This is a genomic window from Streptomyces sp. NPDC025721 (assembly GCF_055558595.1).
In genome coordinates, this window is sequence record NZ_JBVHMF010000012.1 from 44256 (window position 1) to 101094 (window position 56839).

General features: G+C 73.0%; 47 protein-coding genes and 1 pseudogene (1 of these 48 running past the window's edge). 27 read left to right on the top strand and 21 right to left on the bottom strand.

Annotated features, from left to right (window positions below):
- Nucleotides 1–166 precede the first annotated feature (166 nt).
- Nucleotides 167–1444 carry a glycosyltransferase family 4 protein gene (locus tag ACZ4EF_RS18665; protein WP_467505425.1) on the top strand — a complete coding sequence of 426 codons (1278 nt, stop codon included), beginning with the start codon at nt 167–169 and terminating at the stop codon, nt 1442–1444.
- A 210-nt stretch (nt 1445–1654) separates the two neighbouring features.
- Nucleotides 1655–1888: an I78 family peptidase inhibitor gene (locus tag ACZ4EF_RS18670; protein WP_188285797.1), complete on the top strand. Its 234-nt coding sequence runs from the start codon at nt 1655–1657 to the stop codon at nt 1886–1888.
- Nucleotides 1889–1906: 18 nt separating this feature from the next.
- Here ACZ4EF_RS18670 and ACZ4EF_RS18675 read toward each other — a convergent pair whose 3' ends face one another.
- On the bottom strand, nt 1907–2977 hold the full coding sequence (locus tag ACZ4EF_RS18675) for a phosphatase PAP2 family protein (protein ID WP_401313499.1): 1071 nt from the start codon (nt 2975–2977) through the stop codon (nt 1907–1909).
- A 388-nt stretch (nt 2978–3365) separates the two neighbouring features.
- Between ACZ4EF_RS18675 and ACZ4EF_RS18680 the strand changes: the two genes are divergently transcribed.
- Both ACZ4EF_RS18680 and ACZ4EF_RS18685 read left to right on the top strand, forming a co-directional pair.
- Nucleotides 3366–4958 (top strand): MFS transporter, encoded by a 1593-nt coding sequence (locus ACZ4EF_RS18680; RefSeq protein WP_401725223.1) that lies wholly within the window; start codon nt 3366–3368, stop codon nt 4956–4958.
- A gap of 244 nt (nt 4959–5202) precedes the next feature.
- A complete protein-coding gene (locus ACZ4EF_RS18685; RefSeq protein WP_401856343.1) occupies nt 5203–6402 on the top strand; it encodes an acyl-CoA dehydrogenase family protein in 1200 nt (399 codons plus the stop codon).
- 153 nt (nt 6403–6555) lie between these two features.
- On the opposite strand, the gene ACZ4EF_RS18690 is transcribed toward ACZ4EF_RS18685, so the two are convergent.
- Nucleotides 6556–6999, bottom strand: a complete 444-nt coding sequence (locus ACZ4EF_RS18690) for a cell division protein SepF (RefSeq protein WP_188283772.1) — start codon at nt 6997–6999, stop codon at nt 6556–6558.
- Nucleotides 7000–7457: 458 nt separating this feature from the next.
- Between ACZ4EF_RS18690 and ACZ4EF_RS18695 the strand changes: the two genes are divergently transcribed.
- The 5 genes from ACZ4EF_RS18695 (at nt 7458) to ACZ4EF_RS18715 (ending at nt 13751) form a co-directional block, all read left to right on the top strand.
- Nucleotides 7458–8699, top strand: coding sequence for a DUF5685 family protein (locus ACZ4EF_RS18695; RefSeq protein WP_355333465.1), 1242 nt, complete (start codon nt 7458–7460; stop codon nt 8697–8699).
- 589 nt (nt 8700–9288) lie between these two features.
- Nucleotides 9289–10365 (top strand): LLM class oxidoreductase, encoded by a 1077-nt coding sequence (locus ACZ4EF_RS18700; protein WP_467505428.1) that lies wholly within the window; start codon nt 9289–9291, stop codon nt 10363–10365.
- Between the two features lie 214 nt (nt 10366–10579).
- Nucleotides 10580–11323, top strand: coding sequence for a DUF1684 domain-containing protein (locus tag ACZ4EF_RS18705; protein WP_467505430.1), 744 nt, complete (start codon nt 10580–10582; stop codon nt 11321–11323).
- Between the two features lie 239 nt (nt 11324–11562).
- Complete coding sequence (locus tag ACZ4EF_RS18710) at nt 11563–12588, top strand: S1 family peptidase (RefSeq protein WP_467505431.1); 1026 nt, start codon at nt 11563–11565, stop codon at nt 12586–12588.
- 173 nt (nt 12589–12761) lie between these two features.
- Nucleotides 12762–13751, top strand: coding sequence for a helix-turn-helix transcriptional regulator (locus ACZ4EF_RS18715; protein WP_391048568.1), 990 nt, complete (start codon nt 12762–12764; stop codon nt 13749–13751).
- Nucleotides 13752–13758: 7 nt separating this feature from the next.
- Here ACZ4EF_RS18715 and ACZ4EF_RS18720 read toward each other — a convergent pair whose 3' ends face one another.
- From ACZ4EF_RS18720 to ACZ4EF_RS18730, 3 genes are all read right to left on the bottom strand, one after another.
- A complete protein-coding gene (locus ACZ4EF_RS18720; protein WP_467505433.1) occupies nt 13759–14682 on the bottom strand; it encodes a transglutaminase-like domain-containing protein in 924 nt (307 codons plus the stop codon).
- 83 nt (nt 14683–14765) lie between these two features.
- Nucleotides 14766–15233 (bottom strand): PPOX class F420-dependent oxidoreductase, encoded by a 468-nt coding sequence (locus ACZ4EF_RS18725; protein ID WP_467505435.1) that lies wholly within the window; start codon nt 15231–15233, stop codon nt 14766–14768.
- Nucleotides 15233–15958, bottom strand: coding sequence for an ArsR/SmtB family transcription factor (locus tag ACZ4EF_RS18730; protein ID WP_467505437.1), 726 nt, complete (start codon nt 15956–15958; stop codon nt 15233–15235). The genes ACZ4EF_RS18725 and ACZ4EF_RS18730 overlap by 1 nt, the downstream gene beginning before the upstream one ends.
- Nucleotides 15959–16038: 80 nt before the next feature.
- Between ACZ4EF_RS18730 and ACZ4EF_RS18735 the strand changes: the two genes are divergently transcribed.
- A complete protein-coding gene (locus tag ACZ4EF_RS18735; protein ID WP_467505439.1) occupies nt 16039–17400 on the top strand; it encodes an MFS transporter in 1362 nt (453 codons plus the stop codon).
- Here the strand turns inward: ACZ4EF_RS18735 and ACZ4EF_RS18740 are convergent.
- From ACZ4EF_RS18740 to ACZ4EF_RS18755, 4 genes are all read right to left on the bottom strand, one after another.
- Entirely contained in the window at nt 17284–17847 is a 564-nt protein-coding gene (locus tag ACZ4EF_RS18740) for a 2'-5' RNA ligase family protein (protein ID WP_467505441.1), read from the bottom strand. The genes ACZ4EF_RS18735 and ACZ4EF_RS18740 overlap by 117 nt on opposite strands.
- 73 nt (nt 17848–17920) lie before the next feature.
- Nucleotides 17921–21178 carry an error-prone DNA polymerase gene (locus tag ACZ4EF_RS18745; protein ID WP_467505443.1) on the bottom strand — a complete coding sequence of 1086 codons (3258 nt, stop codon included), beginning with the start codon at nt 21176–21178 and terminating at the stop codon, nt 17921–17923.
- Nucleotides 21171–22712, bottom strand: a complete 1542-nt coding sequence (locus ACZ4EF_RS18750) for a Y-family DNA polymerase (protein WP_401313520.1) — start codon at nt 22710–22712, stop codon at nt 21171–21173. Before ACZ4EF_RS18750 ends, ACZ4EF_RS18745 begins: the two co-directional genes overlap by 8 nt.
- Nucleotides 22713–22718: 6 nt before the next feature.
- Nucleotides 22719–23417 carry a hypothetical protein gene (locus tag ACZ4EF_RS18755; RefSeq protein WP_467505445.1) on the bottom strand — a complete coding sequence of 233 codons (699 nt, stop codon included), beginning with the start codon at nt 23415–23417 and terminating at the stop codon, nt 22719–22721.
- 435 nt (nt 23418–23852) lie between these two features.
- Here ACZ4EF_RS18755 and ACZ4EF_RS18760 point away from each other — a divergent pair, with 435 nt between their 5' ends.
- Nucleotides 23853–24713: an esterase/lipase family protein gene (locus ACZ4EF_RS18760; protein ID WP_355333432.1), complete on the top strand. Its 861-nt coding sequence runs from the start codon at nt 23853–23855 to the stop codon at nt 24711–24713.
- Here ACZ4EF_RS18760 and ACZ4EF_RS18765 read toward each other — a convergent pair.
- Nucleotides 24706–25080 carry a cupin domain-containing protein gene (locus ACZ4EF_RS18765; protein WP_467505447.1) on the bottom strand — a complete coding sequence of 125 codons (375 nt, stop codon included), beginning with the start codon at nt 25078–25080 and terminating at the stop codon, nt 24706–24708. The two genes, ACZ4EF_RS18760 and ACZ4EF_RS18765, sit on opposite strands and share 8 nt — an antisense overlap.
- An 86-nt stretch (nt 25081–25166) precedes the next feature.
- Between ACZ4EF_RS18765 and ACZ4EF_RS18770 the strand changes: the two genes are divergently transcribed.
- From ACZ4EF_RS18770 to ACZ4EF_RS18785, 4 genes are all read left to right on the top strand, one after another.
- Complete coding sequence (locus ACZ4EF_RS18770; protein ID WP_355333428.1) at nt 25167–25613, top strand: MarR family winged helix-turn-helix transcriptional regulator; 447 nt, start codon at nt 25167–25169, stop codon at nt 25611–25613.
- A 67-nt stretch (nt 25614–25680) separates the two neighbouring features.
- Nucleotides 25681–27333: a carboxyl transferase domain-containing protein gene (locus ACZ4EF_RS18775; protein ID WP_467505449.1), complete on the top strand. Its 1653-nt coding sequence runs from the start codon at nt 25681–25683 to the stop codon at nt 27331–27333.
- A 36-nt stretch (nt 27334–27369) separates the two neighbouring features.
- A complete protein-coding gene (locus ACZ4EF_RS18780; protein WP_467505451.1) occupies nt 27370–28500 on the top strand; it encodes a methyltransferase domain-containing protein in 1131 nt (376 codons plus the stop codon).
- Nucleotides 28497–28868, top strand: coding sequence for a GntR family transcriptional regulator (locus ACZ4EF_RS18785; protein WP_188283791.1), 372 nt, complete (start codon nt 28497–28499; stop codon nt 28866–28868). The genes ACZ4EF_RS18780 and ACZ4EF_RS18785 overlap by 4 nt, the downstream gene beginning before the upstream one ends.
- A 478-nt stretch (nt 28869–29346) precedes the next feature.
- On the opposite strand, the gene ACZ4EF_RS18790 is transcribed toward ACZ4EF_RS18785, so the two are convergent.
- A complete protein-coding gene (locus tag ACZ4EF_RS18790; RefSeq protein ID WP_355333418.1) occupies nt 29347–30516 on the bottom strand; it encodes a DUF5925 domain-containing protein in 1170 nt (389 codons plus the stop codon).
- Nucleotides 30517–30906: 390 nt separating this feature from the next.
- On the opposite strand from ACZ4EF_RS18790, the gene ACZ4EF_RS18795 reads away from it, so the two are divergent.
- Complete coding sequence (locus ACZ4EF_RS18795; protein WP_401856331.1) at nt 30907–31170, top strand: hypothetical protein; 264 nt, start codon at nt 30907–30909, stop codon at nt 31168–31170.
- A 277-nt stretch (nt 31171–31447) separates the two neighbouring features.
- Here ACZ4EF_RS18795 and ACZ4EF_RS18800 read toward each other — a convergent pair whose 3' ends face one another.
- The 5 genes from ACZ4EF_RS18800 to ACZ4EF_RS18820 all read right to left on the bottom strand — a co-directional run bounded on the left by ACZ4EF_RS18800 (nt 31448) and on the right by ACZ4EF_RS18820 (nt 37102).
- Entirely contained in the window at nt 31448–32716 is a 1269-nt protein-coding gene (locus tag ACZ4EF_RS18800) for a type ISP restriction/modification enzyme (RefSeq protein WP_467505453.1), read from the bottom strand.
- A 14-nt stretch (nt 32717–32730) separates the two neighbouring features.
- The gene (locus tag ACZ4EF_RS18805; RefSeq protein WP_467505454.1) at nt 32731–33477 is read right to left on the bottom strand and encodes a GntR family transcriptional regulator; all 747 of its coding nucleotides are present in this window, start codon (nt 33475–33477) and stop codon (nt 32731–32733) included.
- Entirely contained in the window at nt 33474–34814 is a 1341-nt protein-coding gene (gene hmgA / locus ACZ4EF_RS18810; RefSeq protein ID WP_391161284.1) for a homogentisate 1,2-dioxygenase, read from the bottom strand. The genes ACZ4EF_RS18805 and hmgA overlap by 4 nt, the downstream gene beginning before the upstream one ends.
- Nucleotides 34815–34881: 67 nt before the next feature.
- Nucleotides 34882–35685, bottom strand: coding sequence for an SGNH/GDSL hydrolase family protein (locus ACZ4EF_RS18815; RefSeq protein ID WP_467505455.1), 804 nt, complete (start codon nt 35683–35685; stop codon nt 34882–34884).
- Between the two features lies 1 nt (nt 35686).
- Nucleotides 35687–37102, bottom strand: a complete 1416-nt coding sequence (locus tag ACZ4EF_RS18820; protein WP_467505457.1) for a DHA2 family efflux MFS transporter permease subunit — start codon at nt 37100–37102, stop codon at nt 35687–35689.
- Nucleotides 37103–37244: 142 nt separating this feature from the next.
- On the opposite strand from ACZ4EF_RS18820, the gene ACZ4EF_RS18825 reads away from it, so the two are divergent.
- From ACZ4EF_RS18825 to ACZ4EF_RS18845, 5 genes are all read left to right on the top strand, one after another.
- Nucleotides 37245–37898, top strand: a complete 654-nt coding sequence (locus ACZ4EF_RS18825) for a TetR/AcrR family transcriptional regulator (protein ID WP_467505459.1) — start codon at nt 37245–37247, stop codon at nt 37896–37898.
- 7 nt (nt 37899–37905) lie between these two features.
- Complete coding sequence (locus ACZ4EF_RS18830) at nt 37906–38511, top strand: TetR/AcrR family transcriptional regulator (protein WP_355333401.1); 606 nt, start codon at nt 37906–37908, stop codon at nt 38509–38511.
- A gap of 178 nt (nt 38512–38689) precedes the next feature.
- A complete protein-coding gene (locus tag ACZ4EF_RS18835) occupies nt 38690–40930 on the top strand; it encodes a molybdopterin-dependent oxidoreductase (protein WP_467505461.1) in 2241 nt (746 codons plus the stop codon).
- Between the two features lie 296 nt (nt 40931–41226).
- Entirely contained in the window at nt 41227–42627 is a 1401-nt protein-coding gene (locus ACZ4EF_RS18840; protein ID WP_467505589.1) for an aldehyde dehydrogenase family protein, read from the top strand.
- A gap of 248 nt (nt 42628–42875) precedes the next feature.
- Nucleotides 42876–43958: a zinc-binding dehydrogenase gene (locus tag ACZ4EF_RS18845; protein WP_467505463.1), complete on the top strand. Its 1083-nt coding sequence runs from the start codon at nt 42876–42878 to the stop codon at nt 43956–43958.
- Between the two features lie 96 nt (nt 43959–44054).
- On the opposite strand, the gene ACZ4EF_RS18850 is transcribed toward ACZ4EF_RS18845, so the two are convergent.
- Together ACZ4EF_RS18850 and ACZ4EF_RS18855 are read right to left on the bottom strand one after the other, a co-directional pair.
- Entirely contained in the window at nt 44055–44600 is a 546-nt protein-coding gene (locus tag ACZ4EF_RS18850) for a DUF402 domain-containing protein (RefSeq protein WP_467505465.1), read from the bottom strand.
- A 72-nt stretch (nt 44601–44672) separates the two neighbouring features.
- Nucleotides 44673–45326: a TetR/AcrR family transcriptional regulator gene (locus tag ACZ4EF_RS18855; RefSeq protein WP_391161271.1), complete on the bottom strand. Its 654-nt coding sequence runs from the start codon at nt 45324–45326 to the stop codon at nt 44673–44675.
- Nucleotides 45327–45415: 89 nt separating this feature from the next.
- Between ACZ4EF_RS18855 and ACZ4EF_RS18860 the strand changes: the two genes are divergently transcribed.
- Nucleotides 45416–46570 (top strand): acyl-CoA dehydrogenase family protein, encoded by a 1155-nt coding sequence (locus tag ACZ4EF_RS18860; protein ID WP_467505467.1) that lies wholly within the window; start codon nt 45416–45418, stop codon nt 46568–46570.
- Nucleotides 46571–46781: 211 nt separating this feature from the next.
- The gene (locus tag ACZ4EF_RS18865) at nt 46782–47396 is read left to right on the top strand and encodes a TetR/AcrR family transcriptional regulator (RefSeq protein ID WP_391048514.1); all 615 of its coding nucleotides are present in this window, start codon (nt 46782–46784) and stop codon (nt 47394–47396) included.
- A gap of 55 nt (nt 47397–47451) precedes the next feature.
- Here the strand turns inward: ACZ4EF_RS18865 and ACZ4EF_RS18870 are convergent, their stop codons facing one another.
- Nucleotides 47452–47913: a MaoC family dehydratase gene (locus tag ACZ4EF_RS18870; RefSeq protein WP_355333385.1), complete on the bottom strand. Its 462-nt coding sequence runs from the start codon at nt 47911–47913 to the stop codon at nt 47452–47454.
- A gap of 194 nt (nt 47914–48107) precedes the next feature.
- Nucleotides 48108–49547, bottom strand: a complete 1440-nt coding sequence (locus ACZ4EF_RS18875) for an amidase (RefSeq protein ID WP_391161269.1) — start codon at nt 49545–49547, stop codon at nt 48108–48110.
- Nucleotides 49548–49902: 355 nt separating this feature from the next.
- Between ACZ4EF_RS18875 and ACZ4EF_RS18880 the strand changes: the two genes are divergently transcribed.
- Nucleotides 49903–50646, top strand: coding sequence for an SAM-dependent methyltransferase (locus ACZ4EF_RS18880; protein WP_355333380.1), 744 nt, complete (start codon nt 49903–49905; stop codon nt 50644–50646).
- A gap of 224 nt (nt 50647–50870) precedes the next feature.
- Nucleotides 50871–53645, top strand: a complete 2775-nt coding sequence (locus tag ACZ4EF_RS18885; protein WP_391048505.1) for a penicillin acylase family protein — start codon at nt 50871–50873, stop codon at nt 53643–53645.
- Between the two features lie 60 nt (nt 53646–53705).
- On the opposite strand, the gene ACZ4EF_RS18890 is transcribed toward ACZ4EF_RS18885, so the two are convergent.
- Entirely contained in the window at nt 53706–55226 is a 1521-nt protein-coding gene (locus ACZ4EF_RS18890; protein WP_467505470.1) for an alpha/beta hydrolase family protein, read from the bottom strand.
- Between the two features lie 216 nt (nt 55227–55442).
- Here ACZ4EF_RS18890 and ACZ4EF_RS18895 point away from each other — a divergent pair.
- Both ACZ4EF_RS18895 and ACZ4EF_RS18900 read left to right on the top strand, forming a co-directional pair.
- Nucleotides 55443–56204, top strand: a pseudogene (locus ACZ4EF_RS18895) (SDR family oxidoreductase); the annotation flags it as partial.
- 140 nt (nt 56205–56344) lie between these two features.
- On the top strand, nt 56345–56839 hold the 5' end (the start) of the coding sequence (locus ACZ4EF_RS18900; protein ID WP_467505471.1) for an AMP-binding protein. Its footprint extends 1170 nt past the window's final position; 495 of the gene's 1665 nt are visible here — the first part of the coding sequence; it begins with the start codon at nt 56345–56347; its stop codon lies beyond the right edge, outside the window.

Sequence of the window (56839 nt, forward strand, 5' to 3'; positions counted from 1 at the left end):
TGGGGGGGCCTTCCCCCACCGCAACTGAATGGGGCGCCCCACCAGATCAACCCCCTTCCCCCTTTTTGGGGCGCGCCCGAAAAGGGACCCCCCCACGGTTGCTACGGTCGGTCGCGCGGGCCGACCGACCCGCGTCCAGCGGGGGAACAGGAACACGGGCACGCCCATGCGCATCACCTTCCTGATACACACCACGTACGGCATCGGCGGCACCATTCGCACGGTGCGCAATCTGGCGGCGCGGCTGGCCGACGAACACGAGGTCGAGATCGTCTCGGTCTTCCGCGACCGCGACCGGCCCGAGTTCACGTACGACCCCCGGATCCGGCTGAGATATCTGGTCGACATCCGCGAAGGCGCCCAGGACGGCGTCCTCGACGACCCGCGCCACCAGCGGCCGTCGGCGATCTTCCCGTCCACCGACCGGCGGCACGCCCTCTACAGCCCGATCACCGACGAACGCATCGGCGCGTGCCTGGCGGAACTCGACACCGACGTGGTGGTCGGCACCCGGCCGGGCCTCAACGTGCACCTCGCCCGCCAGGCGCCGCGCGGCCTCGTCCGGGTCGCCCAGGAGCACCTGACGCTCGACACGCACTCCACGCGGCTCGTGCTGACCCTGCGCCGCCACTACCCGGGCCTGGACGCCGTCACCACCACCACGGAGGCCGACGCGGCCGTCTACCGCCGCCGTATGCCGGGCGTCCGGGTCGCCGCCGTCCCCAACAGCGTGCCGCCCACCGGCGCCGCACCCTCCGACTGCACCGCGCCCGTCGTGGTCGCCGCCGGACGGCTCGCCCCCGCCAAGCGCTACGACGACCTGATCCGCGCCTTCGCCGTCGTCCGCGACCGCCGCCCCGACTGGACGCTGCGGCTGTACGGCTCGGGCCGCGAGCGCGCGAAGCTCGACGCGCTCGTCACCGAACTGGGCGTGCGCGACAACGTGAAGCTGATGGGCGCGGTCTCGCCGATCGAACCGGAGTTGGCCAAGGCGTCGGTGCTCGCCGTCACCTCGACCCTGGAGTCCTTCGGCATGACGCTGGTGGAGGGCATGTGCGCGGGGCTTCCCGTGGTCTCCACCGACTGCCCGCTCGGGCCGCGGGAGATCGTCGACGACGGCGTGAACGGTCTGCTGGTGCCGCCGCGCGACATCGACGCGATCGCCGCCGCGCTGCTGTCGCTCATCGAGGACGACGAGCGCCGCCGGGAGATGGGCCGCGCCGCGCTGGCCTCCTCGGCGCACTACGACCCCTCGGTCATCGCCCGGCGCCATGTGGACCTCTTCCAGCGGCTGCTGGACGACCGGGCGCGCGGCGGCGCCCGGTCGCGCGCCGCGGTCCGCGCGTCGGTCGGGCGGACGATGGGCGCCCTGCTGTCCGCGGGGGACATGACGGGGGCCGCGGTCAGGAAGGCCGGACGCCGAAGGCAACACATCGTCAGTTAAAGACCACCGTCTACCCAATTCCTATCTCTTCATGCTCATGGACCCGCGAGTAACCGGAGGCATTGCGAAGATGCTGTGCGGGAGTTGTGTGGACAGGTAATTCAGTGACCTGCGGGTATTCGCGGGGACGGAGCGCACCGTAGGGCACGATCTGTGACAGAAACGTGATGATCAAGGTCGTTCCGGCCCGGGGACGCCTACCGTGAAGGTATGCCTCACAACCCTCAGACCCCACAGGATCCGCGGCCCCCACGGAGCCCGGCCGACGACCCCGACGCCTACACCGGCCTCGACGCGCGGGAGGCCGAGCGCCTGGCCGAGCAGCGGGGCTGGCAGACGGTGCGCAGCCTGCCGCCCGGCGCGATCGTGACCATGGAGTACGTCGTCGGGCGGCTGAACTTCACCGTGGAAGGGGGCCGCGTCCAGCGCTGCTGGGTCGGCTGACGGGCCGAGCCGCCCGGCTCAGCCCGCGATGCCCCGGCCGCGCACCTGCTGGTGCGCGAGCGGGGTCGTGGGCCTGGCCGGGCGCTCGACGGGCGGACGGCGGCTGCCGACCGGGGTGAGCGGTGTGCGCTCGTTGCGTCCGGTGGGCGGCCTGCCGGGCGCGTGCGGGGCGGCGGCGACCGGAGTGGTCGTGGTGGCCGTGACCGCCGCGGTGGCGCCCCGGGCGACCGCGCCGACCGTCGCGCGGCTCGGCGCGTGCTCCTCCTGCTCCGCGTCCGGGTCCTCGTCCTGCGCGGAGGCCGGGGAGCGCTGGGCGACCAGCACCGGGCTCACGGCCTCCGGGCGGAGGACCGCTTCGGCGGAACCGGTGCGCATCCGGGCCCAGGCGTAGGCCAGGAAGTCCTCGGCCCGTGCCATCGCGGGCTCGAACCACGGCAGCGCCAGCAGGATCAGCAGACCCGCCGCCCAACCGAGCAGCACGTCGCTCACCCAGTGCGTACCGAGGTAGACCGTCGTGGCGCCCACGCCGAGCGCGAGCAGCGCGCTCACCACGGACCCCAGCCTGCGGGCGCGCGGAGTCGTGGCCAGATACGCCAGAACGCCCCAGGTCACGACCGCGTTGGCGGTGTGACCCGAGGGAAATATATCGCCGCCGGCGAACATCTCGGCGGAGCCGACGGTCGTCGCATAGTGCGGACCGAGCCGCCCGAGACCGTATTTCACGGCTCCCACGGTGATGTTCAGCAACAGCAGTGAGGTGCCGAGGACCAGCAGCGGGTGCAGCGTGCGGTGGCGCCACGCGCGCCACCCCAGCCACGCGAGCACCATCACCGCGGTGGGACCTCGTTGGCCGAGGACGACGAAATAATCCAGGAACGCGTGGATTTGCGGCCATTGTTTGTAAGGACGCCAGAGCATGACCTGCCAGTCCAGCGTCACCAGTTTGGAAGTGGTGAGGACGCCCACGACGATCGCCACGTAGACCGCCAGCGTCGAACCGAACAGCCACACGCGTGTTCGGCTCATCCGCGGCAGGTCGCGGGTGGTCGGGCGCTCCGCCGTACGGAGGCGCTTCTCATCGGTTCGCACTCAATCGACGTTACAGCGTGTGACGGCATAGTTCGGCCGTACGAGCTGCTTTGTAATGACGATGTGATGTGGAGTGCGTCTCAGGGAGCCCTTTGGCGGCCGGTGATTCGGGCGGAATGCGGGAGTGGCTGGAGTTTATGTTCGGGTGTTGATACTCACAGGGTCGGCAAGGTGCGGCCTTCTTATTTATTGCTTATTTCCCTCACCTTTCTCCGCAGTTTCCCCGTCCATACCCGGGCCGACGTGATCGAACGGGGCCGCGCACGGGCGGCGCCGGGGCGCGCGACGGGTGTCCGAGGGGGTCCCGCGGGGGCGGTGACCGGGTGTTGTGAGCCCGTGACCAGCGAGTGGTCTCGCGTACGCTGACGACTCACTCGTTCGTGGAGGTATGCGTATGACGAGGCCGGTCAGCAGGTGGACCATTCTGTTCGTCCTCTGCGTCAGCCTGCTGATCGTCGCTCTCGACGCGACGGTGCTGCACGTGGCCGTCCCCGCCCTCACCGAGGATCTGCGGCCCGGCGCCCAGGACCTGCTGTGGATCGTGGACGCCTATCCGCTGATCGCCGCCTCTCTGCTGATCCTTTTCGGGACGCTCGGCGACCGCATCGGCCGCCGCAAGGTCCTGCTGATCGGCTACGCCCTCTTCGGCGTGGCCTCCGCGCTCGCCGCCTTCGCGCCGACGCCCCACGTACTGATCGCCGCCCGCGCGCTGCTCGGCGCCGGCGGCGCGATGATCATGCCTGCCACTTTGTCGATACTTCGACAGGTCTTCCCCGACCGCCGCGAGCGCGCGACGGCGATCGGCGTGTGGAGCGCGGTCGCCGCGGTGGGCGCCGCCGTCGGCCCGGTGCTCGGCGGCTTCCTCGTCGAGCACTTCTGGTGGGGCTCGGTCTTCCTGATCAACATCCCGCTGATGGCCGTGATGCTGCCGCTCGGCCGGATACTCCTGCCGGAGTCCCGGGGCAGCACCGACGGCCCGTGGGACGTGCTCGGCGCGGTCACCGCCGCCCTCGGCGTCCTCGGCGTGGTCCTCGGCATGAAGCGGCTCGGCGGCGGCGCTAGCCCGCTGGACGCCGCAGCCTTCGTCCCGCTGCTGGCCGGAGTGGGCCTGCTGGTCTGGTTCATACGCCGCCAGCGCCGCCGCGAGCACCCGCTGATCGACGTCCGGATGTTCTCCCAGCCCGCCTTCTCCACCTCGGTCGGCTGCATCGTGCTCGCCATGCTCGCCCTGGTCGGCCTGGAACTGATCGCGGTGCAGTACCTGCAACTGGTCCTCGGCCTCAGCCCGCTCCAGACCGGACTGCGCCTGCTGCCGCTCACCTTCGCCGCCATGGCCGCGGGACTCACCGGCTCCCGCATGCTGCGCGGCTTCGGTCCACGCCGCATGGTCTGCGGCGGCTTCGTGCTCACCGCCGTCGCCGTACTCGCGCTGACCGCCATGGGCCAGAGCGACCGGCCGGTCCTGCTCACCACCGCCTTCGTCCTGCTCGGCTTCGGCCTGGAGGCCACCCTCTTCGGGGCCTACGAGTCCATGCTCAGCGAATCCCCCGCGCACCAGGCGGGCGGCGCGGCGGCGATCGGCGAGACCTCGTACCAACTGGGCGCCGGGATGGGCATCGCGCTGCTCGGCAGTGTGATGAACGCCGCCTACGCGCCGGGCGTCGCCCGCACCCCGGGAGTGAGCGCCGCCGACAGCACCGCCGCGGGCCACTCGCTCGGTGAGGCGTACGACGTCGCCGACCGGCTCGGCGGCGGCTCGGGCGCGGCGCTGCGGCACGCGGCCCGGCACTCCTTCGTCACCGGGCTGCACATGACCCTGCTGGTGAGCGCGGGGCTGCTGCTCACCGGGGCGCTGGCCGCGCTGCGGCTGCCGCGGGTCATGGAATGCGGCGCGGACAAGGGGCAGGCCACCTGCGATCTGGTGGTCCCGGCCCGCCAGGAACCCGCGGCGGCCGTACGGTCCGGCGCGCCGGGGGAGTGAGCGGCGTCCGGCCCCCGGCGGCCGGGCCACGGGGTGCGCGAAGGTCCCGGCGCCGGGCGCCGAACCCGCGGCCTTTGGCCATGAGATCGGGCTTCCGCCGGCCGGGACGTCCGGCTCCCGACGCTCCCGGCGCGCGGCGGGCCGAGCGGTCTGGACGCACGGCAGACTGAAACGTAACGTCGGCGCCGAGCCGTAGGTTACCGCCGCTAGTTTCCGTGTCCTTCTGTGCCGGAGGTCCCCCGTCATGCCCGGAGCCGCAACCCCGCCCTTCGACCCGTACGACCCGCTGGGCCTCGACGACCTGCTGACGCCCGAGGACCGCGCGGTCCGCGACACCGTACGGAAGTGGGCCGCCGACCGCGTGCTGCCGCATGTCGCCGACTGGTACGAGCGCGGCGAACTGCCCGTCATCAGGGAACTCGCCCGTGAGCTGGGCGCGATCGGCGCCCTCGGCATGCCGCTGACCGGCTACGGCTGCGCGGGCGCGAGCGCCGTCCAGTACGGCCTGGCCTGTCTGGAGCTGGAGGCCGCCGACTCCGGCATCCGCTCGCTGGTCTCGGTCCAGGGCTCACTCGCGATGTACGCCGTCCACCGCTACGGCTCCGAGGAACAGAAGCGGCGCTGGCTCCCGTCGATGGCCGCGGGCGAGGTGATCGGCTGCTTCGGCCTCACCGAACCCGACCACGGCTCCGACCCGGCCGCCATGACCACCCACGCCAGGCGGGACGGCTCCGACTGGGTGCTCAGCGGCCGCAAGATGTGGATCACCAACGGCTCGGTGGCCGGTGTCGCCGTCGTCTGGGCCCAGACGACGGACGCGCCCGGCGGCATCCGCGGCTTCGTCGTCCCCACCGACACCCCCGGCTTCTCCGCGCCGGAGATCCACCACAAGTGGAGCCTGCGCGCCTCGGTCACCAGCGAACTCGTCATGGACGACGTCCGGTTGCCCGCCGACGCCGTACTCCCCGAGGTCACCGGCCTGCGCGGACCGCTGAGCTGCCTCAGCCACGCGCGCTACGGAATCGTCTGGGGCGCGATGGGCGCCGCGCGCAGCAGCTTCGAGGCCGCGCTGTCGTACGCGACGACGCGCGAGCAGTTCGGCAGGCCGATCGGCGGCTTCCAGCTCACCCAGGCCAAACTCGCCGACATGGCGGTCGAACTGCACAAGGGCATCCTGCTCGCCCACCACCTGGGACAGCGGATGGACGCCGGACGGCTGCGCCCGGAACAGGTGAGCTTCGGCAAGCTCAACAACGTCCGCGAGGCGATCGAGATCTGCCGCACCGCCCGGACGATCCTGGGCGCCAACGGGATCTCACTGGAGTACCCGGTGATGCGGCACGCCACCAACCTGGAGTCCGTGCTCACCTATGAGGGCACGGTCGAGATGCACCAGCTCGTCCTGGGCAAGGCGCTCACCGGACTCGACGCCTTCCGCGGATGACGCGGTGCGGCCGTACCCGCCCGGTGAGCGCCCTGCCCGGTCCTGATCGGGGGCTGTCCCCGGGGAGACAACCCCCGGCCCCCGGCAGGGGCGGGACCGGCGGGCGGGTGAGAGAGCGGCGGCCAGAGTGTCGGTTCTGGTCGAACCAGCGTGTCAGTTCTGGTTGAAGAAGCCGTCGCCGCCGCGCTTGGCGTCGGCGTTCATGACCATGTAGTCGGCGGGAGTCAGCAGGAAGACCCTGGTGGCGACGCGCTCGATGGAGCCGCGCAGCCCGAACGTGAGACCGGCGGCGAAGTCGACGACGCGCTTGGCGTCGCTCGGCTCCATGCCGGTGAGGTTGACGATGACCGGGACGCCCTCGCGGAACAGCTCCCCGATGCCGCGCGCGTCCCGGAAACCGTCCGGGGTCACGGTGGCGATCCTGCGGCCCTGCTCTTCGGCGGTCTCGGTGGCCACCCGCACCCGCGGGTCGGTCACCCACGTGTCAGCCCGCTCGGAGCCCTCGCCGTAGTCGGCGTACTCCTCGTCGTAGTAACCCTCGCCGCCGTTGTCGTCAACGAGGCCCAGCCAAGCACTCGCCCGTCGAACCGATCCCATGGACGCCTCCTCTCTCACACGGTCAGTACCGTCCGCAGTCCTATGGTCGTCCATGATGTGGATGATGTGCCAAGCGGATTGCCGCCAGTCAGGCGTCTTGTGACGGTACTGGTGCACACGATAGTGGCGGATCGTCAGGCAGGCCCAGGGATATGGCCCCTGACACTTCGTTGGGAGCGCTCCCCACTTCCGGGTGACACGCGGGGCCGTCCGGCCGTACGCGCGCTCGTAGGCACGGCCGTACGTGTCGTCGTAAGTCCGCTCGTATCCGGCGCCGACCGGCCAGCCCCGAACCGTCGTACGCGATCCGCGCGTCGTGGCGAGCGGCCGACCGTGGGCCCGGACGGACCCGTACGGCTGCCGCCGGCGACTGACCCTTGCCCCCGGCTGCGGATAATATGTCCGCCGGTCGCAGGGGTCGGCCCTGCGGGCGGGCGAGTTCAACGGGGGAGCACGCGATGTTCGGGATCATCAGGCCGTGTCGGCACCGCATGTCCGAGGGGCTCGCGGCCTCCTGGACGGCCCACTTGTGCGGCCTGTGTCTCGCGTTGCGGGACGGGCACGGCCAGTTCGCGAGAATCGCCACCAACTACGACGGACTCGTCGTGTCGGTGCTCGTCGAGGCGCAGACGGCCGTGTCCGGTGACGCCGACAGCCTGCGCCGCAAGGCCGGGCCGTGCCCGCTGCGCGGGATGCGGACGGCGCCGGTCGCCATGGGGGAGGGCGCGCGGCTGGCCGCGGCCGTCTCGCTGGTGCTCGCCTCGGCGAAGATGCGTGACCATGTGGAGGACGCCGACGGGGCGTTCGCCCGGCGGCCGGTCGCCGCGGCGGCCCGTACGGTCGCCCGCCGCTGGGACCGGGCCGGGGCGCGTACCGGTGACAGCCTGGGCTTCGACACCGCGGTGCTGCTCGACGCGGTCGGGCGGCAGGGCGGGATCGAGGCGGCGGCCGGACTCGGCACCTCGCTGCTGACCGTCACCGAGCCCACCGAGACGGCGACCGCCGCGGCCTTCGCGCACACCGCCGTACTCGCCGGGCGGCCCGCCAACCGGGAACCGCTGGCGGAGGCCGGACGGCTCTTCGGACGGCTCGCCCACCTCCTGGACGCGGTCGAGGACCTGGCCGAGGACACCCGCTCCGGCGCCTGGAACCCGCTCACCGCGACCGGCACCGACCTCGCCGAGGCGCGGCGGCTGTGCGACGACGCGCTGCACGGCATACGGCTCGCGCTCCGCGACACCGACTTCGCCGGGTCCGCCTCGGGCAAGCTCACCCATGTCCTGCTCGTCCACGAATTGGGACGGTCGGTGGACAGGGCCTTCGGCACCGGCGGTTGCGCGCACCAGGGCGCGGCGCCGTCCGCCGCCTCGCCCCCGCCGGGCAACCCCTACGCGCCGGGCGCGCCCGGCGGCACTCCGCACGGTCCGGGCCAGCGGCCGAACGCGCCCGGCGGCCCCGGTTTTCCCGGCGGCTTCCCGCCGCCCGAGCCGCCGCGCAGGCGCGGACTGATCATGGGCTGCCTGGTCTACGCCGGGATGTGCTGCACCTGTGAGCTGTGCTGCCGCGAGCACGACGACCCGTGGAGCGGGCAGCGCCGCGACTCCTGGTGCAGCAACTGCGACTGCGACTGCGACGGCTGCTCGGACTGCGGTGATTGTTGCGATTGCTGTGACTGCTGCGACTGCGGGTGCGACTGCTGAGGCTGTACGGGCGGGGCGTGCGGATGAGCTGTACGGGTGAGGTGTTCGGGTGAGCTGTACGAATGAGCTCTACGAATGAACTCTACGAATGAGGTCGGGCCCGTAGCGGGAGCCCGGTGGGCGGGACGGCCTGCGGGGGTGACCTGCGAGGGGAGCGCCCGAGGGAGGGCGGCCAAACGGCGGGGCTGCGTGCGCGCGTGTGTGAGGACGGGACGATCCGTCGGAGAAAGGTCAGCTACAACAACACGACGCCGACCACACCCGACCGAAGTCGATGTGGCCGCGAGTGACGAGCCGACAGCTACGCATGCCCACAGTGCAGCAGCCCATCAGGGCATCCGTCAACCACGCTGAGACGCGTGGTCCAGCACCTGGACATGCTTGACAGCGGGTGACGGCGTCGGCATAGCCTCGTGTCAAGGCCCTTGACGGGCCCAGCCGCGTTGAGGGACGCGGCGGCCTGTGTGAAGACGACTCCCGTGCCCCTTCCGCGTGTCCACGGAGCCTTCGCATGCCTGCTGCCTTCTCCCCTTCTTCTCCCTCGCCTTCTTCCTCTTCTTCCCCCGCCTCCGCGTCGCGGGGTGCCTCCGTGACCGCCGCCGCTGCCGCCGCGCCGCCCGCACCCGCCGTCCGGCGCCGTACGCGCTCGCTGCATCTCGCCGCCGCGATCGACGTCCCCGACCGCTACGAGGTGGCCTCGTACGGGGAGTTGGCCCGGCTCGCGGAGGGCGGCGCGCTGGACTTCGTCACCCTGGACGGCGCGGCCGACGCCGATCCGCTCGCCGTACTCACCGCGGTGGCCGCCGAGACCGGCCGGATCGGGCTCGTCCCCGCGGTGCCCGTGACCCGCGCCGGGCCGCGTGGTGTCGCGGCGGCGGTCGGCGCCCTGGATTCGGCCAGCCGGGGCCGGGCCGGCTGGACGCCCCGGGCGGTGCCAGAGCCGGTGCCTGAGTCGGCGTCCGGTCCGGCGTCCGGTCGGAGGTCCGGTCCGGCGTCCGGTCGGAGGTCCGAGTCGAGGGCCGGGGGGACGGCCGACCTGAGATCCGGTCCGAGATCCGCGCTCACGCCGAAAGCGAGAGCCGAGGCGATGTGGCGGGAGACGGCGGCCGTCGCCGAGGCGGTCGCGCGGGAGTGGGACGGCGGCGCGCCCGGCCCGCGGGTGCGGCAGGGGCGGCCGGTCACGGCGGTGGACGCGACCGAGCCCGCCGCCCGCGCCGTCGCGGCCCGGTACGCCGACCTCGCCTTCGTCCGCGCCGCGGGTCCCGAGACTGCCGGGCTGGTCCGGGACGAACTGCGGCGGCTGGCGGTCGGAGCGGGGCGGGACCCTGACCGGCTGCTGGTGCTCGCCGAACTCTCCGTCGACCTCGGCGGCGGCGAGATCGGCCCGGAGCCGGGCGCCGAGATCACCCTGGTGCCGGACGGCGCGGGCGGCGTGCTGTTCTGCGGCGGCCCCGTCGACCTGGCCGAGCTGATCGCCGCGTGGCAGCAGGCGGGCGCGGTCGACGGCTTCCGCGTCCGGCCGGTGGAGCCCCGACGCGATCTGGAGCGCTTCGTGAACGGGACCACCGCGCTGCTCCAGCACCGGGGCCTGTTCCGCTCCTTCCACCCGGGCGCGACACTGCGCGAACACCTGGGCCTGCACCGCCCGTTACCGGACCGCCGGTGAACCGCCCGTCTCACCGGTCGGACGGCGGTGCGTCGCCGCGCGCCGCCTCCCGAGGCTTCGCGCGTCTCCTTCCGAGGCTTCGCACGTCCCGTCCCGAGACTCCGCGCGCCCTCTTCCGCGACACTCCCCGTACCCCGTCACGGCACACTCCCCGCAGGTCACCGCCGTGCGAGCGCATCCGGCTCGCGCGGCCCGTATGGAAGGCTTGGTCGGCATGAGCGCAGAAACGGTTCTTGCTTGGAAGCGGTGGCACGAGCGGCGGGCCGAGACCGTCGCGGCGCCGTACGGTCCGCTGGCCCTGATCGGTACGTACTGGCTCGACGACGTGGCCGGGGACGGGACGATCCCCGGACTGCCGGGCCGGTGGGGGCAGGACGGCGGGGCGGTGGTGCACGAGGCGGACGGCGTGTCGACCGTGCTGGAGGCCGAGGGCGAGCCGGTGTTCCTGCCGGACGGCAGGAAACTGCTGGCGATCGTCCGCGAGGGCCTGCTCGCCGTACGGGTCTGGGACCCGCGGTCGCCCGCCCGTCTGGCCTTCGCCGGGATCGCGGCCTTCGACCCCGACGAGCGCTGGGTGCTGCCCGCGGTCTTCCGCCCGTTCGAGGCCGACCGCACCGTCCGGGTACCGAACGCGGACGGCCGTGAGCGCGGTCTCGGCCTCGGCGGCGAGCTGGCGTTCACGGTGGACGGGACCGAGCACACGCTCGCCGTGACGGTCGAGGACGACGGCAGGCTGTGGGGCGTCATCGCGGACGCGACCAGCGGAACCAGCACCTTCCGGTTCCGTTTCCTGCACGCGCCCGCGCCGGACGCCGACGGTTCGCTGACGCTGGACCTGAACCGTACGACGCTGCCGCCGTGCGCTTTCGCGGACGCCTTCATCTGCCCGTTCCCGCCGCCGGGCAACACCCTGGCCTTCGCGCTGGAAGCGGGGGAGCGGGCAGTTCTCACCAACTGAGACAGCGTCACATCCGGTTGCCCCGGCGGTTTTTGGACCGCCGGGGCAGCGCTGTGTCAGGCGCCGTACGGACATTCGGCCGAACTACCCGGCCGAAAGGCCCCCTTGTGTGTTGCCTGTGGGATCTGAATACTCCTGTGAGTGCTTGTCAGGCGTATGAGGCGTTCGAATATCGGATCGAGTCTGACAGTACACCGACAAATCCCCCCGCAACCTCCCACCCCCACAGGAGGAAACGAGTGAAGACCACCCGGCGCATACAGCTTCTGGCCGTCACCTCCGGCCTGATCGCCGCCACCGCCATCGCACTCCCGTCGGCGAGCGCCACCCCCAGCCCCAAGGCCACGCCCGACGCGGCCGCCACCCTCGCGACCCACCTCGGCGCGAACAGCACCGCGGGCACCTACTACGACGCGGCGAGCAAGACCACCGTCGTCAACGTCACCACCCAGGCCGCGGCCGACAGCGTCCGCGCCGCGGGCGCCACCCCGCGCCTGGTCACCCACAGCGCCGCGCAGCTCGCCAAGGCGGGCGACGCGACCAAGGCGGCCGACGTCGCGGGCACCGCCTGGTCCGTCGACCCGCGCAGCAACACCCTGGAAGTCAGCATCGACAGCCGGGTCACCGCCTCCCAGCTCGACCAGCTCAAGAAGTCCACGGCCGGCTTCGGCGACGCCGTGCGCATCAACCGGGTCGAGGGCACCTTCAACACGCTGCTCTCCGGCGGCGACGCGGTGCAGACCACCCAGTGGCGCTGCTCGGTGGGCTTCAACGTCCGCAGCGGCAGCACGTACTACTTCCTGACCGCGGGTCACTGCACCGAGGGCAAGCCCGCGTACTACACCACCTCCGGCACCTACATCGGCCCGACGACGGGCACCAGCTTCCCGACCAACGACTACGGCATCGTCCGCTACGACTCGACGGTCGCCCATGACGGCACCGTCGGCAGCCAGGACATCACCAGCGCCGCCAACGCCTACGTCGGCGAGTCCGTCACGCGTCGCGGCTCGACCACCGGCATCCACAGCGGCACCGTCCAGGCCCTCAACGCCACCGTCAACTACGGCAACGGCGAGATCGTCTACGGTCTGATCAAGACCAACGTCTGCGCCGAGCCCGGCGACAGCGGCGGCTCCCTCTACGACGGCACCAAGGCCATCGGCCTGACCTCCGGCGGCAGCGGCAACTGCTCCTCCGGCGGGACCACGTACTTCCAGCCCGTCACGGAGGCGCTGAGCGCGTACGGGGTCAGCGTCTACTGAGCCGTCCGCCGAAACCCGCGCGAGTAAGCGAGGCCCGCGCGAGTCGGCGTGAATCGGCCGAGTGGGCGGAAGCCTTGCGAGCAAAGGCAGTTCACCCGCTCAACAGCTCCACCGTCCGGCGCCCCCACCGCACCCCGCGCGGTGGGGGCGCCGGTTCGTACAGACTGGACGGCATGCTGGAAACCTCGGCGCGGCTGTTGCGCCTGCTCTCGCTGCTCCAGTCACGCCGCGACTGGACGGGGCCCGACCTCGCCGAGCGGCTGGACGTCACCGCGCGCACGGTCCGCCGTGACGTCGAGCGGCTGCGGGCGCTCGGCTATCCCGTGCACGCGGCGCCCGGCACCGCGGGCGGCTACCGGCTGGGCGCGGGCGCCGCGCTGCCGCCGCTGCTGCTCGACGACGAGGAGGCGGTGGCGGTCGCGCTCTGCCTGCGCACCGGGGCGGGCAGCAGCGTCGAGGGGATCCAGGAGACGTCGGTACGCGCGCTGACCAAGCTGGAGCAGGTGCTGCCGTCCCGGCTGCGGCACCGCGTCCAGGCGATGCAGGCGGTCACCGTACGGCCGCGCGCCGCCGGTCCGACGGTCGGCCAGGAGGTGCTGACCGTGATCGGCGCCGCGTGCCGGGACCGGGAGTTGCTGCGCTTCGACTACCGCGACTACGCGGGCAAGGCCAGCCGCCGGGCCGTGGAACCGTACCGGCTCGTCCACCACGGATGGCGCTGGTACCTGCTCGCCTACGACGTCGACCGCGCGGACTGGCGGACCTTCCGCGTCGACCGGATGGAGCCCAAGCCGCCCACCGGCCCGCGCTTCACGCCCCGCGAACTGCCCGAGGACGCGGCGGAGTACGTGGCCAAGGGCGTCACCTCGCACGCGTACCGCTTCCAGGCGCGCGTGGTGCTGCACGCGCCCGCCTCGACCGTCCGGCAGATCTGGGCGGGTTTCGGAGCGGTCGACCCGATCGACGCCGACACTTGCGAACTGACCACCGGCTTCGAGTCGTTGGACGCGCTGGCGATGTTCGTCGGCATGCTCGGGGTGGACTTCGAAGTGCGGGAGCCGCCCGAACTCGCCGAGTATCTGCGGGTGGTGGCGGGGCGGCTGACGCGGGCGGCCGACCGCGGGGTGGCCGACGGGACGGAGGCGTCCTCGGGGCCGGGGTGAGCAAGGCTCAGTCGAAAGCAACCGCTTGACGGAGCGTCACACTCCGTTCGCCCAGGTAGGTGGTGTGCGAGCTGACCACCGGCGGCACCCGCAGCGCCTCGTGCTCGCGCGGGAGACGGCGGATTCCGGTGAAGGGGCCGCCCGCGGCGCTGAGTTCGGCGACCGCGTCGAGCAGCGCCACGTCGTCGGCGCCGAGCGCGTCGAACGGCTGGTCCCTCGGCGGGTCGGCCAGCCCCCAGCCGTCCCACACCAGCAGTTCGGTGCTGTTGAGCATCGCCAGGTCGAGCAGCAGATTGTGCTGCACGAACCACCACCCTTGCAGACCGAGGAGTTCGACCCCGTACGTCCGCGGGTCCGCCGTGCCCGACCGGCAGTCCTGCCACGCCCGGCCCGCCACCACGAACCGGTCGCGCGGCACGTCGAGCGGGTCGAAGTCGATGCCGTGCGCGCTGATCAGCTCGGGCGCGGCCATCTGCGCGTCGACCAGCCGCCAGCTCGCGCGGTCCGCGTCCCAGTACTCGGTGATCCAGTGGTCGTCGTGGAAACCCGGTGTGAAGTACGTGGCGTAGCCGCCGCGGACCCTGGCGGGGACGCCCTTCTCGCGCAGCGCGGAGCACAGCAGCAGCGCGAAGTCCCGGCAGGTACCGGCGAATCGCTCCTCCGGGCGGCGCGGGCGGTCGAGCGGCGCGTCGCACAGGCCGCGCGCCACCGCGAGGATGTCCGCGGCGTAACGGGTCTCCGCCTCGGCGTCCTTGCGGTCGCGCGGCAGCTCGTACCCGAACAGGTGCGTCTCCTCGCGGTGGACGAGCAGATTGCGCACCGTCTCGGCGAGGACCCCCGGGTCGGCGGGCAGCCCGGCGAAGACGTCCGTGCCGCCCGGGTCGCTGGCCACGCTCTGCGTCCGGTAGAAATCGAACTCGTTTTCGTCCATGAGGGAACTCTGCCGGGAATTCCCGCCGAAATTCAACCTGTTCGGCCGTCCGTCCGTGGCAATCGGTGTCGCGGCGCCGGGCCTCAGGCCAACGGGCCGCTGGTGGCGCCCTCTTCGCGGCCCCACCCGTAGGCGCGGTCGGCACGCAGCTTGATCACCAGGCGGTGGTCGGCGACCATCGCGGCGCGGTACTCGTCCCAGTCCGGGTGCTCGCCCCGGAGCGCGCGGTACAGGTCGACCAGCTCCTCCACGGTCGCGTCGTGCGGATCGGCGGCCACCGGGGTGAGTTCGGCGTCGCCCTCGGCGACCAGGTACGCGCCGAGGTCGGGCGTGGAGACGTAGAAGCTGGCCCGCGGGTCGCGGCGCAGATTGCGGGTCTTCGCGCGGTCGTCGGTCGCCGAGACGCGGATGGTGCGGGTCGCGTCGTCGTAGTGGAAGGTCACGTTGGACAACTGCGGCCGGCCGTCCCGCTTCAGCGTGACGAGGACGCCGTTGAGCTGCCGCTGGAGGAGGTCGAACAGCGGGTGGGCGGAGGTTTCCTGACGGCTCATCATCGCTCCGGTTCTGATCGTGGGGCTTCGGGGTGGTGGCCGGTGGCCGGTGCGGCCTCGGGCACGGGTGCGGGTGCGGGTGCGTGGTCATGCTGGTGCTGGTGCTGGTGCTGGTGCTGGTGCTGGTGCTGGTGCTGGTGCTGGTGCTGGTGCTCGTCGTGGTCGCGCTCGCGGGCTGGCTCGTGCTTGTGGTCGGGCTGTGCGGGTCCCGGTCCGGCGTCGGGTTCAGTGAGGGGAAACGCCATCACCGTCGCGCCGATTCCGACCGTGCCCGGCGAATGCGGCGCTCGCGCCGCGTCGTGCAGCTCGTCGAAGAGCGCGGCCAGTCGGACACGGAAGGTGTCCCAGACCTCGGGCGCCACCCATAGCTCCGCGTCCGAGGTCACCCCCGCGGCGCCCGGCGCGCGGCGGCCCGCCCGGTCGCGCAGATTGTGGGCCAGTGCCTCGGCGATCAGCAGCGCCCCCTCGTCCCGCTGATCGGAGAGCGGGGAGCCGTGCACCGCGCGGTAACGGCGCTCCCTGCCGCCGCGGTTGGCGCGCACCTCGGCGAGTTCCACCAGGCCGACCGCGTCCAGCCTGCGCAGATGCTGACTGGCCAGGGCGTGCGAGACGCCCAGTTCGCGGGCGAGTTCCGCGGCGGACAGCGGCGCGTTCCAGACCAGGGACACGATGCGCAGCCGCACCGGGTGGGCGAGGGCTCTGAGGAGGGGATCGGTCGCCGTCATGTGCCCATTAGACCGTCCACGGGCGCGGGAAGCGGGCAGGCGGTTGCCGCCGCTGACTCCCAAGCAATATGTTGGGAGTCATGACGGTGCGCAAGGTCCTGGGGGACCGTGACGCGGCGACGTATCTGGGCGGTGTCCTGGTCTCCGGTTTCGGCGACTCGGCGATGCTGCTCGTCGCCGGTATCTGGGTGAAGACGCTGACCGGCTCCAGCAGCCTCGCGGCGGCCGTGACCTTCTGCGTGTGGGCGCCCGCCCTGGCCGGGCCGGTGCTCGGCACCCTCGCCGACCGGGTGCGCCGCCGCTCGCTGCTGATCTGGACCAACGCGGCCCTGGCCGTCCTGCTCCCGGTCCTTCTCGCGGTACGGTCCGGCCGCGAGGCATGGCTGCTGTTCGTGGTCCTCGCGGTGGTCGGCGCCGCCTCCGTGCTGTCGGACGCCGCCGAGGCCGGTCTCGTCACTGCCGCCGTCCCCGTCGACCTGCGCGGCGACTTCAACGGCCTGCGGATGACCGTCAACGAGGCCATGAAACTGCTCGCCCCGCTCGTCGGCGCGGGCCTCTTCCTGCGCTACGGCGGCGGGGCCGTCGCCGTCCTCGACGCCGTCACCTTCGTCCTCGCGGCGGCGGCCTTCGCGATGCTGCGCACCCGTGAACTCCCGCCGGTCCCACCGGCCGAGGGCTGGCGCGAGCAGACCGCGGAGGGCATCCGCTGCCTGCGCGACCACCCCCTGCTGCGCCCGCTGGTGACCGTCGGAGCGGTCGCGATGGTGCTGTCCGGGCTCAGCAGCTCCGCGATCTACGAGATGACCGAGGCCGGGCTGCACCGTCCGCCCGCCTTCGTGGCGGTGCTCTACGTGGTGCAGGGCGCCGGGTCGATCGTCGCCGGAGTGGTCGCGGGCGCGGTCATGCGCCGCCTGCCGGAACGGGTCTTCGCCGCCATCGGCCTGCTGCTCTTCACCACCGGCGCCGCCCTGCGCGCCGTCGCCTCACTGCCCGTCGTGCTCGTCGCGACCCTCGCCATCGGGGTCGGGCTGCCCTGGGTCATCGTCGCGGCCTTCACCGCCGTCCAGCAGCGCACCGCTCCCGAACTGGTCGGCCGGGTCGCGGCGACCGCGAGCACGGTGATCTTCGGCCCCACGGCGCTGGCCGCCGCCCTCGGCGCGGGGCTGGTCGCCCTGGTCGACTTCCGGCTCCAACTCGCCGCCGTCGGCGTCCTCGGGCTGCTGGCCGCGTGGCTTCTGCTGCTGCGTGGCGGGGGCGCGGGTTCGGCGGACGCGGGTTCGGTGAGGGCCGAGGGTTTGGCGGACGCCGTTTCAGTGGGCTCTGTTTCAGCGAGCCCCGCCGTGGGGGGCTCCGCCCAGGGGGAACACGGCGTCCTGCGTCCAGCGGACGCCGTCGAAGACCACCAGCCGGACCTCCGCGATCCGCGTCCGCAGTATCGCTAGTGCCGGGACGCACTCCGCCTCCACCGCGGCGTACACCTCGTCCGACTGCCCCTGCGCGACAGTCAGATGGGGGGCCGGATCACGGAACGCGCCTCCGTACGGCGGGGCTTCCGGCCACCGGGCCGCCACCGCCGCGGTCAGCGCCCGCACGGGTGCTTCGGGCTCCGGCGCCAGCCACAACAGATCCGGGAACCGCCCGAAGCGGGGGAAGCGCACCTCGAACGGCGGGTGGCCCGCGAAGAGTTCACCCAGCGCAGCCCGCACCCCCGTGTCGATCCGCTCGGCCGGAAGGAACGGATACAGCACCGTGAGATGCGCGGGCACCCCCTCCGCCGCGGCCGGGTCGTACCGCTCCCGCGCCGCGCCCACCACCTTCTCCGCCTCCGGCACCACAGCCACCAACGCGGTCGTACCCGCCGCGCGCCCCGACGTTCCCTTCTGACCCATACCTGGCATCGTCCCCCGCCCGCCCCTCGCACCGCCACCCAACACCCACCGTCCCCCAACACCCGTCGCGGCCCTACGCCTTCGGCTCGCCCTCGCCGAGGGGGCGGGCGGTGTGGACGACGAGGTTGGTGACGTCGTGTTCGCGTTCGATGTGGCCGTCGAGCAGGACGGCGGGGGCGTCGAGGATGGTGCGGCGGATGAGGGCCCAGACCGGTGGGGTGATGACGAGGTTGGCCATGGCGGTCTCGTCCTCGACGACGGCGAAGGCCATGCCGTTGGCGGTCGGGGGGCGTTGGAGGTATTTGACGATGCCGCCGACGCGGATGCGGCGCTGTGCGGGCCAGGTGCGGATGGCCTTGGTGGGCTGTGCGCCGAGGTGGTCGAGGTAGGGGCGCAGGTGGTGGACGGGGTGCGGTCCCGCGGTGGCGCCGGTGGCGGTGAGGTCGGCCAGGGTGGTCTCGCCCGCGGTCATGGCGGGGAGTTCGGGGGCGTCGGGCAGGGCGTCGAAGCCGGGCAGGACCGGCTGCTGGTGCGCGGTGTGGGCGCCGGAGCGCCAGATCGCGGTGCGGCGGCCGGTGCCCAGGGACGCGAAGGCGCCGGCGGTGGCGAGCTGTTCGAGGAGCCGGGCGCCCAGGCCGCCGCGTCGGGCGACATCGTCCAGGTCCCGGAACGGCCGCTCGGCGCGGGCTGTGAGGAGGGTCGTGGCGGCGTCCTGCGACAGTCCGCGGACGCTGGTGAGCCCGCGGCGGATCGCCGGGTGTCCGTCGGGTCGCGCGGAGTCGGGTTCGAGGGTGGCGTGCGCGCCGGAGGCGTTGATGTCGACGCCCCGGACGGCGATGCCGTGGTGGCGGGCGTCCTGGATGAGGGTCTGGGAGTCGTAGAAGCCCATCGGCAGGTGGGCCATGATCCCGGCGATCAGGGCCGCGGGGTAGTAGTGCTTGATCCAGGCGGACGCGTAGATGATGCCCGCCATGGACTGCGCGTGGGACTCGGGGAAGCCGTAACTGCTCAGCGACGAGATCATGGTGATGATCCGCTCCGCGGCGTCCGGGCCGATCCCGCGCCGCGCCATGCCGGTCAGCAGCCGGTCGCGCAGCCGGGCGACCTTCTCGGTGGCGTGTTTGGCGGCGAGGTCCTTGCGGAGCCGGTCGGCCTCGCCCGGGGTGAACCCGGCGCAGTCGGTGGCGAGCCGGATCGCCTGCTCCTGCCACAACACCACCCCCAGGGACTTCTTCAGCGCCGCTTCGGCCAGCGGGTGGGGGTAGGTGACGGGTTCCTCGCCCGCCCTGCGCCGCAGATACGGGTGCTTGCTCCCGGCCTGGATCGGCCCGGGGCGGATGATCGAGGCGGCGACGGTGAGGTCCTCGAAGCAGGCCGGTTTCAGCTGCGGCAGGGTGCTGATCTGGGCGCGGCTCTCGGCCTGGTAGACCCCTATGGTGTCGGCGCGGGCGATCATCGCGTACACCCGCGGGTCGTCCTGCGGGATCGTCGCCATGTCGAGGTGTACGCCGTGGTGTCCGGCGATCAGGTCACAGGCGGTGTGCAGGGCCGCGAGCATGCCGAGACCCAGCAGATCGATCTTGACCAGATGGGCGGCGGCGACGTCGTCCTTGTCGCCCTGGAGGACGGACCGGCCGGGCATGGTGGCCCATTCGACCGGCATGACCTCGCCGATCGGCTGCGCGGTCAGCACCATGCCGCCGGAGTGCACCCCCAGGTGCCGTGGCAGACCTTTGAGCTGAGCGGCCAGCTCGGTGACGTCGGCGGGGATGTCCGGATCGGCTGTCGTGCCCGTGCCCGTGCCCGTGCTCGTGGCCGTGTTTGTGTCGCTGCTCGCGCCGTCGGGGGTGTGGGGGCGGCCGGGCCGGTGGTGCAGGGACCGGGTCATGGCGTTGACGGCGGCGGCCGGGTAACCGAGCACTCGGGCCGCGTCCCTGACCGCCAGCTTCGGCTGGTAGCTGATGAGGTTGGCGACCTGCGCGGCGTGGTCACGGCCGTAGCGGGTGTAGACGTACTGGATGACCTCTTCGCGGCGGTGGTTCTCGAAGTCGATGTCGATGTCCGGCGGCCCCGACTTCTCCATCGACAGGAACCGTTCGAAGAGCAACCCGTGCTTGAGCGCGTCCACCGCCGTGATGCCCAGGACGTAGCAGACCACGCTGCTGGCGGCGCTGCCCCGGCCCTGGCACCAGATGCCCTGCTCCTGCGAGAAGCGCACGATGTCGTGGACGATCAGGAAGTACCCGGCCATGCCCAGATCGCCGATCACCCCCAGTTCGTGGTCGAGCTGCCGCCACGCGGTCGCCGCCGCCGGATCGTCACGGGCTCCGTAGCGGGCCGCGCAGCCCCGCTCGGCCAGTCGCCGCAGCCAGGAGCTGTCGTCGTGACCGGGCGGTACGGGGAAGCGCGGCAGTTCGGGCCGCAGCTCGGCGAGGTCGAGGACGCACGACTGGCCCAGGGCGATGGTCGATTCGTACGCTCCGGGGTAGCGGGCCAGCCGCTCCTCCATCTCCGCCCCGGTCCGCAGGTGCGCGGTCGGCGCCGCCATCAGATGCCCGGTGGCCTGGTCGAGGGTCTCGATCCGTCGCAGTGCGGTGAGGGCCTGGGCGAGCCGGGCCTGCGCGGGCGCGGCGTAGTGGACGGCGTTGGTGGCGACCACGGGGGTGCCGGTGCGGTGAGCGGCCACCACCAGGGCGTCGGCGCGCACGCTGTCGACGGGAAGATTCCAGTCGATGAGTTCCGCGTGCACGCTGCCGCTGCCGAACACCTCGCCGAGCCGGTCGAGGTGGAAGGCGAGCTGTCCGATCTCCGTACCGTCCTCGCCCGCGTCGGCGGGCGGGCAGCCGGTCAGGACCGCCCAGTCGCCGCCGGCGGCGGCGCGGGCGAGCACGTCGAGGTCGTACACCGGACGGCCTTTGGACCCGGCGAGCTGGGCCGCGGTGATCGCCGCGGACAGGCGGTGGAACCCGTCGAGGTTCCGGGCGAGGACGACGGGGTGCCCGAGCCCGTGAGCGGTGAGGGTGAGTTCGGCGCCGAACACGGTCCGCAGCCCGGTACTGCGGGCGGCCTCGGCAACCCGCCGGGCCCCGTACAGCCCGTCCCGGTCGGTGAGCGCCAGCACCTCGATGCCCAGCCGCACGGCCTCCGTGACCAGCGCCCCCGGATCACTGGCCCCCTGGAGGAACGACAGCGAGCTGTGCGCATGCAGCTCCGCCCACGGCAACCGGCTCCGCTCTTCCCGGTATTCGGTGTGTGCCGGATCCGCTGGGCGCGCCGTGCGCGGAGCGGCGGCGGGCAGGCGCAGCAGACGACCGGTGCGGCGGTCAGCCATAGTGGGCCTCGGCCCACCACCGGCCCGCGGAGATCTGCAGCAGCCATGCCCCGCCCGCGGCGGTGGTGATCTGCATCCGGGCGATCCGCCGCGCACGGTCCCGGTCCCACCACTGTTCCAGCGCGGGCCACGGCGCACTCCACGCGGTCACCTCCAGTACGCCGGGGAGCCCGTCCACGGTCAGCCGGACCGGAGGCGCGGAGACCGCCAGCCGTCCCGAGACGCCCACCACCTGCCCGGCGCCGTCCAGCAACCGGGCGGGCAGCAGCGGCTGGTACACCGTGGCCGGGTGCGGGGCGGGCAGCCTGCCGGGCCACGGCCCGCCACCGGCCGGGGGCGTGGCGATGTCGCCGACCGGGACCTTGCGGACCCGGTCGGCCGGGCCGCGGCCCCCGGTCAACTCCACCCGCGTGACCGCCCGGTGCCCGAGCAGCGCCTGCACCTGACCGGCCGCACGCTCCAGATCGTCCAGCGTGGCGCCCCCGCCGAACAGCACCGTCTGACGGCCGGTGGCCGCGCTGAGCTGCCGGGGCCGCAGCACCAGCTCCACCACTCCGACCGCGCCCCCGGCCCCGTCGGCGGCCGGGGCGAGATCCCCGGCATCGGTCCACGCCTGCACCTGCCAGCGCACCCGCTCCGCGACCGCCAACGACGACAGCCGTCCCTCGTGCCGCCACGCCCGCCGCAACTTGCGGCCGTCGGCCAGGCCCACCTCCACCTCCACTCGTGCTCCGACGACGCCCGCCGACGTCAGCCGCTCCTGCAACCGTTCGGCCAGTGCCTTCCCCGCGAACGCCAACGGCTCGGTGCGTTCCTCGGCAGGGTCGAAGCCCCACCGCACCGCGTGGTCGGGCTCCGCGCCCGAGGCGTTCAGAAGCCGCGGCTCACGCCCGGACGCGGTGCGGTGCGCCGCCGCCCCGTCGGCGCCGAAGCGGGCCGACACCTGGTCCGAGGGCAGCGCCGCGAAACCGCCCAGCGTGCCGATCCCGAGCCTGACCAGCAGTTCGGCCAGCCGGGGCCGACCGAGCACGCCCACCGGATAGGGGGCGAGTAAACCGGCCGTCTCCCCGGCCGGAACCAGGACCCCGGACCGGGCGCGGGCCGCCAGCGCCGCGGCGAAGGTCGTATCCGCGGCCCCGCTCTGCACGGGGTGGCCGAGCCGGGAGAGCGCCGCGGCGACCCGCGCGGCCAGCTCCGCCTCGCCGCCCCAGTACCGCGCGGGACCACGGGCCGGGGCGGCCACCATGCCCGGACGGATCACCTCCAGCCGCGGCATCACCTCCGCCTCCAACCGGCGTACCACCGGCTCGAACCCGCGCGTCTCGGCCGCCTGATCCCGTTCGGCGACCCGCAGCCCGGGGCAGCGGGACTGCGCCTGCCGTACCCGCATCCCCCGGCGTACCCCGGCCGCCCGCGCCGCGGCCGAACACGCCACCACCCGTCCGTCCCCCGACACGACCGCCACCGGCTCGCCGTCCGGCAGCCCCGTGGTGATCAGCGGCCAGTCCGGGACCCACGACACCAGCACTCGCACGCCCGCTCACCCCACCACGCGCAGCGCCCGGCCCCGGCCCGGCGCGGCCCCGTCCCGCACCTGATCTGCGGGCGGAGCGACCGGTTCGGGCTCCGCCACGGGCATCGCCATCCCGGTCGGGCCGGGCAGCAACAGCTCCGCCCGGCGCGGGGCACCGCCCGCGGCGCCGCGCCCGGACACCTCCACCACCACGCGGCGATGACGCAGCACACCGTGGCCCGCACCGAGCCCGTCCCACCGCGCCTCGGTCACCCGCAGCCGCAGATCGGCGCCGTCCCACGGACCGGCCACGAGCAACACGGCCCCGTGGGCCCGCACCTGTCCTGCCACCCGGCGGACCACTCGCCCCGGCGCCGGCCCCGTCGCGCCGAGCAGGATCACCGGCACCGTCGACACCAGCAACGACACCACCTGCGCCCACCGGCTTCCCGGCGCGTCCACCCACAGGCCCGCCCCGGCGTCCAGCCCCGCGTCCCGCGCGGCCAGCGCCCCCAAGGACGGCAGCCCCACCACGGCCCAGCCGGCCCCGGGACGCCGTCCCACCGCCTGCGCCGCCAACGCCAGCAGCAGTCCCTTGTCCCCGCCGACAGCGGTCACCGTGCCCGCCCGCAGCCGCCCCTCGGGCAGCAGCGGACCCCACACGGACCCCGGTCCGGCGACCGTCCCGTGTCCCGCCCGACCGTCTGCCGCCAGCACTGCACCCATGCCCCCGACATTCGCACGCGCGTTCGAACAAGGCAAGTCGGCGCACCACCATCACTGCACGTGAGGGGTGTCGTACGGTCGATACGCATGTCCTCTGCATCCGCTCGACCGCGGCCGCTCGGCCCGCCCCTGGCCGCCCCGGCGGGGGTGGTCGCGACGCCGTTCTCGGCCCGCTCGGCCGTCGTCACTCCGGTGGTCGACGTCCGCCCGCCGCCTGCCGTACTCGCGGACGCCGGTGGAGGCCGTCACTTCCGCCGAGATGCCGTGGAGGGTCGTGGGTTTTGTGACCGGCGGATAACGACGCGCCGACTTTTTACTCACGCGTAACTAGCCGCCCGTACTTACTCGCGCGTAATTTAACGGGTGTTCAGCAACCTCGTGATCCGGATCACAGGGCCTGCGTGTGTCCATTTTCCCGAACTGCGAGGAGATCACATGAGGCTGCCCTGGCGACGGCTCTTGGCCGCGCTTTCGCTGGCTGCCGCGATGGTTGTGGCGCCCGCTGCCACCGCCTCCGCATCTGCCAACTCGGCACCGTCAAGCGGGTGGAACAACTTCTCCTGCCGCCCCTCGGCCCAACACCCCCGTCCTGTCGTCCTGGTCCACGGCACCTTCGGCAACGGCACCGACAACTGGCTCGCCTTCGCCCCCTACCTGGTGCAGCGCGGCTACTGCGTCTACTCGTTCGACTACGGGATGCTGCCCGGCGTGCCGTTGATCGGCGGCCTCGGTCCGATCGCGGACTCCGCGCAGCAGCTCTCCGACTTCACCGACCGGGTGCTCGCCGCCTCCGGCACCTCCAAGGTCGACATCGTCGGGCACTCGCAGGGCGGCATGATGCCGCGTTACTACCTGCGCTTCCTCGGCGGCGCGGCGAAGGTGAACGCCCTGGTCGCCCTGGCTCCCGACAACCACGGGACCACGCTCGACGGACTCACCAAGCTGCTCCCGTACTTCCCCGGCGCGGCCGACGCGCTCCACGGGATCACCCCCGGACTCGCCGACCAGGTGGCCGGATCGCCCTTCCAGCAGCACCTGAACGCGGGCGGCGACACCGTGCCCGGCGTGCACTACACGGTGATCTCGACCATCTACGACGAGGTCGTCACGCCGTATACGACCCAGGCGCTGTCCGGGCCCGACGTGCACAACGTCGTGCTCCAGAACCTGTGCCCGGTCGACGTGTCCGAGCATGTGGCCATCGGCCTGACCGACCGCATCGCCTTCCACGAGGCGGCGAACGCGCTCGATCCGGCGCACGCGACCCCGACCACCTGTCTGTCGGCGTTCAGTTAGCCCATGGCGGTGATATGCGCGAGCCGTCGGCCAGCGTGGCTTGCAGGCCGATGCTCGTGGTGACCCACAAGGTGGCCGGCTCCTCCGTGCGGTTGGACAGACCTATGGAGGAGCCGTGCCGTGCGATGGCGGCATCTCCCGGTGTCAGAGAGCGCGTCTCCCCGTCGACGGACAGCTCCACCGACCCGGACAGGACCAGGAACACCTCCTCGCGAGTGATGGTGTGCGGAGGTCCCGACGTCCCGGCCGGGACCTCGCTGCGCCAGGCGCACAGTTCCTCGCTGCCGAGTGCGGGCGCCGCGTAGGACACGAAGCGCACCCCGTGGATCTCATGTGCGACGGCGTCGGCCGCGGTGATGAAAGGCATGACAACCTCCGGTGTTAGGCAAGTAACTTGCGTAAGCTCCTTGCCTATATGTTCAAGCAGCTTGCGCACTGTGTCAAGGTGTTCCTGTGAAGAATTCCGATGCCATGAGCCTGAGCGCGGCGCTCCTCGCCGCCACCGGCTCGCTCGTCGAGGACATCCACAACGGCGTCGTGGCCCTCGGCTACACCGACCTACGCCCCACGCACGGCTTTGTCTTCTCCCGGCTGGCCCCGTCCGGCGCGACCGTCACCGAGATCGCCGAACACCTCGGCGTCACTCGCCAGGCGGCCAGTCAGATCGTGGACGAGCTGGAGCGCAAGGGGTACGTCGAACGCCGCCCGCACCCCGACGACGCGCGGGCCCGGCTGGTCGTGCTCACCCCGCAGGGGTGGCGGTGCACCCGCGCCGCCGAGGAGTCCGCCGCGGAAGCCGTCCAGCCCTGGATCGAACTCCTCGGCGAGGAGCGGCTGCTCGCGCTGCGCGACGAACTGGTCCGCCTCGCGCCCACCGGCCCCATCCGTCCGAGCTGGTAGCGCGGCACGCGGCCGACCGCCGGAGGAGAACGCGGCCCGGCCGCACCGGCCGTGGCAGGGTGGCGCCATGAGCGACCCAGACCGCCGGCCCACCGCCCTCCGGATCATCGGGACCGTCCTCGCCCCCGGCACCTGGCGCCGCTGGGACGAACCGGTGACCGTGGCCGACCTGCCCGAAGCGGGCGACTACCGGGCGGATCTGCTCGCCGCCCGCGCCCGTACCGGCCTGGACGAGTCGGTGGTGACGGGGGAGGGGCGGATCCGGGGGCGCCGAGTGGCGCTGATGGCAGGGGAGTTCGGCTTCCTCGGCGGGTCCATCGGAGTCGCCGCGGGCACCCGGCTGGTCACGGCGGTCGAACGCGCCACCCGCGAACGGCTCCCGCTGCTGGCCACGCCCGCCTCCGGCGGCACCCGCATGCAGGAAGGAACCATCGCCTTCCTCCAGATGGTCAAGGTCACCGCCGCCATCGCCGACCACAAAGCCGCCGGACTCCCTTACCTGGTCCACCTGCGGCACCCCACGACCGGCGGGGTGCTCGCGTCCTGGGGATCGCTCGGCCATGTCACCTCGGCGGAACCCGGCGCGCTCATCGGCTTCCTGGGACCACGGGTGCACCAGGCGCTCTACGGCGAGGAGTTCCCCGCCGGAGTGCAGACCTCCGAGAATCTGCTCGCCCACGGTCTGATCGACGCGGTGCTGCCCGCGGGCGCGCTCGCCGCGGCGGCGGCCACGGCGCTCGACGTGCTCTGCGGCGAGCAGGGCCCGCTCTCGCACCGGCCCCTGACCACGCCCCGGCCCCTGACCGCGTCTCCGTCCGTGTCCACGCCCGCACTCCTATCTCCGCCCGCGCCCGCAGGGCAGGAAGAGAGAGGACAAGGAGAGGACACGCCGCTACCCGTGGACGCGTCGCTTCCCACGAGCGCGTCACTTCCCGCCGACACCGCCGACACCGCCGACACCGCCGACTCGCTGCGCCGCAGCCGCCGACCCGAACGCCCCGGACTGCACGACCTGTTGGCCCGTGCCACCGATGTGACACCGCTGAGCGGCACCGGCGCGGGAGAGCGCGACCCCGGACTGCTGCTGGCACTCGCCCGCTTCGGACCCTCGCCGTGCGTGGTGCTCGGCCACGACCGCCGCCCCGCGGAAGCCGGACCCGCGCCGCTGGGACCCGCCGGGCTGCGCGAGGCACGGCGCGGGATGCGGATCGCCGCCGAACTCGGCCTGCCCCTCCTCACCGTTGTCGACACGGCGGGCGCCGCGCTTTCCCGCGAGGCGGAGGAAGGCGGTCTCGCCGCCGAGATCGCCCGCAGCCTCGCCGACCTCGTCACGCTCCCCGCGCCCACGCTGTGCCTGCTCCTCGGCCAAGGGGCGGGCGGCGGCGCGCTCGCTCTGCTGCCCGCCGATCAGGTGCTCGTCGCCCGGCACGCCTGGCTGTCCCCGCTCCCGCCCGAAGGCGCCTCCGTGATCCTCCACCGCACGACGGACCGCGCCGTCGAACTCGCCGAACAGCAGGGCATCGGCTCGGCCGCGCTGCTCGCCCACGGCATCGCGGACGCCGTCGTCCCGGAGGACCCGGACGCCGCCGACGACCCGGACGCCTTTCTCACTCGTCTCGCCCACGTCCTCGGCGCGCGTCTCGCGGACCTCCGCGCGATGGACCCCGAGCGGCGAACAGCCGCCCGCAGAGCGCGTTATCGCAGGCTGGGCGGGGTCTGAGGGGCCATTGTCAGTGGTGGGTGGCAGGCTTTTCCCATGAGCACCGAGACGGACAACCGCGACTTCTGGGACGGCGAAGCCGACCGCTTCGACGACGAGCCCGACCACGGCCTGCGCGACCCGAGGGTCAGGGACGCCTGGGCCATACGGCTGCGCTCGTGGCTGCCCGGGACGCCGTCCGACGTGCTCGACCTCGGCTGCGGCACGGGAAGCCTCGCGTTGCTCGCGGCCGAGGCGGGACACCGGATCACCGCTGTCGACTCATCGACAAAGATGGTCGCGCGGGCCGAGGAGAAGCTGGCGGGTACGGGGGCGCGGGTGCTGGTCGGCGACGCCGCCCGGCCGCCGGTCGGCCCCGCCGGATTCGATGTCGTCCTCGTCCGGCACGTGCTGTGGACCCTGCCGGATCCGGCGGCCGTACTGCGGCACTGGGTGGGGTTGTTGCGGCCGGGCGGCAGGCTCGTACTGGTCGAAGGACGCTGGGGCGCGATCAGCCCGGTCGGCATCGGGGCCGCGGAACTCGTCGAGCTGACCGCACCGCTCGGCGGCCGACTGGTGATCGAACAGCTCGGGCACGACGCCGCGTTGTGGGGCCGTGAGGTCGAGGACGAGCGGTACGCGGCGGTGCTCCGGCCGCCCGCGCCCCAACGGCACCAGGAGATCGTCGACGTCCATCTGCTGCTGCTCCGCGGCGACGAGGTGCTGCTCGCCCGCCGCTCGGGCACCGGCTACGCGGACGGTCTGCTGAACGCGCCGTCCGGACACCTGGAGGACGGCGAGGACGTCAGAAGCGGCATGATCCGCGAGGCCCGCGAGGAGATCGGCATCGAGTTGGCGTCGGAGGAGCTGGCGGTCGCCCTGGTCATGCAGCACCGCGCACCGGACGGCGCGGCCAGGATCGGCTGGTTCTTCACGGCCGAATACGGCAGCGGCGGCGAGCCCGTCAACCGCGAGCCCGACAAGTGCTCCGAGCTGGGCTGGTACCCGCTGGACGCCCTGCCCGACGACATGGTCGCGTACTGCCGAGCGGGGATCGACGCCTACCGGGGCGGGCAGCCGTTCCTGCTCCACCTGCACGAGAGCGGGGACCCGATCGCCCACGACCCGGTCGGCAGCGGCCGAGCGGTGCCCCTGCCGCCGTCCGCTGTGCCAGGATCCCGGATATGAGCCTGAAGATCACCGTAGACGCGGACGCGGCCACCGCCCCGTACGAGCAACTGCGCGGGCAGATCGCGGAAGAGGCCCGCGAGGGACGCCTTCCGGTCGGCTACAAGCTGCCCACCGTACGGGGACTCGCCGAGCAGTTGGGGCTTGCGGCCAACACGGTCGCCAAGGCGTACCGCGCGCTGGAGGCCGACGGGGTGATCGAGACCCGCGGCAGGCACGGCACCTACATCGCCGCAGCCGACGCCCGCGCACGGGAAGTGGCCGCCGCGGCGGCGGAGTACGTGGCACGCACGCGCCGCCTCGGGCTCGACCGGGACGCCGCGCGGGCCGCGGTGGACGAGGCGCTGCGCGCCGTCGACGAGACCTAGAGCCCCGGACCCCGGAGGTTCTCGCTCTCGGAGGGGCGCCAGCGTGGCAGGTCGGCGGCCGGGGGGCCGGGCGGGCGTGACCAGGTGGTGGGGGAGCCGTCGTAGTGGATCGGCGGGAGTGCGTAACGGAGCCGGTCCATGGGGGAGTCGGCTTCGGCGAGACGGGGGGGGAGTGATCGCGATGGTCCGCAGGTGGCGGAGGATCGGTCGCCGGAATGCCGGTACGGACGGCCACGGAGAGACCGCCCGCCGCGTACACCGTCTGCTCGGAGCGTTCGCCAGGCGCTGCCGCGAGTTCCTCCGCCACTCGGGCCACGAGGGCATCGGTGTCGTCGGAGGCATGACAACAGCGGACGTCTCCAAGGCGGCGTCCGGCACTCGCGCGTCTCCTCGTGCGTCTTCTCACACCCGGGCGGCGCGGTTCCCGGACGCCTCATCGGCCTTGGCGGCGTCCGGGGCGGGGAAACCGCCGGAGCTGCTAGAGGTAGAGGCCGTCCGACGCCTGGGCGGGGACGGGCAGGGCGGCCGTGCTGCCGCGGCGGAGCGCGTACAGCTCGGCGAGGGTGGCGCCTTCGCGGCCGATGCCCTCGGGAGTGCCCAGCCAGTTGACGGCCTCGTCACGGGTCAGCGGGCCGACCTCGATCCTGGCCAGGCAGCGGCCCGGCCGGACCACCGCGGGGTGCAGGCGTTCCAGATCCTCGTTGGTGGTGATGCCGACCAGCACATTGCGGCCCTGGCCGAGCAGCCCGTCCGTGAGATTGAGCAGCCGGGACAGCGCCTGGCCGGTCTGGTGCTTGGCCTGGCCCCGGATCAGCTCGTCGCAGTCCTCCAGCAGCAGGAGCCGCCAGCGACCGCCCGCCGTGCCGTCGTCCTCGCCGATGGCGATGTCCATCAGATAGCCGACGTCGTTGAAGAGCCGCTCGGGGTCGAGCACGCAGTCGACCTGGCACCAGTCGCGCCAGGACCGGGCCAGGGTGCGCAGCGCCGAGGTCTTGCCGGTGCCGGGCGGGCCGTGGAGCAGCAGCAGGCGGCCGGTGATGTCGTCGGCCGTGAGCTTCATCAGGCCGTCCATCGAGTCGGCGACCGGCGCGGTGTAGTTCCCGCGCAGCTCCTCCCACGTGGCGGCGGAGATCTGCCGGGTGGTGCGGTGCGGTCCGCGGCGCGGCGAGACGTACCAGAAGCCCATGGTGACGTTCTCGGGCTGCGGCTCCGGCTCGTCCTCGGCGTCGTCGACGGAGGACTTCAGCACCTGCTCGGCCAGTTCGTCCGTGACGGCGGCCACGGTGACGTCGGCGCCCCGGTTCCAGCGGGAGATGAGGACGGTCCAGCCGTCGCCCTCGGCGAGGGTGGCGCTGCGGTCCTTGTCGCGGGCCTGGCGCAGTACCACCGCGTCCGGCGGCAGCAGTGTGAGGCCGGACTTCACATTCTCCAGCGAGGCGCCGCGCGAGAACGGCTGCTCGCCCGAGGTGAACCGGCCCAGGAAGAGGGCGTCCACGACATCGGACGGGGAGTCGCTGTCGTCCAGTCGCAGATGGACGGGGAGTGCCTGGTGCGGGGCGGTGGCGGCGGTCGGCTTGGCGGCCGGTCCCTTGCCGGTTCCGGTGGTGGGCGGCACTTGCCTCCTCGGTTCACTGGGTGTCGCGGACATGCGGCCCATGATCCGGCACGCGGGCCCGATTCGCCCAGTCTTTTTCCATGCCGGGCCTCCCACCACGCCGTTGGTGGATTCATACCGTCTTGTCAGTTTTTGGCGAGCGAGGTGCCGGGCGGCTTGAACTTCTCGTACAAGCGTACGTCCACGCTCGTGGGTGTCCCCGGCGGGGCGGCGGGGGAGACCCGGGGGAACGGCACTGTTGCCAGGTCACAGCGGTCGCCGCCGATCGGGCGGCCGAGCTGGGCACATGCCCTTGGAATGTCAACGCCCTTGAGGAGAAGGTGAATACGGCGTCGCGAATGAGTCCAGGATGCGCACGTGACGTGGCGGGGCGATAGGGTTAGCCTGCCCGAGCCGGGTGCCCTCGTAAGGGTGGGGAGAGTAATGGAACAGATAGCGATGCACAGCAGGCCACGAGTGCCTGCCATCAACTGCGGTACAGGCGCGTCCAGTGCGCGCCTCGACCGGCACCTCGCGATACTGGCCGGGCCTGCCCTGCCCCAGCGCGACACAGAGGAAGCGACTGTGCTGATGCAGGAGCTGACCTCGCGCAACACCGTGCACACCACGGCCAACCGCGGTGCGAGGGTGTCGCTCTTCGCGCCGCTGCGACGGCTGCGGAGATCGCTGTTCGGCAACCGAGGCTGAGTCCGCTCCGCCCTCTCCCAGGACTCGGACTCCCAGGTCCCGCCGTCCCCTGACCTCGGTCGGGGCCGCGGACCGGCCAGGTGCTCGGATCGTCCGGCGGCCACACCGTCCCGGCTCGGCGCTGCTTCGCGCGGCGCTTCGGTGTGTGCCCGCCGCGGCCGTCCCTCCCCACCGGACGGTCCGCCGCGACACCAGGTCGCGCGGACACCCTCCCCCCGGCCGCAGTCGGACCGCTTACGGCAAGGTCGTTCACGGCACGGCTGGTCACAACGGCTGGTCACAGCAGGGCGAACTGCCCGTCCGGCCCTTCCTCGTGGTGTTCCAGCACGGAGGCGGGCCTGCGCCTGGCGGCGGGTACCGGCAGTACGCCGCCGGCCCGCAGTTCGGCCGTCGTGACCGTCTCGCCGCGCACCGCCAGGCGGCGCGCCAGACCCTCGCGGTACGCGCGCAGACCGGCCAGCAGCGTCAGCACACTGATCAGTTCCAGCAGTTCCGACGTAGTGGCCCGTGTCCACGCGGCGGGTCGCAGCGCCTCCAGGGTCCCCGGCGCACCCGGCGCCGTACGCCGCTCGAACCACGCCTCGATCACCCGCACCCCACCCGCGGTGACCTCCCAGGCGGCCGGTGAGACCGGCGAGATCCGGCCGTCACCGATCAGCAGCGCCCGCTCGTCCGGGTCGTACGACAACTCCCCGGCGGCCGGGGTGTCCGGCAGCGGCGAGCGGACGTAAGGGCGGCTTCCTCCGGGCAGCCGGAGCCGACCGGCGTCGCGTCCCTCGGCGGGATCGGCGAACCGCGCCCCGTGGGTCTGGAGCCACAGCGTCCGGCGCCCGAGCGCCAGCCCCTCCTGCCAGAGCGCGGGATCACGGGGCAGCGGTACGAGGGCGCCGCCGGGGCCCGGCCGCGCCGCCGCGCCGATCCAGGCCAGCACGTCCGCGGCGGCGACCTCGGTGCCCAGCCGCGCGGAGAGCAGGGCGGTCAGCCCCGGCGCGATGTTGGGGTCCCGGCCGCCCGGCTGCCGGAACAGCGGCCGTATCCAGCCCGGCCGCCCGGCAGGGGAGCGCCCGTCGGGCAGCAGCGCGCAGAACACCACGGCGGGCTCCGGCGCCCCGGACTCCGCCACCGACGCGGCCCGCGCCTGATACGCCTGTTCCAGCGCGAAGACCTGCCGGTCGTCGGCCGTCCGCCATATCTCGGCCCGCGCCACGTCGATCAGCCGGTGGTCGGGTATCAGCCACTGCCGGTCGTACGGGCCGTGCTGCACCCGCACCGGCTCGGGGCAGCGACCGGTCTCGCCGGCCAGCGCGGTGGTCGGGGTGCGGTGGCCCGGCAACTGCGCGACGGGCGTGTGCAGATTCCTGGCCCGCGTCGGATGCAGCAGCGCCGACCGGGCGTCCTGGTCCGCGGTGCCGGTGAACAGCGCCCACCGGGCACGCAGACAGGAAGGCTCCGCGGCCATCGGCCAGCCGCGGCCGATCCGCAACGGGCGTACGGACCACGGCATCACGTCGTGCAGCAAAGGCGCGTCATTGCTCACCGCACGCATGCTACTGACGACCCTCAGGGCGCCTCCATCGTCACCGTGAACGAGAAGCGGTCACCCCGGTAATGGATGCGCACCACGTCCACCGCCCGGCCCGACTCGTCGTAGGTCACCCCGGTGTAGTGCAATATCGGGCTCAGCAGCGGCACTTGCAGCAGCCGCGCCGTCTCGGGATCGGCCAGCCGCGCCTCCACGGTGTCGGTGATCCGGCTGATCCGCACGCCGAGCATGTCCCGCAGCACCTTCGTCATCGGCCACCGCTCCAGGTCGGCGAGGTCGATCCGGGCGCCGAGTTCCGGACGTACGAAATTCTCCGCCCAGTTGGTGGGCTCACCGCTCTCGTCGCAGCGCAGCCTGCGGTAGGCCATGGCCCGGTCGAGGTCGGGGAAGTGCTCGGCGGCCCCCGGCGGCAGCGGCTCGGAACCGTAGCGCAGCACCGCCGTACGGCCGCCGGACTGCTGCGCCACGATCGCGTCCACCGAGCCGAGCAGCTTCACCGGCGCCCCGCGCAGCGCCGTCGGCTCGATGAAGGTGCCACGCCTGCGGTGCCGGCTGATCAGGCCCTCGTCCTCCAGCTCCTTGAGCGCCTGCCGCATGGTGAGGACACTCACCCCGTAGTGCCCGGCCAGCTCGTCCTCGGTGGGCAGCCGCAGCGGGGCCTGCGCGTGGCGGCCCAGTATCGAGGCGCGCAACGACTGCGAGACCTGGTACCACAGCGGCAGCTTGCGGTTCAGGACGAGGGAGTCGGGGGCGAAGGACGTCACGGCCGGAAGTTTCTCGCAAGCCCCTCCCACACCCGGTCGTAGCCCCCCTGCCGGTGCTCCCCGTTCAGCGCGAACTCGGTGGGCACGACCGGCCAACGGGTCTCGAACATGAACGCCAGCCCGTCGTCCACGCGCTGCGGCGCCAGTTCGGCGGCGCTCGCCTTGTCGAAGGTGGCCCGGTCAGGTCCGTGCGCCGACATCATGTTGTGCAGCGAGGCGCCGCCGGGCACGAAGCCCTCGGCCTTGGCGTCGTACGCCCCCTCGATCAGGCCCATGAACTCGGTCATCACATTGCGGTGGAAGTACGGCGGCCTGAAGGTGTCCTCGCCGACCAGCCAGCGGGGGGCGAAGACCACGAAGTCCGCGCCCGCGAGCCCCGGCGTGTCCGAGGGCGAGGTGAGCACCGTGAAGATCGACGGGTCGGGGTGGTCGTAGCTGAGCGACCCCAGCACGTTGAAGCGGTGCAGGTCGTACACGTACGGCACATGGCTGCCGTGCCAGGCGACCACGTCGAGCGGCGAGTGGTCGTAGACCGCGGCCCAGAGATTGCCGCCGAATTTGTTGACCACCTCCGTCTGCTCGTCCCGGTCCTCGTAGGCGGCGACCGGGGCGCGGAAGTCCCGCGCGTTGGCCAGTCCGTTCGCACCGATAGGGCCCAACTCCGGGAGCTGGAAGGGCTGGCCGTAGTTCTCGCAGACGTAGCCGCTCGCCGTGCCGTCCGGCAGCTCGACGCGGAAGCGGACACCGCGCGGGATCAGCGCGACCTCGCCCGGATCGGCGCGGATCAGCCCCAACTCGGTCCGCAGCAGCAGGGCGCCCCGCTGCGGCACGATCAGGAACTCGCCGTCAGAGGAGGAGAACACCCGGTTGTGCATCGAAAGGTTGGCCGCGTACCAGTGGATGCCGATGCCCTCACGGCGCAGCACATCGCCGTTGCCACCGACCGTGACCAGGCCGGTCACGAAATCCGTCGGCTCCTGCGGCATCGGCAGCGGGCCCCAGCGCAGCCGGTTGGGGTCGGGCTCCACGTCCAGGAACGGGGCGCTGCGCACCTGGCCGTTGGGGACCCGGCGGAAGGGCGGATGGGCGGCCGAGGGCCGGATCCGGTAGAGCCAGCTCCGTCGGTTGCGGGCGCGCGGCTCGGTGAACGCGGTGCCGCTGAGCTGTTCCGCGTAGAGCCCGAAGGGGGCGCGCTGCGGTGAGTTGCGCCCCTCCGGGAGCGCGCCCGCCACGGCTTCGCTGCTGTGCTCGTTGCCGAAGCCCGAGGAGTACGGCAGGTCCTTGCCGTCCTCGGCGTCGGCGCCGCCCGGCCCGTTCACGGCGTTCGTGGCGTTCATGGTCTGCTCCCGGTGGGGTCTCGTCCGTGATTCCTATGCTGAACCATAGGAATCACGGCGGCAACCCTCAGCCCGAGCCTGTGGAAAACTCCGCTGCCAGGGCCCGGACGGTGGCGGCGGCCGAGACCGCGTGGCCGCTCGCCGAGGCGTGCACCAGGTCGGCGCTGTACAGGTCGCGGTCGGCGACGGCGGGATGGTCGTACATCTCGACGACCACCGCGCCGTAGCGCTCCGCGACCGTCCGGGTCACCTGATTGAGGACGGCGACGCCGGTCTCCAGCGGGCCGCCGCGCAGTTCCGGCACGGCCGCCGCGACATTCATCAGCGCGTACGCGAACAGGGTCCTGCCGGGCGCGGCCAGCCGGGCGAAGAGCAGGTCGAGCTCCTTCTCCAGCACCTCGGGGGAGAAGCCGGGCAGCAGCAGGTCGTTGCCGCCGCAGACGATCGCGACCAGGTCGGGCGCGAAGCGCGCGGCGCGCTCGGCCTGGTCGGCGCGTACCTGGCCCGCGGTGAGACCGCGCATGCCGAGGTTGAGATACGTCAGCTCCGGCACGACCCGGCGCAGGGCCTCCGCGGTGCGGTCGGCCCAGGGCGCGGTGCGGTAGCCGGGCACGGGGTCGCCCAGGCCCTCGGCGATGCTGTCGCCGACGACCGCGAAGCGCTTCCAGGGCGCGCCGCGCAGCAGCCGGTCGCTCTCCTCGGGTGACAGGCAGTGGGGGTCGGCGGCCTCCGCCGGGTGGTCGGCCGCATAGGTGGCGGAGAAGGCGCTGACCGCGCTGAGGACGGGACCGGGGACGGGGCTCTGAGCGGGATCGGGAGCGGGGACGGGAACAGGAACGGGAACGGGAACGGCGTCGCCGTACTGCGTCATCTCAGGACTCCTTGGCAAGAGTGCGGGTCAGGCCGAGGCCGACCACGGCGGCGACGGCGGCAAGCGCGGCGCAGACGAGGAACACCTCGCGGAACGCCCGCGTCCCGTCCAAACCGTGGGCGGCGATGACCGAGGCGGTCGCGGCGACGCCGAGCGCGCCGCCCAACTGCCGCGCGGTGGTGGTCATGCCGACGCCCGAGGCGAACTGCCGGGGCGGCAGCGATGTCGCGGCGGCGGTGGACAGGGCGGTGAGCGTGGCCCCGAAGGCGGCGCCGCCGATCAGGCCCATGGGCAGCCACAGCGCCAGGAAACGGGTGTCGGCGCCGAGTTGGCACCAGGTCCAGACGCTCACCGCGGCGAAGGCGGCCATGGACACGGCGACGACGGCGGGCAGATGGTGCGGCCGGGCGCGCTTGCCGACCACCAGGGCGGCCACCGCGGAGGTGAGCGCGCCGGGTGTGAGGGCGAAGCCCGCCTTGAGGACCGAGTAGTGCCACACGGTGGTGAGGAACAGCGGTCCGCAGAGCATCCAGGCGAAGAGCGCGGCCCCGGCGAAAGCGGCTGCGGCGGAGGCGACGGCGAAGGCGCGGTCGCGGAACAGGCCGGTTTCGACGGCGGGCGTCACCTGGTGCGTGGAACGGACGAGCGCCACGACGAGCAGTGCCGCGCCGCACAATGTGCTGCCCACAGTGGCCGCGGACGCCCAGCCCCAGTCGCTGCCCTTGCTGAGGCCGAGCACCAGCAGGCCGATGCCCAGGGTGACGGCGAGCGTGCCCAGCGGGTCGGGCAACCGCCGTTCCGCGCCGACGCGTTCCGGCAGGCCGCGCAGTCCCGCGGCCACCAGGAGGATGCCCACCGGCACATTGATGAGGAAAACGGAGCGCCAGCCGAAGGCGTCGACCAGCAGACCGCCCAGGCTCGGCCCGGCGGCGCTGGCCATCGAGCCCGCGGCGCCCCAGACGCCGATCGCCGCCGCGAGCCCGGCGGGGGGCGTGGTGGCGAGCAGCAGCCCGAGCGCGGCCGGGATCATCCCGGCCGCGGCGGCGCCCTGGAGGGCGCGGGCGGCGATCAGCCAGGGCAGGCCGGGCGCGGCGGCGCACAAGGCGGAGGCGACCGTGAAGCCGGTGAGCGACAGCAGGAAGACGCGCTTGCGGCCGAAGGCGTCGGCTATCCGTCCCGCGGGGGTGAGCAGCGCGGCGAAGAGCACCGCGTAGCTGCTCACGACCCACGACAGGTCGGACACGCGGTCGGCGGGGAAGCTCTCGGCCAGGTCGGGGAAAGCGACGTTGACCACGGTGGCGTCGAGGAACGCGATGAAGGTGGCGCCCGCGCTGAGCAGCAGGACGAGCCCCGGTCTGACGTCCGGGGTCCGTCCTGAGCCGGGCGGTGCGGGGAGGGTGGAAGCGGGGGAGGACATGGGCCGTCCTTGCCTTGGCAGCGAGAAACATACTGGGAGTACATACTGACGGTATGAAAATACATACCGAAGGTATGTGCGTGTCAAGAGTGGGCAGGCCCTAGGGTGGGGAGGGCATCGCGAACGACAGGAGGGCGCCGCTGTGGCAGCACCGCGCACAGGCACCGGAAGCGGGACGGGCACCGTCCCGGCCCGCAGGGCGGCGGCACGCCCCACGCAGCGCGAGCGGTCGGACGCCACCGTCGAGGACCTGCTCACCGCGGCCCGCGCGCTGTTCGCCGCCGAGGGCTACGCGGCCACCTCGCTGGACGCGGTCTGCGAGCGGGCGGGCGTCACCAAAGGCGCCCTGTATCACCACTTCTCCGGCAAGAGGCAGCTCTTCAGCGCCGTCTACACCCGCGAGCAGGAACGTCTCGCCCAACGGATCTCGACCGCGTATCTCCAGGTCGCCGACCCGTGGGAGGCGGTCTACGAGGGCAGCCGCGCCTATCTGGAGGCGTCCTTGGACCCCGAGGTGCAGCGCATCACGCTCTTCGACGCTCCGGGCGCGCTCGGCTGGGAGGCGATGCGCGACCTCGGCGTCAACTGCCGCCAACTCACCCTGCGCGGCGTGAAGTACGCCATCAAGGCGGGCGCGATCTCGCAGCGCCCCGCCGACCCGCTGACGTCGATGCTCTACGGCGGACTCAGCGAGAGCGCGATGGCGATCGTCAGGGCCGACGACCCGCCGGCCGCCCTGGCGGAAGCCCTCGCCGACCTGCGCAAGCTCTTCGACGCGCTCGCCGCGAAGGGCTGAGGGAGCCGTGCCACGGGCCGTGGGCGCCGACAGCGGACTGCGCCGCGCACCGGTGCAGCAGCGCAGCACCGAACGCCTGGAACGCATCCTCGACGCCTGCGCCCGGCTATTGGACGAGGGCGGTTACGAGCGTCTCAGCACCCGCGCCGTCGCCGCCCGCGCGGGCGTCCCCATCGGGTCGGTCTACCGTTTCTTCTCCGACAAGCGCGCCCTCGCGGACGCCCTCGCCCACCGCAACCTCGACGAATTCCTCGACCGTACGGCCGCGCGTCTCGCGGAGCCCGGCACCGACCCCGACTGGCGCACGGCGGTGAACATCCTGGTCGACGAGTACACCGCCATGAAGCGCACCGCGCCCGGTTTCGCGCTGGTCGACTTCGGCGTGCCGGGCGAGACCAACCACGACCTCGCCGACCGGCTGCCCGCGCTGCTCGGGGAACGGCTCTCGGTCGACCCCTCGGAACCCCGGCTGCGGCTGGCCCTGGTGATCGCCGTCGAGACGGCGGACGCCGCGCTGCAACTCGCCTTCCGCACCGACCCGTCGGGCGACCCCGGGGTGATCTCCGAGACGAAGGAGCTGATCCGGGCCTATCTCGCGACCGTCCTGGACTGATCTCCCAGGCCCCCAGGTCCCCTGGCCCCTAGGCCCCCTGGCCTCCCCGCCCCTTCCCGGATCTCCCGCACCCGCCTCGCGAGGCCCGATGCCCGCTCCAGGGGTCGTTGTCAGTACCGCCGGGTAATGTCGAAGACGACCGCGCGCCAACGTCGCCGCCCGTCCAGGGGAGTCCCCGATGACCCGAACCGCCCTGCGCATCTGTCCGCTCTGCGAGGCCACCTGCGGCCTCACGCTGTCCGTCGACGACGGACGGGTGACGCATGCCCGCGGCGACCGGGACGACGTGTTCAGCGCAGGCTTCATCTGCCCCAAGGGCGCCGCTTTCGGCGCGCTCGACGCCGACCCCGACCGGCTGCGGCGCCCCCTGGTGCGCCGCGAGGGCCGGCTGACCGAGGCGACGTGGGACGAGGCGTACGCGGCCGTCGCCGCCGGGATCGGCGCGGTCACCGGCGCGCACGGCGGTGACGCGGTCGGCGTCGTCCTCGGCAACCCCAATGTGCACACGATGGCGGGCGGCCTCTACCCCGCGCAGCTCATCGGCGCGCTGCGCACCCGCCGCGTCTTCACCGCGAGCACGCTTGACCAGATGCCCAAGCACGTGTCCTGCGGCTACCTCTTCGGCGACCCGAACGCGATCCCGGTGCCCGACCTGGACCGCACCGACCATCTGCTGCTCATCGGCGCGAACCCGCTGGTCTCCAACGGCAGTCTGGCCACCGCCGCCGACTTCCCCGGCAAGCTCAAGGCGCTGCGGCGGCGCGGCGGCAGACTCGTCGTCATCGACCCGCACCGCACCAGGACCGCCCGGGCCGCCGACCGCCATGTGGCGCCCAGGCCCGGCACCGACGCGGCCCTGCTGCTCGCCATGGTCAGGACACTGTTCGCCGAAGGGCTCGCGGACCCCGGCGAACTGACCCCGTGGCTCAGCGGCGTGGCCGAAGTACGCGACCTGGTGACGGATTTCGCGCCGGAGGCGGTCGCCGCGTATTGCGACGTCCCGGCCGACGACATCCGGGCCCTGGCACGCGAGTTGGCGGCGGCCGAGCGCGCCGTAGTCTACGGGCGGCTCGGCAGCACCGCCGTGGAATTCGGCACCCTGGCGAGCTGGGCGGTCGACGTGCTCAACGCGCTGACCGGCAATCTGGACCGGCCGGGCGGCGCCATGTTCCCGCTCGCGGCCACCGCGCGGGCGCCCCGACCGCCCGGCCCCGGCAAGGGATTCCGCGTCGGCCGCTGGCACAGCCGGGTCTCGGGACACCCCGAGGTCAAGGGCGAACTGCCCGCCGCCGCCCTCGCCGAGGAGATCGACACCCCCGGGGACGGCCGCCTGCGCGCCCTCGTCGTGGTCGCGGCCAACCCGGTGCTGTCCGCCCCCGACGGCCTGCGGCTCGACCGCGCCCTGGACGGCCTGGACTTCATGGTCAGCGTCGATCCGTATCTCAACGAGACCTCGCGCCATGCCGATGTGGTGCTGCCGCCGCCCCCGCCCGCGCAGAGCGCGCACTACGACTTCGCCTTCAGCACGCTCGCGGTCCGCAACACCGTCCGCTACAGCCCGCCCGCGGTGCCGCTGGAGGACGGACTGCTGGACGAACCGGAGATCCACGCCCGGCTGATCCTCGCCGTCCTGGGACAGACCCGGGAGCAGGGAGCCGACCCCGCGCTCGTGGACGAACAGGCGGTGGTCCGCAAGCTCACCGCCGAGACCGGCGACCCGCACTCGCCGGTCCACGGCCGGGACGTCGCGGAGCTGTCCGCCGCGCTCGGCGGGAGGACCGGATACGAGCGGCGGCTCGACATGATGCTGCGCCTCGGCCCGTACGGCGACGGCTTCGGTGCCGACCCCGACGGCCTCACCCTGGCGAGGGTCCTGGACCGGCCGCACGGCATCGACCTCGGCCCGCTGCGCCCGCGCGTGCCCGAGGTGCTGCGGACACCGTCCGGCACGGTCGAGCTGGCGCCCGAGGCCGTTGCCGCCGATCTGCCGCGGCTGCGGGCCACGGTGACGCGCGGCGCGGACGGCGAAGGGCTGGTCCTCATCGGGCGCCGCCATCTGCGGTCCAACAACTCCTGGATGCACAATGTGCCCGCGCTCACCGGCGGCACCAACCGCTGCACGGCGCAGATACACCCCGTCGACGCGGCCCGGCTCGGGCTGGCCGACGGGGCGCTCGCCCTGATCAAGGGCGACGGCGGGGAGATCACCGCGGCCGTCGAGATCACCGACGCGCTGCGCCCCGGAGTGGTCAGCGTGCCGCACGGCTGGGGTCACGACCGCGAGGGCACCCGGCTGACCGAGGCGGCCCGCGAGCCGGGCGTCAACGTCAATCAGTTGCTCGACGGCACGCGGCTCGACCCGCTCTCCGGCACGGCCGTGCTCAACGGATTCCCGATACGGATGGAGGCCGTCCGCTGACCCGCGCCGCGCCCGTGACACGGCCGGGTGACACGGCGCCGCCGAGTGGTGTGACACCCGGACAGCGGGGCACGGGACCCCTGGGCGCGAGTCGCCCGGGGAGGGCGGCCGGATGTCACGGGCCCGGCCCCGCGCGGAGCCCGGGTCGTCGGGTGTTCCCGGCGCGACGTGACTGACGGCACGCGACACACCCTGGCCACAAAAAACTAACGGCGCTAGTTTGGGCGTCGGACGCAGAGCGGTGACCCCGGAGGGCAGCAACGGTGGACGGTACGGCAGAGGGCGCACAGGACCTGGTGACATCGCGCGACGCCCAGTACATCGGCGGGAAGTGGCGCCCCGCCGCGGGCGGCGGCCGGATCGACGTCGTCAACCCGGTGACCGAGAAGGTCATCGGACAGGTGCCCGCGGGCACCGCGGAGGACGTGGACGAGGCCGTACGCGCCGCGCGCGCCGCCCTGCCCGGCTGGGCGGCCACCCCGCCCGCGGAACGCGGCGCGATACTCGGCGCGGTACGCGACCTGATGGCGGCGCGCCGCGAGGAGATCGCCGCGACCGTCGCCGCCGAGCTGGGCGCCCCGCCCGCCTTCGCCGCCGCCGTCCACACCGACATGCCCACCGCCGTCATGGGCAGCTTCGCCGCGCTCGCCGCCGGGTACGGCTTCGAGGAACAGGTCGGCAACTCACGGGTGTTCCAGGAGCCGGTCGGCGTCGTCGGCGCGATCACGCCGTGGAACTACCCGCTGCACCAGGTCGTCGCCAAGGCCGCCCCCGCGCTGGCCGCGGGCTGCACCGTGGTGCTCAAGCCCGCGGAGGACACCCCGCTGGTCGCCCAGCTCTTCGCCGCGATCCTCGACGAGGCCGGGCTCCCCGCCGGAGTCTTCAACCTGGTCACCGGCCTCGGCCCGGTCGCCGGACAGGCGCTCGCCGAGCACCCAGGCGTGGACATGGTCTCCTTCACCGGTTCCACCGCGGTCGGACGGCAGATCGGCGCCACCGCGGGCGCGGCCGTCAAGCGCGTCGCGCTCGAACTGGGCGGAAAGTCCGCGAATGTCATCCTCCCCGGCGCCGACCTCGCCCGCGCCGTCAACGTCGGCATCGCCAACGTCTTCGCCAACTCCGGCCAGACATGCAGCGCCTGGACCCGGATCCTCGTCGACTCCGCGCGCTACGACGAAGCCGTCGAGGCGGCCACCGCGGCAGCCGCCAAGTACGTACCCGGCGAACGGCTCGGCCCGGTCGTCAACGCCAAGCAGCGCGAGCGGGTGCGCGGCTACATACGGCGCGGCGCCGCGGAAGGCGCGCGGATCGTCGTCGGCGGCCCCGACGCGCCGGACGGACTGGAGACCGGCTACTACATACGCCCCACTGTCTTCGCCGACGTCGACCCCGGTATGACGATCGCCCAGGAGGAGATCTTCGGCCCGGTCGTCGCCCTGATCAGGTACGAGGACGAGGACGACGCCCTGCGCATCGCCAACGGCACGGTCTACGGGCTCGCGGGCGCGGTCTGGGGCGCCGACGACGCGGAGGCCGTCGCCTTCGCCCGCCGGATGGACACCGGACAGGTCGACATCAACGGCGGCCGGTTCAACCCGCTGGCGCCCTTCGGCGGTTACAAGCAGTCCGGAGTCGGCCGCGAGCTGGGCGCGCACGGGCTGGCGGAGTACCTCCAGACCAAGTCCCTCCAGTTCTGACCCCAGGACCCCAGGACCCCAGGACCCCAGGACCGCCCGACCCGGCTGAACCGCACAAACCGCCCGCCCCTCCCGACCTGTTCGGGCCGACTCGGTCGACCGGGATCACCCCGGCCGACCCGGTCCGACCGGCCCGTTGCCCCACCCCGCTCACGCCCGCTCGTCCGCACCCGCACCCGCATCCGTCAGCCCCCGACCGCATCCGTCCGCATCCGGATCCGCTCGCAGCCCCGCACCCAGGAGACCTCGTGGTACGCGCAGCCGTCCTGCCCGCCGTCAACGCGCCGCTGGCCGTCGCCGACATCGAGCTGCCCGACCCCGGCCCCGGACAGGTCCGGGTCCGGCTGGCGGCGGCGGGCGTGTGCCATTCCGACCTGTCGCTGTCCAACGGAACGCTGCGCCAGCCGGTACCCGCCGTCCTCGGCCATGAGGGCGCGGGCACGGTGGTGTCGGTCGGAGACGGCGTCGGCCATCTCGCCCCCGGTGACCGCGTGGTCCTCAACTGGGCGCCCGCCTGCGGCGACTGCCACTTCTGCGGCCTCGCCGAGCCCTGGCTGTGCGCCAACTCCGCCACGGCAGCCGCCAGTCCGTACGCCACGCTGGCCGCCGACGGCAGCCCGCTCTACCCGGGCCTGGGCACCGCCGTCTTCGCCGAGGAGACCGTGGTCGCCGCGGGCGCGGTCCTGCCGCTCCCCGACGGCGTCCCGCTCACCGACGCCGCGCTGCTCGGCTGCGCCGTACTCACCGGCTACGGCGCGGTGCACCACTCGGCGCGGATCCGTACCGGCGAGAGCGTCGCCGTCTACGGGGTCGGCGGCGTGGGGCTCGCCGTGCTCCAGTCGGCGCGGATCGCGGGCGCCGAGCGGATCATCGCGGTCGATGTCGCGCCCGCCAAGGAGGAGCTGGCGCGGGCGGCCGGCGCCACCGACTTCGTCGTCTCCGGGGACGATACGGCCAAGCGGATCCGCAAGCTCACCGACGGCTTCGGCGCCGACGCGGCCATCGAGTGCGTGGGCCGCGCCGCCACCATCCGCACCGCCTGGTCCTCCACCCGCCGCGGCGGCCGTACGACGGTGGTCGGCATCGGCGGCCAGGACCAGCAGGTCACCTTCACCGCGCTGGAACTCTTCTACTTCGGCCGCACGCTCTCCGGCTGCGTGTACGGAAACTGCGACCCGGCCGTGGATCTGCCGGTGCTCGCCGAGCACGTACGGGCGGGCCGCCTCGACCTGTCCGCCATGGTCACCGACCGCATCACGCTCGACGGCATCCCGGCGGCCTTCGGGGCGATGACCGCCGGGCGCGGCGGCCGGGCGCTGGTGGTCTTCTGACCGGCCGTCGGGCCGGATTCCCGCGGGACCGCGCACCCGCCGCTGTCAGCGGGCGCGTCCCCAGGCGTACGTCTAGGCGTACGTCTACGCGTACGCCTACGCCTGCGCGCCGTCGACCATCGCCAGCCAGTGCCGGTGAGTGCCGTCGAAGGGACCGGTGCCCTCCGCCACCGCCGTCATCAGCCACGCGGCGGCGGATTCGGCGGCGCCGATCACATCGGCGGGGTAGCCGTACCGCACCCGGTGCTCGGCGAATTCGTCCTCGTCGACCAGGATCGGCAGGTCGGCGCCGCGCTTGAGCAGGACGTCCAGGTCGAGGTCGACCATGGTGACCTCGGCGGGGGACGGCCACCGCGGCGGGGTGGTGATGTCGCAGTAGATCTCGGTGCGGCGGGGCGCGGCGTTGAAGGTCGCCGTCCACCAGGCGTCGCGCGGGAAGAGGATGATGTGCGCCTCGGGGATCGGGACGTGGGGGTTGTGGCCCTTGCGCACCAGGCCGAAGCCGGGGAGGCCGAGCCATACGCCGTGCTCGTCCTCACCGAGCCGCCGCATCCGCAGATTCCAGTGCAGAGTGCCGTCGTATTTGCGGTAGTTGACCTGGACGAAGTCGGGCTCGGGGCCCTGCGGGACCGGTTCTGACATGGCGCCATCCTGTCAGCAGGCGCGGCCGGTCCGCCCCCGGATTTCCCGCCGGGAGGCCACCCGCGCCGGGGCTCACGCCGGGGCGGTTCCCGGGCCCGCGAGCGCCTCGAACTGCACGGCCAGACCGTCGATCAGCGCGCGCAGCCCCGTCTCGAAGGCGCCGCTGTCGATCTGCCGCTGGTGCTTGGCGAGGAGGTGGGCCTGGCCGAGGTGCGGATAGTCGGCGGGGTCGTAGACGTCCGCGTCGCCGACGAAGCCGCCCGCGAAGGAGCCGAGCGCGGAGCCGGTGACGAAGTAGCGCATGAGGGCGCCGATCCGGGTGGCGTGGGCGGGCGGCCAGCCCGCCTCGACCATGCCGCCGAAGACGGCGTCGGCCATCCGGAGCCCGGCGGGCCGCAGGCCGGGCCCGACGGCGAGGAACGGCACGATGTGCGGGTGGTCGGTGAGGGCGGCGCGGTAGGAGCGGCCCCAGTCGAGCAGCGCCTGCCGCCAGTCCCTGCCGTCACCGAACATCGACAGGTCGACTTGGGTGACGACGGTGTCGGCCGCCGCGTCGAGGATGGCTTCCTTGGTGGCGAAGTGGTTGTAGAGGGAGGGCCCGCTCACGCCCAGTTCGGCCGCGAGCCGCCGGGTGGACAGGGCCGCCAGACCCTCCTCGTCGATGAGGGCGAGGGCCGCCGTGACGATCCGGTCGCGACTGAGCAGGGGCTTGCGGGGGCGGGCCATGCGGCACATAGTAGAGCCTGCCGCCCGAAAACTAGCGGTGGTAGTTTCGAAGGATCGTCCGGACGATCGTGGGATGCGGTGACGACGCAGTGAACCTTGAGCTGACCGAGGAGCAGGCCGCCGTCAAGGAGCTGGCCAGGGACTTCACCGAGCGCGAGATCACGCCGAACGCGGTGGCGTGGGACCGCGCCGAGAGCGTGGACCGCGCCATCGTGAAGAAGCTCGGCGCGCTCGGTTTCCTGGGGCTGACCGTCGACGAGGAGTACGGCGGCTCCGGCGGCGACCACCTCGCCTACTGCCTGGTGACCGAGGAGCTGGGCCGCGGCGACTCCTCCGTGCGCGGCATCGTCTCGGTCTCGCTCGGCCTGGTCGCCAAGTCGATCGCGCGCTGGGGGAGCGAGGAGCACAAGCGCGCGTGGCTGCCCCGGCTCACCGCGGGCGACGCGGTCGGCTGCTTCGGGCTGACCGAGCCGGGCACCGGTTCGGACGCCGCGAATCTCACCACCCGCGCGGTACGGGACGGCGACTCGTACATGATCACCGGCAGCAAGATGTTCATCACCAACGGCACCTGGGCCGATGTCGTCCTGCTCTTCGCCCGCACCGGCCGCGCCGACGAGGGGCACAAGGGCGTCAGCGCCTTCCTGGTGCCGACCGACACGGCGGGCCTGACCCGCCGCGAGATCCAGGGCAAGCTCGGGCTGCGCGGGCAGGCGACGGCCGAGCTGGTCCTCGACGGCGTCCGCGTCCCGGCCTCCGCGATGCTCGCGCCCGAGGGCAAGGGCTTCTCCGTGGCGATGTCCGCGCTGGCCAAGGGGCGGATGTCGGTCGCGGCGGGCTGTGTCGGCATCGCCCAGGCGTGCCTGGACGCGGCGGTGGCGTACGCGGGGGAGCGCGAGCAGTTCGGAGCGCCGATCGCCGGACGCCAGCTCGTTCAGGAGCTGCTCGCCGACATCGCGGTGGACGTGGACGCGGCCCGGCTGCTCACCTGGCGGGTCGCCGACCTGATCGACCGCGGGCTGCCCTTCGCCACCGAGTCCTCGGTCGCCAAGCTCTACGCGAGTGAGGCCGCCGTGCGCTGTGCCAACAACGCCCTCCAGGTCTTCGGCGGCTACGGCTACATCGACGAGTACCCGGCCGGCAAGCTGCTGCGGGATGCGCGGGTCATGACGTTGTACGAAGGCACCAGCCAGATACACAAGCTGCTGATCGGACGGGCGCTGACCGGCGTATCGGCGTTCTGACCGCAGGCCGCGCACCCGTACGCACCCGTACCGCACTCCCCGTACGGCACCCGTACCGCTTCCACGCACCGCGCCCCCGTACCGCTTCGACGTCCTGTCTCGACGTCCCCTTGCCCTGGTCACGACAAGTGACGAGCGACCGCTTAGTATCTAAGCGCTTGCTCAGCCCCGCGATAGGGTGGCGGCTGTGACCGGCGGTGAGGAGCGTGCGATGAGCGTCGAGGCGACAACCGGCGAGGCGTGGGGGGACATCAGCCCCGACGCCGCGAGGCGGCTGGTGATCGCGGCGGTGCAGGCGTTCGCCGAGCGCGGCTACCACGCCACGACCACCCGCGACATCGCCGGGCGCGCGGGCATGAGCCCCGCCGCGCTCTACATCCACTACAAGACCAAAGAGGAACTGCTCTACCAGATCAGCAAGGTCGGCCACCTGCGCTCGCTCGCCATGCTCTCCGAGGCCAGGGACGGCGACGGCAGCGCGGCCGAACGGCTGGAGAGCGCCGTACGCGCCTTCGTCCGCTGGCACGCCGAGCACCACACGACCGGGCGGGTCGTGCAGTACGAACTGGGCGCGCTCGCCCCCGAGCACCACGCGGAGATCGTGGCGCTGCGGCGGCAGAGCGAGGACGCGATCCGCACGATCATCAAGGACGGCGTGACGGCGGGCGAATTCGACGTCCCCGAGGTCTCCGGGACCACGCTCGCCGTGCTGTCGCTCTGCATCGACGTGGCCCGCTGGTTCAACCCCGAGGGCCGCAGGACCCCGGACGAGGTCGGCGCGCTCTACGCCGACCTCGTGCTGCGCATGGTGCGGCCCACGGCCTGAGGGCGCGACCCGCGCGAACGCCTCCACGGACAGCCGCCCGAACGCGTCCGCAGAGCTACAGATAGAAGCGGGCCACTGTCTCCGCCACGCACACCGGCTTGTCGCCGCCCTCGCGCTCGATGGTCACCTTCGTCACGAGCTGGATGCCGCCGCCCACCTCGGTGACCTCCGCGACCTCGGCGGTCGCGCGGAGCCGCGAGCCGACCGGTACGGGAGCGGGGAAACGCACCTTGTTCACGCCGTAGTTGACGCCCATCTTCACGCCCTCGACCAGCAGGAGCCGCGGGGTGAGGGACGGGATCAGGGAGAGCGTCAGATAGCCGTGCGCGATGGTCGTGCCGAACGGGCCGAGCGCCGCCTTCTCCGCGTCGACGTGGATCCACTGGTGGTCCCCGGTGGCCTCGGCGAACAGGTCGATCCGCTTCTGGTCGATCTCCTGCCACTCGGTCCAGCCGAGCTGTTCGCCGACGGCGGCGCGCAGTTCGTCCGGCGAAGCGAAGATGCGGGGCTGCGACATGGGGTGGCCTCCAGGGGTGGTCCGGTACGGCGCGCTACGGGGTTTCTAAGCGCTTGCTCAGCGACTCTCAGCATGGTTCGGGGGCTGCCGGGTGTCAATCGCCGCCGCGCGGTCGGCCGCCCCTCGCGCCGCCCGGCCGCCGATCCCGTACCCCCGGCTCCCGCGCCGATCCCGTACCCCCGGCTCCCGCGCCGCTACCAGACCTCCGGCCGCCGCCCCGCCCACGGCCTGGCCCGTTCCAACTGCGCCGACAGCGACACCAGCGTCGCCTCGTCGCCGTACCGCCCGCCCAGCATCACGCCGATCGGCAGCCCCGCGTCCGTCCAGTGCAGCGGGACGCTGACCGCGGGCTGGCCCGTCGCGTTGTACAGCGGGGTGAAGGGCGTGAAGGCGGCCATCGCGTCGAATTCGGCCGTCGGGTCCGCGTCGTCGCGCATGCCCCCGACCAGGGCCGGCGGCTGAGCGAGCGTCGGCGTCAGGATCACGTCGTACGACGTCAGGAGCGCGTCCGCGATGAGCTGGCCGAGCATGCGGAAGACGTAGAGGGCGCCCGCGAAGTCCAGCCCCGACACCTTGCCGCCCGCCGCCCGCAGATGCCGGGTCAGCGGCATCAGCAAGTGCTCGTCGCCCGGCGCGACCGGCCGGGCCGCGGCCATCACCGACCAGACCGCGTTGAACGCCTGCCGCACCGAGTCGTCCACCGGCAGCGCCATCTCGTCCACGTCGTGGCCCAGTTCGCGCAGCAGCCCCGCCGCGCCGTCGAGCGCGGCCCGGCAGTCGGGGTGCAGCGCGACGCCGGGCACCGGCGGATCGGCGAGCGCCACCACGCGCAGCGGCCCCGGCTCGCGGCGGGCGTGGGAGAGGAAGGTCTCGCCGGGCGGCAGCGCGGGCGCCCCGTACGGGGCGCCGGGCTCGGGGCCCGCGAGGATGTCGAGCAGCGCCGCCGCGTCGGCGACGGTACGGGCGATCGGGCCCGACGTACTGAGCCCGCTCACGTCGTGCAGGACGGGACCGCCGCTCACCCGGCCGCGGCTCGGTTTTATGCCGAACAGCCCGCAAACCGAGGACGGGATACGGATCGAGCCGCCGCCGTCGCTGCCCTGCGCGACCGGCGCGAGGCCGCCCGCCACCGCCGCCCCGGCGCCACCGCTCGAACCGCCCGCCGACCGCTCCAGGTCCCAGGGCGTGCGGGCGGGCGGCGCCAGCCGGTTCTCGGTGTAGCAGGGCAGCCCGAACTCGGGGGTGTTGGTCTTGCCGAGCAGGATCGTGCCCGCCTTGCGCAGCCGGGCCGCCACATGGTCCTCGGCGTCGGGTACGTGCTCCGCGAAGGCCGCGGAACCGAAGGTGCAGCGCACACCCGCCACCAGATTCAGGTCCTTGACCGGCACCGGGACGCCGTGCAGCACGGGCAGTTCGTCGGCCGCGCCCTCGCGCCGCGCGGCCAGCGCCCACGCCTCGGCCTCCGCCGCCTGCTTGCGGGCGACCTCCGGCGTCACGGTGATGAACGCGCCGAGCGTCGCGTCGAGCCGGTCGATCCGCTCCAGATAGTGCTCGGTCAACTCGACCGGCGACACCGCCCCCTCACGTACCGCAGCCGCCTGCTCCACCGCCGTCAGATCGTGCAACTGGGCCATGCCCGCTCCCGCCTTCCGCCGCTCGTACCGCCGTGCGCCACGCGTCGTGCGCCGCGATCCTCGCATTACCGGCGGGTACCGACCAGCCCCTCGGCGGACCCGGTCACCGCCCGGAACCCGTCATGCCTGATGACCACGGCCCCGTGGCGGTGACCCCCGCCGACCGGTGACCCCCGCCGACCGGTGACGCCTGCTGACCGGTGGCGCCTGCCGACCGGTGACGGCCGTCGCCCCGCCGTCGGCCACTATGGAGCCGAGCCGACGGGCCAAAACGAGTGGCACCCGCCATCCCGATCGGGGACCATCGCGAACGCCCGAGCCCGCCTGTGAACGACCAGCACCGCCAAGGAGCCACATGAGCCTGCGCCACCACGAGATCGCCGAGGCGGACAACCGCATCCTCAACCCCCTCAGCCAGGAGAAGCTGCGGCTGCTCGGTGAGATCTGCCGGTTGAAGGAGGGGCAGCGGCACCTCGACCTCGCCTGCGGGAAGGGCGAGATGCTGGCCGGCTGGGCGAAGCGGTACGGCACGGGCGGTGTCGGCGTCGACCTCAGCGAGGTCTTCCTGACGGCGGCGCGCGAGCGGGCCGCGGAATTCGGCGTGTCGGAGAGCGTGACCTTCGAGCGCGGCGACGCCGGGAAATACCAGCCGGAGCCCGCCGCCTTCGACATCGCCTCGTGCCTCGGCGCCACCTGGATCGGGGACGGCCTCGCGGGCACGATCGAGCTGCTGCGGCCCGCCCTGCGCCCCGGCGGACTCATGCTGATCGGCGAGCCGTACTGGCACGAGACACCTCCGGAGGAGGCGTACGAGGCACTCGGCACCGAGCCGGACGACTTCGTGTCGCTCAGCGGCACCCTGGACCGCTTCGAGGCGGCGGGCGTCGACCTGGTCGAAATGGTGCTGGCCGACGGCGACAACTGGGACCGCTACTACGCGCCCCAGTGGTTCGCGATCTCCGAATGGCTCCGCCGCACCCCCGCCGACCACCCCGACGTACCGGCCATGCGCGAATTCCTCGACCACCAGCGGCGCGGCCATCTCACCTACGGCAAGCGCTACTTCGGCTGGGGCGTCTTCGTCCTGCGCCCCCGCTGACCGCGACGCGCGCCGCTGCTCCCGGCGTGCCCCCGCTGACCGCGACGCGTGCCCGCCGACCCCAAAGCGCCCCCACTCACCCCAACGCGCCCCCCACCCCCCCCGCGGCTGCGGGAGTCGGGGGCGGCGGGATGTGGGGGAAGTGAAAAGCTGACGCATGTTCATCTTCCGGGAAGGAGGTACCGGCGGTAACGTCCGGGGACTGGTATCCGGAAGGAGCAGACATGCCGCTGCGGACCCCACGACGGATCGGCAAGCTGGGCAGGATCGGCAAGTGGAGAACGGCGACAGCCGCGGCGCTGCTGGCGCTCGGGGCCACCTTGGTGGCCCCGTTGCCGCTGGCGGCGCAGGCCGCGGACAACTCGGGCGACTACTGCGCGGGACAGTGCTCTGACATTCTGCCGCCGGGCGAGAACGGCAACGCCACGCTCGCGGACATTCTGGCGAACAAGGTGCTCGGGACACGCCCCGCGCACACCTCTGACCAGCTCGGACCGTATTCGTCGCTCGCCGACGGATACCCAGGGCTGACCGACGCGACCATCAGCAACTTCTTCAACAGCTCGTCCTTCGGCGTCCCTTCGGGCCAGGTCGCCTCGGTGATCAGCCCGCGCTCGGACGTGACGATCACCCGTGACAAGGCGACGGGCGTCCCCCACATCAAGGGCACGACCAGGCAGGGCACGGAGTACGGCGCCGGATACGCGGCGGCGCAGGACCGGCTGTGGCTGATGGACCTCTTCCGGCACGTCGGACGCGGCGAACTGTCGTCGTTCGCGGGCGGCGCGGCGGCCAACCGCGGCCTGGAGCAGGAGTTCTGGCGGCAGGCCCCGTACACCGAGGCCGACCTCCAGGACCAGGTCACCCGGCTGGCGAACAGCGGCGGCGCCCGCGGCCAGCAGGCGCTCGCCGACGCGCAGGCGTACGTCGACGGCATCAACGCCTACATCACGCAGTCCAAGAACGGCCGTTACTTCCCCGGCGAGTACGTCCTCACCGGGCACATGGACGCGATCACCAACGCGGGCACGATCGACCCGTTCCAGCTCACCGACATGATCGCGCTCGCCTCGGTGATCGGCGCGCTGTTCGGCACCGGCGGCGGCGGAGAGGTGGAGTCCGCGCTGTCGCTGCTGGCGGCGCAGCAGAAGTACGGGGTCGCCGAGGGCACCAAGGTCTGGGAGTCCTTCCGCGAGCGGGACGACCCCGAGGCCACGCCCACCGTGCACGACGGCAGCAGCTTCCCGTACGCCGGCAAGCCCGCGCAGGCCAAGGGCCAGGCGCTGCCCGACGCCGGCTCGGTCGTACCGGAACCGCTGGTCTACGACGCGACCGGCGGCGCCAAGCAGGCCACCACCAAGAGCCCCGGAGTGCTGCCGAGCAACCTCTTCTCCGGCGACGCCACGAAGAAGGGAATGTCCAACGCTCTCGTGGTCAGCGGCGCGCACACCGCCAGCGGCCACCCGGTCGCCGTCTTCGGTCCGCAAACCGGCTATTTCGCGCCACAGTTGCTGATGCTCCAGGAGTTGCAGGGCCCCGGCATCAGCGCGCGCGGCGCGTCCTTCGCGGGCCTGGGCATGTACGTGGAACTCGGCCGGGGCCAGGACTACGCCTGGAGCGCGACCTCCGCGAGCCAGGACGTCACCGACACCTACGCCGTGGAGCTGTGCCAGGACTCCACGCACTATGTGCTGCACGGCGCGTGCGTGCCGATGGAGAAGCTGGAACGCACCAACTCCTGGTCGCCGACCGTCGCCGACTCCACGGCGGCGGGCTCGTACCGCATGCAGGTCTGGCGCACGGCGTACGGCCCGGTGCAGTACCGGGCGACCGTCGGCGGCAAGGCCGTCGCCTATACGGCGCTGCGCAGTTCGTACCGGCACGAGGCCGACTCGATCCTGGGCTTCCAGGAGCTGAACGACCCCGGATTCGTGCACGACGCCGCCTCGTTCCAGCGGGCGACGCAGGACATCAACTACACCTTCAACTGGTTCTACGCGGACTCCCAGCACACCGCGTACTACAACAGCGGCACCAACCCGGTCAGGGCGGACGGCGTGGACCCGTCGTTCCCGGTGTGGGCGCAGGCCGCCTACGACTGGCGCGGCTGGGACCCGGTGACCAACACCGCCTCCTACACCCCGCCCGCGCAGCATCCGCAGTCCGTCGACCAGGACTACTACGTGTCGTGGAACAACAAGCAGGCCAAGGGGTACACCTCGGCGGGCTTCGGCAACGGCTCCGTGCACCGCGCCGACCTGCTGGAGGACCGGGTGAAGGCGCTCACCCAGGCGGGCGGCGTCACCCGCGCCGCGCTCACCAAGGCCATGGCGGACGCGGCGCTCACCGACCTGCGCGGTGAGGACGTCCTGCCCGACCTGCTCCAGGTGATCCACAGCGCACCGGTCACCGATCCCCAGGAAGCCACCGCCGTACAGCAGTTGGAGGCGTGGAGCACGGCGGGCACCAAGCGGCACGAGACCTCGCCCGGCTCGCACACGTACGCCAACGCGGACGCGGTACGGGTGATGGACGCGTGGTGGCCGCTGCTGATCGCGGGCGAGTTCCAGCCCGGCCTCGGCAGCGACCTCTACAACGCGCTGGCCGCGAACCTCGCGATCGACGAGTCGCCGTCCGCGGGACACGGGCCGACCGGCTCGCACGCGGGCAGCGCCTTCCAGTACGGCTGGTGGTCGTACGCCGACAAGGATCTGCGCAAGGTGCTCGGCAAGCCGGTGCAGGGCGCGCTCGACCAGACGTACTGCGGCGGCGGCCAACTGACCGCCTGCCGCGACATGTTGCTGTCCACGCTGAAGCAGGCGGCGGCCGTCCCGGCGGCCACCGTCTACCCGGCCGACGACAGCGGCTGCTCCGCCGGTGACCAGTGGTGCGCCGACTCGATCGTCCAGCGTCCGCTGGGCGGAGTCACGGACGACCGGATCGCGTGGCAGAACCGGCCCACCTTCCAGCAGGTGGTGGAATTCCCGTCACACCGGTGACGCGTTCCGCTCAGGGGTGAGCCCTTGAGCGGTGCGCGGTGACAGTCGCGGGCCGGGTCCTCAGCCGGGGACCCGGCCCGCGGCGCGCAGCACCAGGCGGGCCAGCTCCTCGTGGCAGATGTCGCTGTGCGCGCCGGACGGCGGCCCGCCCGAGCACACCACCGAGGACGCGTCCACGCTGACGCAGCCGGTCCTCGGCAGCTCACCGGCCAGGGCCCGCTCCAGGGTCAACTCCGGTGCGCCGTCCAGAGCTTGGAAGCCGTCGTGGCCCAGCGCGCCCCAGCGTTCGCCGAAGCCGAGCAGATCCGCTCCCGCGTGGGCGATGTCGCCGAGCAGCGACTCGTCCTCACCCGCGAGCCGCGAGGCCAGCGGGTAGAACACGCCGAGCGCCTGGTCGTGCCGCGAATGGCAGGCCACCAGGGGCCCGGTGACCCGCTGTTGCCTGCCGTGCAGCGCCCCGCCCCGCGCGTCGAAGGGCTGCGGGCCGCTGAACGCGTAGTGCGAGAGGGCCCCTTGGAGCAGGGTCACCGACGAGACCCGGACGGTGGACGGCATGCCGTCCAGGGCGAAGGACACCAGCCGCGCGCCGAAGCTGTGCCCGATCAGGTGGACCCGGACCGAGGGCGCCCGGCGCGCCAGCACCCCGAGCAGCGGCCCGAGCCCGCGCTGCCCGACGGTCCCCGCGCGCCGCTTCATCGCGTAGTACGTGGCCTGCCGCAGCAACTCCTTGGCGCCGTCCCACACGCGCCGGCCGAGCCCGCCGAACACCGCCTCGCCGGACGCCGGTTGGGCCGGGGCGACCTCAGCGCCCGCTGTCGCCAGCGCGTCGGCCAGTGAGAGGCAGGTGGTGACGGGGTCCTGGGTGAAGAGGAGCGGCTCGGCGCCCGGCGCGGTGCCCATGTCCTCGGCGAGGAGGCTGTGGGCGGCGACGCCTTGTGCGGCGGGACCTGAGGCGGCGGGACCCCGTGCGCCGGGAGTCCGTGCGGCGGCGCCCGGACTCGGCGGCGGTCCGGTGAGCGTACGGACCAGCGCGGCGAATTCGTCCAGCCGCTCGGGCGCTTCCGGCCGCTCGGCCAGCAGTTCCGCGATCCGGTCGAGCGTCTGTCCGCTGCCGGGGAAGACCTCGCCGAGCGCGGCCCTGGTCAGGGGGTCGAGCGCGGCGCCCGACGCGGCGGCGCCGTCCGCCACGGGCGCGGCGAGCGTCGGGGAGGTGCGCGGGAAATCGGGGATGGGCTCGTCGCTGAAGCGCATCGACGGCCAGTGCACGCCGACGTAGCCGAAGCGGAGGTCCGGCGCGGCGGCCAGCAGGCCGGGGAAGTGGCCGAAGAAGCCGTCGTAGAGCGCGGTCGCGGTGGCGATGTCGTTGTTCCAGCCGTGCGAGAAGACCACCAGATCGGTCCGGTTCCCGACCGCCTCCAGCAGCGCGTCCCGCTGCCGGGGGTCGGGGTCGCCGTCCGCGTCGAAGGTCAGGTCCCAGTACGGCCGGACGCTGGTCACTGAGGTGCTGGTCACTGAGGTGCCGGTCACGGCCATGGTGCCCCCCTGGAAATACGCCGTGATGGTGTGGTTCGCCCGCATCATCCCGACAGGGTCCGGCGTCGTCCATCCCCCGGACGACTGAATACGCACCGGCTACGTACGCGGCGGCACCGGCTACGTACACGGCGCGCGGCCGGACCCCAGGCCCCGGCGTCCGGGGTCCGCCCCCGCCCCCCGGCCCGGCACTACCGGATTGTGTGACCGACCGCTTAGTATGCGAAGGAGCCGAGTCGAGTCGAAGGAGACACGATCGTGGTCGTGGAAGCAGTGCGCGGCGCCCGGGTGGTCGTCACCGGGGCGGGCGGCGGCATCGGAGCCGCCCTCGCCCGCAGATTCGCCGCCGAGGGCGCCCGGGTCGTGGTGAACGACCTGGACGCCGACGCCGCCCGCGCGGTCGCCGACGAGATCGGCGCGGCCGTCGTCCCCGGCGACGCCTCCGGCATCGTGCCCGCCGCCCGCACCGCGCTCGGCGGCGGCGTCGACATCTTCTGCGCCAACGCCGGGGTCGGCACCGGCGGCGGCCCCGAGGCGGACGACGCCGCCTGGGAGCTGGCCTGGGACGTCAACGTCATGAGCCATGTCCGCGCCGCCCGCGCGCTGCTCCCCGAATGGCTGGAGCGCGGACAGGGGCGCTTCGTGTCCACCGTCTCGGCCGCCGGACTGCTGACGATGATCGGCGCGGCCCCGTACTCGGTCACCAAGCACGGCGCGCTCGCCTTCGCCGAATGGCTCTCGCTCACCTACCGGCACCGCGGCGTCCACGTGCACGCGGTGTGCCCGCAGGGCGTGCGCACCGCGATGCTCCGCTCCACCGGGGTCGCGGGCGACCTCGTGCTCGCGCCGAACGCCATCGAGCCCGAGGACGTCGCCCAGGCGGTGCTCGACGGCATCGCGGCCGACCGCTTCCTGATCCTGCCGCACCCCGAGGTCGCCGGTTATTACGCGGCCCGCGCCGCGGAACCCGACCGCTGGCTCCGCGGCATGAACAAACTCCAGCGCACCTACGAGGAGTTGCGGGCGAAGGAAGCCGGACAGGCCGAGGGCGCGGGGAAGGCCGGGAAAGCCGAGGGCGCGGGGAAGGCCGGGAAAGCCGGGGACGCCGGGAGAGCCGGGCAGACCACGGAATCCGCCAACGCCCCCGCGCGGGAAGGGGAACCGGCATGACCACCTACGCCGACCAGCCCTGGCTCAAGCACTTCACCGACGAGCAGCGCGAGGACGTCGAGCACCCGCCGTCCGTCCTGCACACCTTCCTCGACGTCGCCGCGCGGATACCCGACCACCGCGCGCTCGCCTACTTCGACGGCGCGCTGAGCTACCGCGAACTCGACGCCCTCTCCGACGGGTTGGCCCGGCATCTGGCCGCGCGCGGCTTCGCCCCCGGCGACCGCCTCGCGGTCATGCTGCAAAATGTGCCGCAGTTCGTCGTCGGCCTGCTCGCCGCGTGGAAGGCGGGCGGCACCGTCATCCCGGTCAACCCCATGTACAAGCAGGGCGAGTTGGCGCACATCCTGACCGACGCCGGGGCCGCCGCGATCCTCTGCTCGGAGCGCGCCTGGCAGGGATACGTCCGCGCCACCGTCGTCGACTCGCCGGTCCGTATCGCGCTGACCGCCAGCGAATTCGACCTCCAGACGCGCGACGACAGCCGCGTA

What these genes read in the sequence shown, in the direction of transcription:
- ACZ4EF_RS18680 (WP_401725223.1), top strand. Translation starts at nt 3,366, where the DNA reads ATGCGTATGACGAGGCCGGTCAGCAGGTGGACCATTCTGTTCGTCCTC.
- ACZ4EF_RS18785 (WP_188283791.1), top strand. Translation starts at nt 28,497, where the DNA reads ATGAGCCTGAAGATCACCGTAGACGCGGACGCGGCCACCGCCCCGTAC.
- ACZ4EF_RS18685 (WP_401856343.1), top strand. Translation starts at nt 5,203, where the DNA reads ATGCCCGGAGCCGCAACCCCGCCCTTCGACCCGTACGACCCGCTGGGC.
- ACZ4EF_RS18790 (WP_355333418.1), bottom strand. Translation starts at nt 30,516, where the DNA reads ATGTCCGCGACACCCAGTGAACCGAGGAGGCAAGTGCCGCCCACCACC.
- ACZ4EF_RS18850 (WP_467505465.1), bottom strand. Translation starts at nt 44,600, where the DNA reads ATGTCAGAACCGGTCCCGCAGGGCCCCGAGCCCGACTTCGTCCAGGTC.
- ACZ4EF_RS18720 (WP_467505433.1), bottom strand. Translation starts at nt 14,682, where the DNA reads ATGGACGAAAACGAGTTCGATTTCTACCGGACGCAGAGCGTGGCCAGC.
- ACZ4EF_RS18870 (WP_355333385.1), bottom strand. Translation starts at nt 47,913, where the DNA reads ATGTCGCAGCCCCGCATCTTCGCTTCGCCGGACGAACTGCGCGCCGCC.
- ACZ4EF_RS18855 (WP_391161271.1), bottom strand. Translation starts at nt 45,326, where the DNA reads ATGGCCCGCCCCCGCAAGCCCCTGCTCAGTCGCGACCGGATCGTCACG.
- ACZ4EF_RS18745 (WP_467505443.1), bottom strand. Translation starts at nt 21,178, where the DNA reads ATGGCTGACCGCCGCACCGGTCGTCTGCTGCGCCTGCCCGCCGCCGCT.
- ACZ4EF_RS18875 (WP_391161269.1), bottom strand. Translation starts at nt 49,547, where the DNA reads ATGGCCCAGTTGCACGATCTGACGGCGGTGGAGCAGGCGGCTGCGGTA.
- hmgA (WP_391161284.1), bottom strand. Translation starts at nt 34,814, where the DNA reads ATGAACGCCACGAACGCCGTGAACGGGCCGGGCGGCGCCGACGCCGAG.
- ACZ4EF_RS18780 (WP_467505451.1), top strand. Translation starts at nt 27,370, where the DNA reads ATGAGCACCGAGACGGACAACCGCGACTTCTGGGACGGCGAAGCCGAC.
- ACZ4EF_RS18705 (WP_467505430.1), top strand. Translation starts at nt 10,580, where the DNA reads ATGAGCGCAGAAACGGTTCTTGCTTGGAAGCGGTGGCACGAGCGGCGG.
- ACZ4EF_RS18715 (WP_391048568.1), top strand. Translation starts at nt 12,762, where the DNA reads ATGCTGGAAACCTCGGCGCGGCTGTTGCGCCTGCTCTCGCTGCTCCAG.
- ACZ4EF_RS18815 (WP_467505455.1), bottom strand. Translation starts at nt 35,685, where the DNA reads ATGACGCAGTACGGCGACGCCGTTCCCGTTCCCGTTCCTGTTCCCGTC.
- ACZ4EF_RS18670 (WP_188285797.1), top strand. Translation starts at nt 1,655, where the DNA reads ATGCCTCACAACCCTCAGACCCCACAGGATCCGCGGCCCCCACGGAGC.
- ACZ4EF_RS18760 (WP_355333432.1), top strand. Translation starts at nt 23,853, where the DNA reads ATGAGGCTGCCCTGGCGACGGCTCTTGGCCGCGCTTTCGCTGGCTGCC.
- ACZ4EF_RS18865 (WP_391048514.1), top strand. Translation starts at nt 46,782, where the DNA reads ATGAGCGTCGAGGCGACAACCGGCGAGGCGTGGGGGGACATCAGCCCC.
- ACZ4EF_RS18800 (WP_467505453.1), bottom strand. Translation starts at nt 32,716, where the DNA reads ATGCGTGCGGTGAGCAATGACGCGCCTTTGCTGCACGACGTGATGCCG.
- ACZ4EF_RS18775 (WP_467505449.1), top strand. Translation starts at nt 25,681, where the DNA reads ATGAGCGACCCAGACCGCCGGCCCACCGCCCTCCGGATCATCGGGACC.
- ACZ4EF_RS18695 (WP_355333465.1), top strand. Translation starts at nt 7,458, where the DNA reads ATGTTCGGGATCATCAGGCCGTGTCGGCACCGCATGTCCGAGGGGCTC.
- ACZ4EF_RS18690 (WP_188283772.1), bottom strand. Translation starts at nt 6,999, where the DNA reads ATGGGATCGGTTCGACGGGCGAGTGCTTGGCTGGGCCTCGTTGACGAC.
- ACZ4EF_RS18730 (WP_467505437.1), bottom strand. Translation starts at nt 15,958, where the DNA reads ATGACGGCGACCGATCCCCTCCTCAGAGCCCTCGCCCACCCGGTGCGG.
- ACZ4EF_RS18755 (WP_467505445.1), bottom strand. Translation starts at nt 23,417, where the DNA reads ATGGGTGCAGTGCTGGCGGCAGACGGTCGGGCGGGACACGGGACGGTC.
- ACZ4EF_RS18725 (WP_467505435.1), bottom strand. Translation starts at nt 15,233, where the DNA reads ATGAGCCGTCAGGAAACCTCCGCCCACCCGCTGTTCGACCTCCTCCAG.
- ACZ4EF_RS18795 (WP_401856331.1), top strand. Translation starts at nt 30,907, where the DNA reads ATGGAACAGATAGCGATGCACAGCAGGCCACGAGTGCCTGCCATCAAC.
- ACZ4EF_RS18820 (WP_467505457.1), bottom strand. Translation starts at nt 37,102, where the DNA reads ATGTCCTCCCCCGCTTCCACCCTCCCCGCACCGCCCGGCTCAGGACGG.
- ACZ4EF_RS18890 (WP_467505470.1), bottom strand. Translation starts at nt 55,226, where the DNA reads ATGATGCGGGCGAACCACACCATCACGGCGTATTTCCAGGGGGGCACC.
- ACZ4EF_RS18765 (WP_467505447.1), bottom strand. Translation starts at nt 25,080, where the DNA reads ATGCCTTTCATCACCGCGGCCGACGCCGTCGCACATGAGATCCACGGG.
- ACZ4EF_RS18835 (WP_467505461.1), top strand. Translation starts at nt 38,690, where the DNA reads ATGACCCGAACCGCCCTGCGCATCTGTCCGCTCTGCGAGGCCACCTGC.
- ACZ4EF_RS18740 (WP_467505441.1), bottom strand. Translation starts at nt 17,847, where the DNA reads ATGGGTCAGAAGGGAACGTCGGGGCGCGCGGCGGGTACGACCGCGTTG.
- ACZ4EF_RS18665 (WP_467505425.1), top strand. Translation starts at nt 167, where the DNA reads ATGCGCATCACCTTCCTGATACACACCACGTACGGCATCGGCGGCACC.
- ACZ4EF_RS18735 (WP_467505439.1), top strand. Translation starts at nt 16,039, where the DNA reads ATGACGGTGCGCAAGGTCCTGGGGGACCGTGACGCGGCGACGTATCTG.
- ACZ4EF_RS18880 (WP_355333380.1), top strand. Translation starts at nt 49,903, where the DNA reads ATGAGCCTGCGCCACCACGAGATCGCCGAGGCGGACAACCGCATCCTC.
- ACZ4EF_RS18885 (WP_391048505.1), top strand. Translation starts at nt 50,871, where the DNA reads ATGCCGCTGCGGACCCCACGACGGATCGGCAAGCTGGGCAGGATCGGC.